General features: G+C 69.3%; 34 protein-coding genes. 18 read left to right on the top strand and 16 right to left on the bottom strand.

Going from position 1 to position 43441, the window contains the following annotated elements; genetic code table 11:
* Positions 1-196 precede the first annotated feature (196 nt).
* On the bottom strand, positions 197-682 hold the full coding sequence (locus ACFPIJ_RS54285; protein ID WP_380127435.1) for a hypothetical protein: 486 nt from the start codon (positions 680-682) through the stop codon (positions 197-199).
* A gap of 527 nt (positions 683-1209) precedes the next feature.
* On the opposite strand from ACFPIJ_RS54285, the gene ACFPIJ_RS54280 reads away from it, so the two are divergent.
* A complete protein-coding gene (locus ACFPIJ_RS54280; protein ID WP_380127434.1) occupies positions 1210-1698 on the top strand; it encodes a hypothetical protein in 489 nt (162 codons plus the stop codon).
* A 287-nt stretch (positions 1699-1985) separates the two neighbouring features.
* On the opposite strand, the gene ACFPIJ_RS54275 is transcribed toward ACFPIJ_RS54280, so the two are convergent.
* Positions 1986-2663 carry a hypothetical protein gene (locus ACFPIJ_RS54275; protein ID WP_380127433.1) on the bottom strand — a complete coding sequence of 226 codons (678 nt, stop codon included), beginning with the start codon at positions 2661-2663 and terminating at the stop codon, positions 1986-1988.
* Positions 2664-2890: 227 nt separating this feature from the next.
* On the opposite strand from ACFPIJ_RS54275, the gene ACFPIJ_RS54270 reads away from it, so the two are divergent.
* Together ACFPIJ_RS54270 and ACFPIJ_RS54265 are read left to right on the top strand one after the other, a co-directional pair.
* On the top strand, positions 2891-3157 hold the full coding sequence (locus tag ACFPIJ_RS54270) for a hypothetical protein (protein ID WP_380127432.1): 267 nt from the start codon (positions 2891-2893) through the stop codon (positions 3155-3157).
* Positions 3158-3619: 462 nt separating this feature from the next.
* A complete protein-coding gene (locus ACFPIJ_RS54265) occupies positions 3620-4099 on the top strand; it encodes a VOC family protein (protein WP_380127431.1) in 480 nt (159 codons plus the stop codon).
* A 106-nt stretch (positions 4100-4205) separates the two neighbouring features.
* Here the strand turns inward: ACFPIJ_RS54265 and ACFPIJ_RS54260 are convergent, their stop codons facing one another.
* Positions 4206-5984 (bottom strand): HEAT repeat domain-containing protein, encoded by a 1779-nt coding sequence (locus ACFPIJ_RS54260; RefSeq protein WP_380127430.1) that lies wholly within the window; start codon positions 5982-5984, stop codon positions 4206-4208.
* Positions 5985-6238: 254 nt separating this feature from the next.
* On the opposite strand from ACFPIJ_RS54260, the gene ACFPIJ_RS54255 reads away from it, so the two are divergent.
* A complete protein-coding gene (locus ACFPIJ_RS54255) occupies positions 6239-6508 on the top strand; it encodes a hypothetical protein (RefSeq protein WP_380127437.1) in 270 nt (89 codons plus the stop codon).
* Here the strand turns inward: ACFPIJ_RS54255 and ACFPIJ_RS54250 are convergent.
* Positions 6399-6752: an ArsR/SmtB family transcription factor gene (locus ACFPIJ_RS54250; protein ID WP_380127429.1), complete on the bottom strand. Its 354-nt coding sequence runs from the start codon at positions 6750-6752 to the stop codon at positions 6399-6401. The genes ACFPIJ_RS54255 and ACFPIJ_RS54250 overlap by 110 nt on opposite strands.
* Before the next feature lie 98 nt (positions 6753-6850).
* On the opposite strand from ACFPIJ_RS54250, the gene ACFPIJ_RS54245 reads away from it, so the two are divergent.
* Positions 6851-7870, top strand: a complete 1020-nt coding sequence (locus tag ACFPIJ_RS54245; protein ID WP_380127428.1) for an NADPH:quinone reductase — start codon at positions 6851-6853, stop codon at positions 7868-7870.
* Between the two features lie 172 nt (positions 7871-8042).
* On the opposite strand, the gene ACFPIJ_RS54240 is transcribed toward ACFPIJ_RS54245, so the two are convergent.
* Both ACFPIJ_RS54240 and ACFPIJ_RS54235 read right to left on the bottom strand, forming a co-directional pair.
* The gene (locus ACFPIJ_RS54240) at positions 8043-9281 is read right to left on the bottom strand and encodes a hypothetical protein (RefSeq protein WP_380127427.1); all 1239 of its coding nucleotides are present in this window, start codon (positions 9279-9281) and stop codon (positions 8043-8045) included.
* A 76-nt stretch (positions 9282-9357) separates the two neighbouring features.
* Positions 9358-9792: a tyrosine-type recombinase/integrase gene (locus ACFPIJ_RS54235; protein ID WP_380127436.1), complete on the bottom strand. Its 435-nt coding sequence runs from the start codon at positions 9790-9792 to the stop codon at positions 9358-9360.
* Here ACFPIJ_RS54235 and ACFPIJ_RS54230 point away from each other — a divergent pair.
* A complete protein-coding gene (locus ACFPIJ_RS54230; RefSeq protein ID WP_380127438.1) occupies positions 9750-9962 on the top strand; it encodes a hypothetical protein in 213 nt (70 codons plus the stop codon). The two genes, ACFPIJ_RS54235 and ACFPIJ_RS54230, sit on opposite strands and share 43 nt — an antisense overlap.
* Before the next feature lie 423 nt (positions 9963-10385).
* On the opposite strand, the gene ACFPIJ_RS54225 is transcribed toward ACFPIJ_RS54230, so the two are convergent.
* Positions 10386-10670, bottom strand: a complete 285-nt coding sequence (locus ACFPIJ_RS54225) for a hypothetical protein (protein ID WP_380127426.1) — start codon at positions 10668-10670, stop codon at positions 10386-10388.
* Positions 10671-10778: 108 nt separating this feature from the next.
* Between ACFPIJ_RS54225 and ACFPIJ_RS54220 the strand changes: the two genes are divergently transcribed.
* The 5 genes from ACFPIJ_RS54220 to ACFPIJ_RS54200 all read left to right on the top strand — a co-directional run bounded on the left by ACFPIJ_RS54220 (position 10779) and on the right by ACFPIJ_RS54200 (position 18737).
* The gene (locus ACFPIJ_RS54220; protein ID WP_380127425.1) at positions 10779-11522 is read left to right on the top strand and encodes an alpha/beta fold hydrolase; all 744 of its coding nucleotides are present in this window, start codon (positions 10779-10781) and stop codon (positions 11520-11522) included.
* A gap of 257 nt (positions 11523-11779) precedes the next feature.
* Entirely contained in the window at positions 11780-12433 is a 654-nt protein-coding gene (locus ACFPIJ_RS54215) for a hypothetical protein (RefSeq protein ID WP_354902291.1), read from the top strand.
* The gene (locus ACFPIJ_RS54210; RefSeq protein WP_380127424.1) at positions 12430-13206 is read left to right on the top strand and encodes a HoxN/HupN/NixA family nickel/cobalt transporter; all 777 of its coding nucleotides are present in this window, start codon (positions 12430-12432) and stop codon (positions 13204-13206) included. The genes ACFPIJ_RS54215 and ACFPIJ_RS54210 overlap by 4 nt, the downstream gene beginning before the upstream one ends.
* Positions 13207-13214: 8 nt before the next feature.
* Positions 13215-18173, top strand: a complete 4959-nt coding sequence (locus ACFPIJ_RS54205) for a carbohydrate-binding protein (RefSeq protein WP_380127423.1) — start codon at positions 13215-13217, stop codon at positions 18171-18173.
* Positions 18174-18599: 426 nt separating this feature from the next.
* Positions 18600-18737 carry a hypothetical protein gene (locus ACFPIJ_RS54200; protein WP_380127422.1) on the top strand — a complete coding sequence of 46 codons (138 nt, stop codon included), beginning with the start codon at positions 18600-18602 and terminating at the stop codon, positions 18735-18737.
* A 258-nt stretch (positions 18738-18995) separates the two neighbouring features.
* On the opposite strand, the gene ACFPIJ_RS54195 is transcribed toward ACFPIJ_RS54200, so the two are convergent.
* Positions 18996-19868, bottom strand: a complete 873-nt coding sequence (locus ACFPIJ_RS54195) for a helix-turn-helix transcriptional regulator (RefSeq protein ID WP_380127421.1) — start codon at positions 19866-19868, stop codon at positions 18996-18998.
* 131 nt (positions 19869-19999) lie between these two features.
* On the opposite strand from ACFPIJ_RS54195, the gene ACFPIJ_RS54190 reads away from it, so the two are divergent.
* Positions 20000-20905, top strand: a complete 906-nt coding sequence (locus tag ACFPIJ_RS54190; protein WP_380127420.1) for an oxidoreductase — start codon at positions 20000-20002, stop codon at positions 20903-20905.
* 184 nt (positions 20906-21089) lie between these two features.
* A complete protein-coding gene (locus ACFPIJ_RS54185) occupies positions 21090-22154 on the top strand; it encodes an integrase core domain-containing protein (RefSeq protein ID WP_380127419.1) in 1065 nt (354 codons plus the stop codon).
* Between the two features lie 447 nt (positions 22155-22601).
* Here the strand turns inward: ACFPIJ_RS54185 and ACFPIJ_RS54180 are convergent, their stop codons facing one another.
* The 8 genes from ACFPIJ_RS54180 to ACFPIJ_RS54145 all read right to left on the bottom strand — a co-directional run bounded on the left by ACFPIJ_RS54180 (position 22602) and on the right by ACFPIJ_RS54145 (position 35104).
* A complete protein-coding gene (locus tag ACFPIJ_RS54180; protein ID WP_380127418.1) occupies positions 22602-28112 on the bottom strand; it encodes an AAA family ATPase in 5511 nt (1836 codons plus the stop codon).
* A 464-nt stretch (positions 28113-28576) separates the two neighbouring features.
* Positions 28577-28705, bottom strand: coding sequence for a hypothetical protein (locus tag ACFPIJ_RS54175; protein WP_380127417.1), 129 nt, complete (start codon positions 28703-28705; stop codon positions 28577-28579).
* Positions 28702-29256: a hypothetical protein gene (locus tag ACFPIJ_RS54170; protein WP_380127416.1), complete on the bottom strand. Its 555-nt coding sequence runs from the start codon at positions 29254-29256 to the stop codon at positions 28702-28704. The genes ACFPIJ_RS54175 and ACFPIJ_RS54170 overlap by 4 nt, the downstream gene beginning before the upstream one ends.
* Positions 29257-29510: 254 nt before the next feature.
* Positions 29511-30386 carry an IS5 family transposase gene (locus tag ACFPIJ_RS54165; protein WP_380127415.1) on the bottom strand — a complete coding sequence of 292 codons (876 nt, stop codon included), beginning with the start codon at positions 30384-30386 and terminating at the stop codon, positions 29511-29513.
* Positions 30387-30566: 180 nt separating this feature from the next.
* On the bottom strand, positions 30567-31043 hold the full coding sequence (locus ACFPIJ_RS54160; RefSeq protein ID WP_380127414.1) for a tetratricopeptide repeat protein: 477 nt from the start codon (positions 31041-31043) through the stop codon (positions 30567-30569).
* 10 nt (positions 31044-31053) lie between these two features.
* The gene (locus ACFPIJ_RS54155) at positions 31054-33573 is read right to left on the bottom strand and encodes a CHAT domain-containing protein (RefSeq protein WP_380127412.1); all 2520 of its coding nucleotides are present in this window, start codon (positions 33571-33573) and stop codon (positions 31054-31056) included.
* On the bottom strand, positions 33563-34360 hold the full coding sequence (locus ACFPIJ_RS54150; RefSeq protein WP_380127411.1) for a hypothetical protein: 798 nt from the start codon (positions 34358-34360) through the stop codon (positions 33563-33565). The genes ACFPIJ_RS54155 and ACFPIJ_RS54150 overlap by 11 nt, the downstream gene beginning before the upstream one ends.
* A 294-nt stretch (positions 34361-34654) precedes the next feature.
* Complete coding sequence (locus ACFPIJ_RS54145) at positions 34655-35104, bottom strand: hypothetical protein (protein ID WP_380127409.1); 450 nt, start codon at positions 35102-35104, stop codon at positions 34655-34657.
* 75 nt (positions 35105-35179) lie between these two features.
* On the opposite strand from ACFPIJ_RS54145, the gene ACFPIJ_RS54140 reads away from it, so the two are divergent.
* The 5 genes from ACFPIJ_RS54140 to ACFPIJ_RS54120 form a co-directional block, all read left to right on the top strand.
* Complete coding sequence (locus ACFPIJ_RS54140; RefSeq protein ID WP_380127407.1) at positions 35180-35875, top strand: serine/threonine-protein kinase; 696 nt, start codon at positions 35180-35182, stop codon at positions 35873-35875.
* Between the two features lie 28 nt (positions 35876-35903).
* The gene (locus ACFPIJ_RS54135) at positions 35904-38180 is read left to right on the top strand and encodes a hypothetical protein (protein WP_380127406.1); all 2277 of its coding nucleotides are present in this window, start codon (positions 35904-35906) and stop codon (positions 38178-38180) included.
* A 255-nt stretch (positions 38181-38435) separates the two neighbouring features.
* Entirely contained in the window at positions 38436-41111 is a 2676-nt protein-coding gene (locus tag ACFPIJ_RS54130) for a hypothetical protein (protein WP_380127404.1), read from the top strand.
* 6 nt (positions 41112-41117) lie between these two features.
* On the top strand, positions 41118-42617 hold the full coding sequence (locus ACFPIJ_RS54125) for a hypothetical protein (protein WP_380127402.1): 1500 nt from the start codon (positions 41118-41120) through the stop codon (positions 42615-42617).
* A gap of 89 nt (positions 42618-42706) precedes the next feature.
* A partial coding sequence (locus ACFPIJ_RS54120) for a hypothetical protein (RefSeq protein WP_380127400.1) occupies positions 42707-43441 on the top strand: 735 nt, incomplete at its 3' end.

The raw sequence follows: 43441 nt of genomic DNA, 5'->3' as shown, positions 1-43441 counted from the left end.
CCGTCGCCGTCCGTCTCAAGCCACACTCCCTCATCGCAAGATCAGGTGCACGCTCATCGGCAAAGTCGTGCACGCTGCCGCTGGCCCAGCCGCGACGGACAGTGACTGCCGCATCGGTGGACATGCGATGACAGCGGCAGATCAGGATGCCTCCACCAGGGCGTGTTCAGTTCGCCGCCACGGATATGGTCCCTGCTTATTCACGGTCAGGGCTGCTTCCCGCATGCTGATCCATTCCAGGGGCCGAATTCGCCCAATGGAAGCGGGGCTGCACGACGAGCAGCCCCATTACGATGTGCATCGGCATCACGGCCAGTAGCGCCCTCGTGTCACCGGCTGTGCCCAACAAGGTAAGCGCCAGCGCGGGCAGCACGAACACTCCGAGTGCGGACAGGCGAAACCAGAACCGTTGCAGGTCCGCCGCCACGGCCCGCAGAAGCATCAGCTCACCGGCAGCCAGGACTACAGCCGCGATATGCAGCGGCATCGTCCAGACGACACCAAGGATCACGACCCCGATGATCCTAGACGCGCGGTCGCCCTCCGCTGCCGCGAGAATCGACAGCGTGCCGAGGTCGAGTGCGACGTAGACAAGGACGTACATGGACAGCCACAAGCGCCATGACGCATCCTCGATCCTGCGCAGGGTTGAGCACTGGGGAAAGAAGGCAGGGGACGTCATGCCATCACCGCAACATGCGGTGGCCTACCGCGCCGGTCGCCTGCTGGCGTAGGTCAACACCCTCTTCGCGGGATCTGAGGATGCGCGATGACCATGGTCTGTAACCGTGCCTTGGTGCGTCCAGGTCGGCTGCCCCGCGCCGGCCGACTCGCTTCTTGAACACGTTCATATTCTGCGCCTGGGCTTGGCCCTGACGCAACAAACCGATCGTTCACCATCGCGGTCACCGCTCGTCGAGGCCGGACGGCATCCGCACATCGGCAGTTCCGAGCGCCCGCCTGCGCCGAATGCTGGTCACGAAGCGTGACCGCTTCGGGCGGCCTGGCGCGCTCGGTCGGCGGCATTTCCGCGCATCCGATCATGGTGTTGGTGCTTGGAGTTCACGCTCGCCATCCCGTCGGAGGGAGCGGTGGTGGAGGGATGTGTCCTGCCAGGCGCAGGACGCGTGGGCTGACGCAGCCAGGTGTCATCGACCTTGCCCTCGTCGCAGGGCGACGAACCGAGCTCTATATGCTCGCGCCGCTTCGATGACGACGGGGAGGTATGAAGCGGTGCGGATCTTCATGGTTGCAGGGGTTGCCGCGGCGGTGCTGGCACTGGGCGCCGGGTGTGCGGACGAGGGCGGGGCGACCGATGCGGGGGTGTCCGCGGCGGCCACGACTGCGGCGGCGTCGCCGTCGGTGGCGAGCGGGGAGGCCGCTTGCGAGCCGATCAAGGCGTTGCAGGTGCAGTACTTCGACAAGGTCATCGCCGCGCTGCAGAAGGCTGGGCAGGCCGCCCAGAGCGGTGACTCAGCCGGCGGCGCCGCGGCACTCGCGGACGCCCGGAAGCTTGCCACCGAGTGGGCCGGCAAGCTCGAGCCGGTGGCGGGCCAGGTCAGTGACCCGGATTTGAGATCGGCAGTGTCGCAGTTCCTGGGTCAGCTCAAGCAGTTCGGCACCGGCCAGGCGAACATCGCCCAGATCCAGACGGCCGCGCCAGCCCTGACCTCCGTGCTGCTCAAGGTGTGCCCATAGGGCTGACCAATCTGGTCGGGTGCGCGCTCATCGGCATTATGCGGGTAATCTTCGATTACCCGCATAATGCTTGATATGTAGCGTGATCGAGCACTACGTGCCCGATCAGAGGAGCCTCACGATCACTTACATATCAAGCATGTCCGTGCGCGGACCACTCCGGCCGTCGTGACGCTGAGTAGCACTCGGATCGCGGCATGTCCGCGCAGCTGAACAAGAGGACGTGATTCACCCTCACGCCGCCCGCCGTGCCGCGCCACACCGATCCACGAGACGCGCCCTGTACCTCACCAAAGGGTGCCGGTGGTGCGGATGGTGTCGAGCTGGCCCGAGACGGCATAGCTTGCCGCCAGCAGCGCGACGGCCGCGCCCGCAAACGTCCACCAGCGGTGCGGGCCGGGGGCGCGGCCGAGCAGGGCGGCGGTCAGTGCGGCGGCGAGCAGGACCTCGGCGACCCCCTCGACGAGCCAGGCCCAGCCGGCGCCGAGGGTGTAGACGTGCACGGCAGCGACCGCGCCCTGTCCGGCCAGCAACGCGAACGAGCAGCCTGCGACAAGCGCCGCGACAGTAGGGCGGGCCCGGTGGATGGCCTGGCCGAAGAGGCCCAGCACCGTCCCGCCGGCGATCGAGGCGGCGGTCCAGAAGGCGGCCGCCGTCAGTACCGACACCAAACTCGACGCACCGGGGAAGGCATCGCCGTCGGTGACGGCATCCCGCCAGCGGTGGCCGTCGACGAGAATGATGCCGTAGTAGACCAGCGTGGCGACGGTGAGAACGGTGACCGCAGCGCCGATCGCGCTGCGGCGGTCCCGGGCTGCGAAGCCGAAGGCCAGGCCGGCCGCGCCCCAGGCGAACATGCTGCTCGACACCAGCAGCATCACGACGGCGAGCGTGCCTTGGCAGAAGTCGGCGGCGTAGGCGAGGCCACCCAGGACCACACCCACCGAAGCCGCCCGCCACCACACGGAAGGTGATGCTACGCAAGGACTTTCGGCGCTGGGGGTATCTGGAGCAGCGCGAGCCGACGCGCGGACCCGGCGCAGGCCGCGTTGATCCACGAGACACCCCCTAGTCAAATGTGACGGCGATCCCGTCCATGACCCGCGGCCACGAAGCGTGACGATCTCCAGGCAGCGCCGCGCGAGGCCCGCGGCAGATCAGGATGCAAAGCCGGTTGAGGATGCTTGGTGAGTTGGAGATCCTTGTCCGCGTGCCACCTGCAGAGGATGACATCACGCTTCGACTGACCTCAGACGAGGCGCTCGTGCTGTTCGACTGGCTGCACCGTTGTGAGGACGAGGACCGAGTGGTACCGCCCGAACACCACGGCGAACAAGTCGCTCTGTGGAATCTCTCCGCGTTGCTTGAGCGTGAGCTGGTGCAGCCGTTCCAAGACAACTACGGAGACTTGATCGCCCAAGCGCGCGTCCGGCTCGCGGGCGAAGCTGGAGCGTCGTGACTGACCGTTGCGTCCGGTCGACAACGCGGCTGATCAATAGGCCGCAACTCGCGGCATGTGCGGATGCTTGCCGGGGTACCCAACGGCGGTTCGTTAGAGGTTTGGTTCTTGGTGTCGTCAACGGAGGTTTCGCGGTCAAGTCTCCCGATCGCAGCGCTGACCACGCCCCAGTGTCGACAACAGCCGGGGGCAGGTCCGGAGGCCATCAGCGTGAGTGGCTGGACCGCAACTTCATCAGCTGCGTATCCGATGCCAGGCACCGGTGACGATGTGGCCGGGCGGGCCAGCATCCATGCACCGACCGCACGGGTGGCGATGAAGGTACCGGTGAAGGGGAGGTCGCTAACCTCAGCCGGGACGCCGTGTCAACAGCTGGGCGAAGTGGTGCATTTGGCGGCGGGTGGGGTAGGCAGGACAGCGCCGACCATCCGCCGTCCGCCTACGCCAACATGGAGCAATGTCATGACGGAACCCGCGCCGCGTATCGACTTCGCCAACCTTCCCGCGCCGACCGAGGGCATCCTGGTGACGTTGTTCATCACCGTCCGCAAGGTGGCGCGGTCCCGCGACTTCTACTCGCGCGTTCTGGGCGGCACCATCGTCCTAGAGGAGAACCCGTGCATCGTCAAGCTGTCGAACTCGTGGATCATCATGAATCCCGGCGGGCCGCCGACCCCCGACAAACCAAACATTTCGGTGGTCGACTACCAGCCGGACAACACCACGTCGATCTTCATGAACCTGCGGGTTGCTGACATCCATGCCTGCTACGAGGAGTGGAAGGCGAAGGGCGCCGAGTTCGTGACACCGCCGATCGACCGCGAAGCCGAGATCCGCTGCTACATGCGAGACCCGGACGGATACCTCATCGAGGTCGGCCAGTCCACCGGAATGCTGCAGGGCAAGCTTGCCGCCAAGCGCCCGGAGGATCTTCCGGGCTGAAGCCCGCCCATGGTGCGCTTGACGGTGCACGCTATCACCCTGTGTAACGAGCGGAATGCGGCAGAAGAGTATGCCCGGGCAGTGACTGGACCCTCGTCGTGCGGATTCATCCGGCGATTCGCTCGCGGGCGGCGATCGTCGCGGCGAGCAACATCTCGTCCGCGCGCATCTCGGCGTCGTCATCGCCGATATTGAACCCCGCTCGACGCCGCGAGGCTATGAACCGATCCAGCCGGTCGAGTATCGGCCGGGCATGCGACCCCATCGCGGTGAATACCTGCAGCACCTTTGGCCCGTGCAGGTCGTCGGACAGGTACTGCGGCAGGACCGCCAGCAGTTCATCGGCGACTGCGGGACCTTCGTGGAGCCACAGTGCGCCGGCCGATTCCACCTGCTCGAATCCGGGAACCCTGAAAAGACTCCGCAGTTGCTTGTGCTGGCGGACGGTGAGCCCGCTGTGCTCGGCGAGCCAGGTCAGCAGCTCCGATGCAAAGCGGCCACGGCGAAGTTCTTCCGGGCGTCCGGCGAGATACCGTTCGGCCACGGCCCGATCCGACGTGATTTTGAGGAGGGCGAACGTAGCGCCTTGCGTCGGGTAGTCCCGCAGCTCCGGGACCGCAGCTGCGGCGGCGGGACCGATCTGTCCCAGGACGTAGAACGCCCAGTCCGGAGTGTCGTTCTCGGCTCCCTCGAGCCTGGCAATGAGCTCCGGCACGGCTGCAACCGCAGCCGGACCGAACACGGCCAGTACGCGCATCGGCAGTTCCGGCGAGCAGGAAGCCGGCAGCGCCGCCAGGATCTGCCGGGCAGCGGCCACCGGTGCCTCCGGGTCAGCGCCTGCCCGAGCAACCGCCCGGAACGCCGCCGCCAGCCGGGGCTCGTCATTGTCGGAGAGCATCAGCCGTACCAGATGCGGCACCGCGCGGCAGTCGCCGACACAGCCCAGCGCGGTGGCGGCCACCGCGCCGAGCTCAGGGTCGTCCATCACCGCCGCGAGATCGTCGACGCGCAGCCGGGACGCGGTCAACGACAACGCCAACGCTCTCAGCGCCGCCGACCGCACCTCAGAAGGACCCTCCCCGAGCAGACCGGTCAGCATCGGCGTCACCCGGCCGGGCGCGGCGCGCCACGCACGCATCGCCGCAACCGCCATCCGTACGCCTTCGAGCCTGACCTGCCGACTCTCGGCCGGGTTCGCCAGCCGTTCCGCCCAGGCACAGCAGTCCTGCTCCCGATCGAGACCGATCAGCGCCCGCGCCCAGAGCTCACCCGCTGTCTCCGCAAATCGGGATTCCGGCGCGTTCAGGACACCGATGGAGGCTTCGAGATCGGCCCGGATCGCGGCGTCCATCGCCGGCCAGGCCGCCGAGTCGTCCCTGCTCAACGCCGCGCTGTTGGCCAACAGCCGGACGGCCGGAACCGGATCCCGCCGCAGGCGTTTCAGGGTCGCTTGATGCCCCGGGATCTTGCCCCGGAGTACGGCGTGCAGGAGGGCGATCCGCACGACCGGATCAGTCGAGGCGTTCAACGCAGCCAAGGCCCGATCGGATTCGCCGGTGTGCACCAGCAACGCCGCCGCGGTACGCCGTACCGGCAGGTCCACGTCACGCAAGGCCGACTCGGCGGCGAATACCACTACAGGCCACTCGGAGAAGTGGAAACACAACTGGGCCAGTAACTCGAAAGTCGTCCGGCGCACCGATGCGCGGCCATCGGTCGTAAATGCCAGCAGACGATGGGTTGTCGGCCCGTCCGGGTCGGCCTGGACAGTGTCGAACATCCAGGACCGCGCATGATTGCCGGGGACCAGAAGATCGCCCGAGACGATGCCCGCTTCCAACCACCCCCAGCCGTCCGGCGACACCGCCGGCGCCGGGCTGTTCACGCTGCGAGGCGCAGGGCGCCCTTTCCGTAGGTCATGAGCCTGATCCTTGCTCAAGAGTGTCCCGACGCGCAATGTGATCACGTATCCGCTTCTCGGCACGACAGGAAGCCTTACCTCGTCGATCGAGTGACTCTGAGTAACGATCGATAGCCGGCACGACCGCGCACCCACGGCGGCAGATGCGCATGTCGCAGTAGACGGCAGCGACCTCCGACAAGGCGGCCGCGGTCCGGCAGAAGCGGGTCCGGGCCGGCATCGGCGACGACGTACGGCACCGGGAGAAGTGGCGCCTGGCGTTGAACATGCTCGACGGAATGATCGAGCAATGGGGCCCGGCGAAGCCGCCAGCGGTCTCGGACTGCGGCTACAGCGACTGCTCCAACGGGGGCCTGGTGGCGCTCGTTGTCGCCTGCGTCATGCGGTTGAGGCGGGCGCCTCCGCAGCGGCAGGGGAGGGCCCGTGTTCGCGGAGCATGGTCAGCAGCCCGGGGAAGCGTTGTTCCACCTCGTCGTACCGGAGCGTGACCAGCCGGCGGATGCCGTCGACGCGGGTGCGGATCAGGCCGGCATCGCGCAGCACCTTGATGTGGTGCGACAGGGTGGACTTGCCGATGGTGACGCCGGTGTTTCTGAGGACGTCGCTGCCGCAGGTCCAGTCCCCGGCGGCGTCGAGCGCCCGCACGAAGGTGAGCCGTACCGGGTCGGCGAGCGCGCTGAGCACCACGTCGATCGTCACGGTCTCGAGGGCGGGTTCGATCACCTCGGTCACAAGAGGAAGCGTAGCCAATGCTTGCGGAAAGTTCGACCCACGTCGTACTGTTCGGTCTAGATCGAACCGTACGACGCAGACCGAACACTGGATGGATCATGAAGGCGATCATCTACCGTGACAACGGCAGCCCCGACGTTCTCCAACTCGTCGAACGTGACCGGCCCGCGCCGGGTCCCGGCGAGGTCCGCGTCCGGGTCGCCGTGTCCGGCGTCAACCCGACCGACTGGCAGGCCCGCTCCGGCATTGCCCACCGCAAGCTCTTCCCTGAGATCACCCCGCACCTCGACGGCGCCGGCGTGATCGACGCCGTCGGTGAGTGCGTCGACCCAGGCCGGGTCGGGCAACGGGTGTGGCTGTTCATGGCCGCCGCCGGGCGGCCCACCGGCACCGCCGCCGAGTTCACCGTCGTGCCCGCCGACCAGGCCGTGCCACTGCCCGACGAGGCCAGCTTCGACGTCGGCGCCTCGCTCGGCGTGCCCGCGCTCACCGCACACCGCGCACTGACCGTCGCCGAGGACGGGCCGCGCCGCCTGTACCCCGGCGCACTCGACGGCAAGATCGTGCTCGCCGCCGCCGGGGCCGGCGCGGTCGGGCACGCGGTCATCCAGCTCGCCCGATGGGCCGCCGCCACCGTGATCAGCACGGTCAGCAGCCCGGAGAAGGCGAAGCTGGCCACCGCGGCCGGCGCCCATCATGTGATCAATTATCGCGAGGGCGACCCAGCCGCCGCCGTCCGTGCCATCGCCCCGGACGGCGTCGACATCGTCGCAGAGGTGGCGCTAGGCGCGAACCTCGCACTGGACCTGGCCGTGCTGCGCACACGCGGCACGATCGCGACCTACGCCAACGAGGGCGGACAAACGGTCGAGCTGAACGTGGGGCAGAACATGGTGCTGAACACACGCTTGCAGTTCCTGGTGCTCTACACGGCGGGCCCGCAAGCGCGCGCCACAGCGGTCGAGGACGTCGCCGCAGCGGTCCGCGACGGCGCCCTGCCGGTCGGCGAGGAGCGCGGCCTGCCACTGGTCCGCTTCCCGCTGCACCGCACCGCCGACGCTCACCGGGCACTGGAGACCGGCACGGTTGGCAAGGTACTGGTGGACGTCACGCCCTGAAGTTCAGCCAGCAGCCGCACCTCTGACTCGCACCGGTGCGGGTCCGCATCTCGGCAGTACCGGAAGCCGCAGCCTCACCGTGCTGGTCACTCGCTGTGACGTGCACGGACCGGCCGCCGCGCACCAACGGCGGCATGTGCGCGCACGCGGAGCGCGACGGGCGGACACCTGATCAAGCTGGCTCGGCCGCGTCGTCCCAGGCGGCGGCGGTCGATCGCTCGTCGAGGCACTCCCAAATGCGGAACCGGACCCAGGGGTCGATCTCGGTTGTCTGCAGTTGGCGCAGCAGGGGAACGCTCGCAGGGTCGAACCAGCGGACCATGGCGACGCCGCATGAGCGAACCAGCGGATCCGGGTCGCGCAGCAGTCCGGCGATCGCGTCGCCAAGCAGTCCTCGGGGCGCGCTCACCTCTGCGAATCGCCAAAACTCATGCGCCGCAGTTGCCGCGCGGCGGCGCCGTTCGAGGTCGGGACTTGCCAGCTCTGCCAGCATGTCGGCGAACGTCAGTCTTTTCAGCGCGCCAAGCGCACGCAGGTCTGGCGGGGTGCACGACCTGGCGTACCGCTCAATGTCATCCGCGATCTCCCCGGCGTCGTCGAACCGGCGCCCATGCTTGTTCCGTGCTCCGTCCAGCAGCAACCACATCGAGGCACGCACGTCGGCGTCCGCGTCGGCTGTCATGGCGCCCACCAACGCCGTCCACGAGCTGTCGCGTATCGCTGGCAGATCCAGCAGCGACACCCCGGCCCGGCTCCGCCTGTCGGGTGAGGCATCGCTGAGGAGTACGGTGACCAGCTCGGATTCCGGTAATGGGAGCCGCTCGCCGAACCAGCTGACGTCGTATCCGGCGACCGCCTCGTCCACCCACCGCTCGTACCAGGCCAGAAAGTCAATATCCTCGACGACGTACGGTGCCGCTCCGCCGAGGCTTCCCCCGTCGAGGTTGAACAGCCGCCCCCTCGCCGGTCCCGTCACGATCAACTGCGTAGTGAGGGAACACCCGTGAGCGGCGACTTCCAGCGTGCCGCGTAGAAAGTTCTGACCCGGACCCGGCGGGTTCTCGTGTCGCTGCTCCCAGTCAACGGGATACCGCGGCCCCGGCAGGTACGGACTGGGTTGAGCCAGATGACCCGAGCGCCGGTACGCACAGCACGAGGGCTTGAGACGGCATAGCCCGTAGCCCGGCCCGGCACCTTCGCCGCCCAACTCGGTCACGAACAACCGATACGCCGGCGGCAGCGACACCTCGTGCCGTTCCTCGAACTCCGCCACCACGGCCTTTGACAACGGCGGCCCGACCACGAAGCCGTGCGCTTCCGCCCCGAACGGCGTCGGCACTACCGGCTTCGCACGTGCCTCGGCGAGCTTCTCAGCGATCCGCCCCAGCCGAACATGATCGGCATCAACCATCCGCCCAGCCTACAAAACGGCCCCGTCGGCGGGGCTAAGGCGAATGCACGCTCATCGGCAAAGTCGTGAGCCGCGGTTACGTTCCCGACGCCATGTACGCCGCGAGGATGTAGTTCGGGTGCCGGTCGAGGTTGTTGCGGGCTCGGTCGTAGCGCATCGTCGTGCGTGGGTCGGCGTGGCGGGCGGCGATCTGCACGTCGCGGAGGCTGACACCGGCATCGAGCATGGTTGTCACGAAGGTGTGGCGCAGCATGTGGGGGTGCATGCGCGGCATGCGGATGCCTGCGGTTGCGGCCAGGTGTTTGAGGCGGCGGGTCGCGGCGTGCCGGTCCATGCGGGTGCCGAGGGTGTTGCGCAGGATCGGCCCTTCGGCGCGGCCGTCGACGGCGCGTTCGATGGCCCGGGCGACGGCTGGCGGAAGCGGGATGAGCACGACCTGCCGCCTTTGCCCCGTAGCCGGAGGACGCGATGACCGTGCTCTTCGCCGAGATCGCTGATGCTGGCAGCGCAGGTTTCGAAGATCCGCAGGCCGAGCAGGCCGAGCAGTGCGATCAGGGCGAAGTCGTTCGCGTTGGCCGACAGTCGGGCGGTGGTGATCAACGCTTCGAACTGCAGGTGCCCCAGACCGAGCGTGGGCGATTCGGCTGGCACGGTCGGCCGGCGGACGTAGTCGGCGGGTGAGTGCGGCAGGATGCCGTCGATGACGCAGACTCGGTAGAAGCCGACCACGACCGACAGCCGTCGGGACACGGTGGACGGCTGGTATCGACGCACGTCCTGCAACCACCGCAGGTACCGCTCAATGTCCACCCTAACGGCGCCGAGCGCGTCGAGGTCGTGGTCGGCGCGCCAGCGTAAGAAGACTCGGAGGTCCGATTCGCTGTGCAGCCGGGTCTGACCGCGGTAGCGGCCGAGGCAGGCGGCGATCGCCGCACGGAGGACGAGCGCGTTCGGGGACCCGCCGCTGACGGCTGGGGTGATGATGGCAGCCATACATCACCGTGCGTCACCCGCTGCGATGAACACCAGTACGCCCGCTGCGGCAGATGCGGGCGTCCAAGCCGGGGCTGCGGCAACCAAGCGAATTGCCGCGCCGCAGTCGGGTCACTCGACGAAGCTCAGAGCCGGCATCCCAGCGCCCTCGCCCTCCGGGCGAAGCTCGACCCAACCGAGCCCCTGCTCCACCAGTGCGACCGCCAACCGCGACACCACGCCTGCGGCAGCACCATCGTCGACCGTCAGTTCGACATCGAGGTTCCAACCGTCCATGCCGGCCCCGGCCCCGGTCACTTCACCGTCCGCGCCAAGCACCGCCGTGAGAAGGTCCTCGACGTCGTCGCGGTCAACGTCGTCGGGGAGCAACCGTCTGCCGATGACCTCGATGAACACCGACCGATGATAAGCGGTGCTGTCCTACCCCCTGGCCCGTTAAGCGCCGGTCCAGGGCAAGCCGATCGCGGCATGAGCGGACAGTCGTCGTTGGTAGCGTTCGCGACCATGGAGTCGCAGATCATTCACCTCAACGCGACGGCGTTGCACGTTGGTGTGACGGGCCACGGTCCTGACGTCGTCGTCCTGACCGGTGGCCCCGGGTGTGCGCAGTATTTAGAGCGGGACGATATTGCGCCGCGGAACCACCGCGCCTGGTACCCCGAACCGCGCGGCGTCGGTCGTTCAGATGGCGGCCCGCACACCATGGAAGAAGCGATCGCCGATCTCGAAGGCATCCGTGTAGCAGTCGGTGTTCAGACCTGGATCGTGGTGGGCCATTCGTGGGGTTGTGATCTCGCCGTGCGCTACGCAGTCGAGCATCCAGAGGCGGTGGCCGCGGTCGTCGGCATCGCTGGTAGGGGTCCCCAGCGCGACCGCACATGGTCCGAAGCGTACGAAGCCGGTAAGGCTGCGGAGCCTGTCGTCGACATCGACTGGGTGCCCGAAGTGCATGCAGCTCTCAGCAAGTCCTTCACCGAGTGGATCCATCAGCGCGATCTGTGGAGCGGACTGGCAGCCTGCACCGTACCGATGCATTTCATCGCCGCCGGAGACGACATCCGCCCGCCGTGGTCCTTGGCACAAATAGCCGCGCTCGTTCAACGTGGGAGATTCTCCACCGTGCCTGACGTACCGCATGACTTCTGGTTCACCCACCCTGAAGTGTGGACCCAGACCGTCACCGACGCTTGCACCGATTACGACCTCCGCCCGCAGCACGCTCGTCGCCGTGCACTACTTCATCGGTAGCTGCGACTGGTGGATCTGCGAGTACGAGCCGGAGACCTGCACCGCCTACGGCTACACGTGCCTCGGCGACCCCGATGGCCGAATTACCGTTGAATCATGACAGTTGTGTGACGAAACTGCCGGACCCGAATGTTCATCCGGGTGTTCCCTCCTGCTGGCCAACGATCGGCAAGACTCAGCGCGAACCAAGATCCTCTATTCGGAGTACTGCCTTGGCCACGCGCGGAAGACGGCAGTGGCGGGGAGCGGTGTGCCTGGTGGCGCTCGCGGTCCTCGCCGGGTTCGCCGTTCCCGGGACGGCGGCGGCGCACCCGTTCGGCGACCCGCAGACCGTCGCCGTCGGCCTCGGCGACGACCGGCCCGACGTCGTGCGGGTGCGGTGGCGGGTCGGCGGGTCCGACGACCTGACGCTGCTCGGGGTGTCGCTCGGCATCCTGCCGCAGGACCGGGTCATGCTCGACGGCGCCGTCTTCTACCGCGACACGGACGCGGCGGCGATCGCGCCCGCGCCGGCGTTCGCGAAGTACCTCCTCGAACGGATCACGGTCCAGACCAACCGTCAGGCCTGTCCAGGGGTGCTGCAGCCGATCGACGACCTCGCCAAGCGGGGCGTGACGATCGACTACACCTGCCCGGGGCCAGTCGGGACCGCGTCGGTCGCCGTGCGGACGCTGACCGACCTGCACCCGGCCTACCAGACCCTGGCCACCGGGCCCGACGGGCAGCGGACGGTGTACCGCCAGGGCGCCGACTCCCACGACTGGCCCCTCGGCGACTCGCCGGCCACCGTGCCCGCGTCCGGCAGTAGTGCCGCGATCCAGCTCGGCGCGGTCGTCGCCGGCGTGCTGGTCGCGATCGCTGTCGTTTGGCTGGTGGGCCGTCGGATGCGGCGCAGGAGGGCACCGGCATGAGCGACCGGTTGCAGGAGTTCGTCAACGCTCCGGGCATCGCGCCGCTCGCGTTCCTGTTCGCGTTCCTGGCCGGCGCCGGGCACGCGCTGGGGCCCGGGCACGGCAAGAGCCTCGCGGCGGCGTACCTCGCGGGCTCCCGCGGCCGGGTCCGCGACGCCGCCTGGCTCGGCGGCACGGTCGCCGCGATGCACACCGTGTCGGTGCTCGCCATCGGCGTCGCCTGGACGTTCTTCTCGCTGTCCGACCTGGTCCGGATGGAGCAGCTGACCGGCTGGCTCCAGCTGGTCGCGGGCCTGCTCGTCATCGGCACCGGCATCTGGCTGATCCGCCGCAACATGCACGGTCATCACCATCACCATCATCACGGCGACGATCATCACCATCATCACGACGCGCACGACCACGAGCACGAGCACGAGCACGGCCATGAGCACGACCACGGGCACGGCCAGGTGAAGAAGCCCGGGCTGGTGCTGCTCGGGATGTCCGGCGGGCTCACCCCCTCGCCGGCCGCGTTCCTCGTCCTCGCCACCGGACTGTTCGTCGGCCGCGCCGGGTTCGCGCTGCTGCTCGTGCTCACCTTCGGCGCCGGCATGGCCGTCGTCCTCTTCGGCGTCGGCGTCCTCGCGATCGCCGGCCGCACCGTTCTCAGCCGGACACCCCGGCTCCACGCCGCCGCCCGCGTGGCCCCCGTCCTCGCCGCCGGCGGCATCACCGTCTTCGGCGCCGGCATCGTCGCGTTCGCCGCGATGCACCTCGTCACTGTCACATAAGGAGAACCATGAGGCACCGACTACGGCGGGCGCTCCCGATCGCGCTCGCCGTCGTCCTCGCCGGCGGGTCCGTGCCCACGGACGCCGTCGCCGAGAACGCACCGCCGCTGACCGGCGGCGCGCCCGTGCTCAACCTGAGCGACGGGCAGACCCTCGAAGGGCGGGTCCGGGTCGAGGCCGAGCCGACCGTGGAGAACGACTCCGTCGTCGCGCTGACCGTCGACGGCAAGGCCGTTGGGGCCGCGCCGACGAAGGGCACCGCGCGCTTCGCGTTCGACATGGGCGGCAACGGTACCGAGGCCCGCTACCACAACTACATCACCGTCAACGACCACACGGCCGAGGCGGACCGGGTCTACTTCCCGGACATCCCCGGCGGCCGCAGCGGCGTCCTGGAGTTCCCCGGCGCCTGGCTGCACGCGGGCGTCAACACGGTCACCGTGCACGCCGGCGCGAACTGGGTCGACACCACCAACGCCAACGCGGTGGGCGTGGAGACGCTGCCGTTCGGCGAGGGCCTGCGCTGCCCGAACTACGACGACTTCCCGCTGAGCAGCCTCGCCCTCAGCCTGCTCGGCGTCGTGGCCGACGGCGAGGCGAACGCGTTCAGCTACAGCTTCGGTGACGGCACCTGCGGCAGCTCCAAGAACCTGCTGGTGAAGGACCTGACGTTCGTCGTCTCCGGCGAGCCCGGCTCGACCGCCGGCCTGGGCGTCGACCTCGACACCAGCACGCTGGACAACGGCGCCCACGCGGTCGTCGCGACCACGAGGTCCGGCGCCGCCGCGCAGGCGCTCGTCGCCGTGAACAACGCGCCCGCCGGTGCCCCGAAGATCTCCCCGGCCGACGGCTCGCTCGTGCGCGGCAGCCAGCCGGTCATCGCCGCGCTCGCCGGCGCGCCCGGCGTCGGCAGCGTGCAGTCGCTGGCGATCGACGGCGCCCCGGCCGAGAACGCGGAGTCCCTCGCGGCCGGCACCGCGACGCTCGCGCTGACCGTCGAGGCCGGCAACTCGGCCGAGGCGAAGTACCACAACTACCTGCTCGTCAACGGCAACCGGGTCGACCTCGGCGGCGACTACGGCGTCGCCGGCGCCGAGACCGCGACGCTCAAGGTGCCGCACCGGTACCTCAAGTCCGGCGACAACACCATCCTGCTCAAGACCGGCGACTACAACGGCACCCTCAGCGGCGCCACCTGCGCCAACCACGACGACTTCCGGGTCACCCGGGCGTCGGTGAGCCTCACGCTGGGCACGTCCGGGACGGTCACCGCCGGCCCGACGTACCTGGTCACCACCGCCACGAGCGGCGCGGTGACGAGGGAGGCGACGACCGCCGCCTCCCTCGCCCTGGGCGACGGCACCTGCGGCGCCAACAAGGAGGCCGAGTTCCACTTCGACGTAGCCGACGCCCCCACCACCCGCACGGTCGACACGCTCGGCGCGGGCACCGACGCCCACCTGCGGGTGTTCGTCGGCGGCAACGGCGCCGACAGCGGCTTCGACAACGTCGTACGGATCAACGGCATCCCGCTGAACCTCGGCATCTGGGAGAAGGAGGTCGCCGACCTCGCGTTCCCGAACGAGTGGCTCGTCCCCGGCGTCAACGTCGTCGAGTTCGTCGCCGGTAGCGACCACGGCAGCGCCAAGGCCGGCGGCTGCGACAACTACGACGACTTCACGCTGCGCGACTTCCAACTCGCCCCGGCGGGCGCGAAGGCGACGCTGCTGAGCCGCGAGATCGCCGGGAACACCGTCACGATCGGCTCGGCGAGCTACCCGGCCGGCCAGCCGGTGACCGTGTACATCGGCGACGGCACCTGCGGCAGCAGCACCAACGGCGTGCTCACCAAGACCGTCCTGTTCGACGTCACCGCCGAGAACGGCGGTGCGCTGCCCGCGCTCGGCCGGCGCGCCGACGTCGACACCACCAAGCTCGGCGACGGCGGGCACACCATCACGGCCGTCGTCGGCGACAAGACCTCGACCCGGCGGTTCACCGTCGACAACACCGCGCCGGAGGTAGCCGACAGCGTGCCGGCCGAGGGCCAGCGGCTCACGTCGACCGTCGCGCTCGTGGTGCAGGTCAAGGACGCCTCCGGGGTCGCCGGCACGCCGGTGATCACACTCGACGGCAAGGCCGTCGCGCAGGGCGCCCTGATCGGCCGCGGCCTCGCCGCCGGTGCGCACACGATCGCGGTCACCGCGGCCGACGTGCTCGGCAACACGGCCACCCGGGAGATCCACTTCACCAGCGCGAGCATCCCGGACGTGCCGTCCGAGCTGACCGCGACCGTCGGGGACCCCAACGCGCCCGGCGCCACGCTGTCGGCGAAGATCCCCGGACCGGCCGGCGTGCCGCTCACGGCGACCTTCACCAAGGCCGACCAGGTCCTGCCGACCGGCGGCTACCAGGGCACGGCGACGTCGGTGCCGAGCACGCTCGACGTGGCCCACGACGCCGCGGTACAGCTGGCGTCGCTCCAGCCGCTCGACGGCCGGACGATCGACACGCCGTCCGGGCGTGACGTGGTGTTCCAGCGCTACGACCTGAGCGTCGGCACCGCGCAGGACCCCATCCTGCGGTGGGAGGGCAGCATCGACCCCGAGCGGGTCGTGGCGCTGCGCGTGTGGGACCCGGCGGCCAAGCGCTGGACGGTGCTCACCAGCTCCCGCGGGCAGGCCGGCCACACCACGGTGCTGGCCGCGCCGGTCGGCGCCGAGCACCGCGACGGCGGGACCGTCCACGTCCTGGTCACCGGCGAGGACCCCTTCGCCGACGACCTGTCGCCCCGCGACGCGACGGCGCAGCAGGACAAGGACCGCTTCGAGGACCCGGGCACCTACGACTTCGCGCTCGCGCACTTCACCGACACGCAGTACCTCAGTGAGGGCGCGGCCGGCGGCACCTACGACGACTGGGACGGCCGCGCCGAGCCCTCCGACGTGATGGCCGCCGAGGAGCAGGCGATCTGGGCCGCGGCGTACCGCAACACCACCCAGTGGATCGCCGACAACCGCGAGGGACGCAAGATCGCGTACACCGCGCACACTGGCGACATCATCGAGAACGACTACTACGACCCGCTCGCCAAGAACCCGGACGGCACGCTGCTGCGGCCCGGCCTCAACGAGCAGGTCGAGCGGGAGCTCGCGGCGGCGTCGGAGTACCAGAAGGTGCTCGACGACAACGGCGTGGTCAACCAGGTCATCGCCGGCAACCACGACGACCAGCTGGGCGCCGAGACCGGTCCGGACTCGCGGTTCAGCAAGACGTTCAGCGCCGACCGGTACTACGGTGTCGCCAAGAGCTGGCCGGCGGGCACCGAGTACCACGCCTGGGACGAGCAGGTCGCGGCCGACGGCAGCGTCATCCCCGGCAAGGACAACCAGAACAACTACGTGCTGTTCTCCGCCGGCGGCCTGGACTTCGTCGCGGTCGGCCTGTCCTACGGCGTGACGCCGCAGGAGGCCAGGTGGGCCGACTCGGTGTTCAAGCGGTACAAGGACCGCAACGGCATCCTGCTGTCGCACGACTACCTGAAGCCGTCGGTCAACCCGGACGGCCGCGGCGCGGACTTCTCGGCGCCGGACGGCTCGCCGCTCTACAAGCAGGTCGTCGAGGCCAACCCGAACGTCTTCCTGGTGCTGGCCGGCCACGAGCACGGCGTCGGCACCAACGTGAAGTCGAAGGTCGGCGTCACGGTTACCCACGACGTCGTGGAACTGCTGGCGGACTACCAGTTCTACACGGTGTCCGCCGGTGACCTGTGGCCCGGCCGGGTCGACGCGAGCGGCAACATCGACGTCAACGGCGACGGCACGGTCGACCACAAGGCCACCGACCGCCTCCAGTTCGGCGCGAGCTTCCTGCGCCTGCTGCAGTTCGACGTCGACCGGGCCGAGGTGCACATCGACACGTACTCGCCGTTCCTGAACAACTTCGGGGCGACCGAGTACGACATCCGGGCCGACGGCAGCCAGACGAAGCCGCGGTACAACGGGGCCGAGGACAACCTGACCCTGCCGGTCGACCTCACCACCCGCAAGACGTCGTTCGCCACCGACTCCCTCGCGCTGTACGTGCCGGGCGGCACGATCGCGCAGCAGGAGGTCACGGCGAACGGGACCGCGACGGTCACCTGGTCCGGGCTCGCGCCGGCCACGTCGTACGGCTGGATCGTCTCGGCGACGAGCGCCGACGGCGGCGCGGCGGTGGCCCAGCCGGCGGTCTTCCGCACGGTCAAGGCCAAGCCGCAGGTGACGGCGACGGCCGCGCCGGTCGACTGGGGCACCGCGGCGAAGGTGGACGTCACCGTGGCCGCCGGCGGCCTGCCGGTCACCGGCAAGGTCGAGCTGCGCGAGGGCACGACGCCGCGCGGTACCGCGGAACTCGCCGCGGGCAAGGCGAGCTTCACCCTGCCGGCCGGCCTGTCCGGCGGCGTCCACAACCTGACCGCGGCCTACCTCGGCACCGACGGCTACGAGCCGGCCGAGGCCGGCGTCGCGGTGACGGTGAACCTGCCGCCGGCCTGGGTCGCGACCACGCAGTACAAGTTCAACGCCCGGGTCACCTACCAGGGCAAGGTGTACCAGGCGGCCTGGGCGACGCAGAACCAGAAGCCCGGCGACCCGAACGGCCCGTGGCAGGAGATCGCCATGGCCGAGGACGGCGCCGCGCTGTGGACGGCGTCGCGGATCTTCAACAACGGCGAGTACGCCACGTACCAGGGCAAGCAGTGGCGTGCCATGTGGTGGACCCGCAACCAGGCACCGGGCGACCCGAACGGCCCGTGGGAGGAGATCGCCCCGCCGCCGCCGGGTGCCGGCCCGGCGGCGTGGGCACCGACGCGGGTCTACAACGCCGGTGACCGGGTGACGTACCAGAACCACGTGTACGAGGCGAAGTGGTACACCCGCAACCAGAAGCCGGGCGACAAGAACGGCCCCTGGAAGCTGGTCAGCTAAATCAGCCAGGCAGTCCTGCTGCTGGTGCCGTCCCTGATGCCGGGCGCACCAGCAGCAGGACCTGGACCCCCTGGTACTCCTCCATGCGCGCCACCCAGTGGTCCGTGATCTGCGTGCTCAGCTGGGGGCGGCAAGCGGCGAGACTGAGCGATCTGGTCCGTACCCGCCCTGGAACGCACGGCACCCTGAAGGGCGATCTGGCCGGCGGCGGTGCCAGAAAGGCCGCACAGCGTTGCGTGAAACTGATCGCAGCCGAGACCGACGGCCAAGGCTTCTACTCCGTCGCCAGCCAGAAGCGCGTCGACTGCGCGACCCTGCACGACGCTGAGTTCGCCGGCCTCATCGAGCAGCCCGCCGGGACCTACCCCACGTGGGAGGCGCAGCAGGGCTTCGCGGCCCCCCAGCTGCGACGACTTGGTGGCCGCCATGCTCGGCCTGTCCACCGAGGCCCTGTACAAGCGCGGCAACGTGCGCAGCATCTTCACCTACCTCGACGACGAGACCGAGTGGCAGGCCGGCGAGCACTCCAGCACCTGCTACGCGATGTGTCGACCACCCACATGATCCGCGCGACGCTCAAGGCCTCCGCTCAAGCCCGCTGCCCGCTGAGGCATGTCGGACTGGGCTTGTCGCGCGGCCCGCCGCTTGAGCGCGGTCGACCTGCGGCAGAAGTGCTCGCCTGATCGAGCGCGGGCGCCCATAGCGGCGACGTGCTCGATCGTCGCCGGTTCGCGGTAGTGGGCACTCACCGGCGGGGCGGACACCCTGGTTCGGCGGTTATGGGACTTCCCTTGCCGACAGTTTCCCCAGGGAGGCGTCTTCCTAGGAGTGCTTGTTGGCGAGCGCCGAGCGGGTGGCGTGCAACGACGCCAGGAGTTGCAGCCGGTCCGCGGCGGCGCTGCCCGGCTCAGCGGTGAAGACCAGCATGACCGGGCCGGGACTGCCCGGCAGAGGGTACGTGTCCCAGTCCAGAACGATGTCGCCGACCTCGGGAACCCGGAAGATCTTGGTGCCGCTGACCGACTCGCGTACGTCGTGCCGGGTCCACAGCCGTCGGAACTCGGCGCTGCGGATGCTCAGCTCACCGACGATCGCGGTGGCGCGGGGGTGGGTGGGGTCGGTGGCGACGGCGGCGCGCATCATGCCGATGTAGTCCAGGGCCTGCCGCTCCCAGCCCGCGCAGCTCCGCTCGCCGGTCAGCGTGTCGTCGAACATCAGCAGGAGCATGTTGAGCCGGTCGGGCGGGCAGGCGTCCGGGTCGCCGAGCAGTGCCTCCGCCATCGGGTTCCAGTCGAGCAGGTCGAGGTGCCGACCGAGTACGACCGCCGGGGTGTCCATCACCCGCAGCAGACGCCGTGTGCTGTCCGGCACCCGTTCCGGACCGTGGTCCATCCGGGCGGGCATCGGCCGGCGGGCGGCGTGGGCCAGGGTGAACAGGTGCCGGCGTTCGTCGTCGTCGAGGCTGAGCGCACCGGCGAGCGCGTCCAGGACGTTGTCGGACGGGCGTACGTCCCGGCCCTGCTCCATCCGCTGGTAGTAGTCGGTGCTCAGCCCGGCCAGCAGGGCCAGCTCCTCGCGTCGCAGCCCGGTGACCTTGCGCCGGCCGCCCGGCTCCAGGCCGACGTCGTGTGGACGCAGCCGGCTGCGCCGGGCGCGCAGGAAATCGCCGAGCTCACGAGCGTACGGATGGGTCATGCCGCAAGTGTGCCGCCTCGCTGGGCACCCAAGGTAGGTCCCGCAGACCTAGGTAACCAAGGACGAGCGAACCGGCTCGCGTCGGCCCTAGCGTCGTCGGTCTACCGCACCGACACTCCCAGGAGCAGCAGATGACCGGATGGACCGCCGACCGCATCCCCGACCAGCATGGCCGGATCGCCGTCGTGACCGGCGCGAACTCGGGCCTCGGCCTGGTCACCGCTACCGAGCTGGCCCGCCACGGCGCCCACGTCGTACTCGCCGTCCGCAACACCACCGCTGGTGAGGAGTCCGCCCGCCGGATCGGCGGGAACGTCGAGGTGCGCGAGTTGGACCTGGCCTCCCTTGCCTCCGTGCGGGCCTTTGCGGCGAAGCTGGCCGCCGACCATCCGGCGATCGACGTGCTGGTCAACAACGCCGGCGTGGTGTTGCTCGGCCCGCGCCGCACCTCCGCTGACGGCTTCGAACTGCAACTTGGCACCAACATGCTGGGCCACTTCGCACTGACCGGTCTGCTGTTCGGCAACCTGGCCGCGGCGCGTGAAGCCCGCGTGGTCAATCTCAGTTCGATCACGCACAAGAACGCGCACCTCGACTTCGACGACCTGATGTTCGAGCGTGGCTACCGGGCGACTACCGCCTACGGCCGGTCCAAGCTCGCCACCACAATCTTCGGCATCGAACTGGGCCGCCGCCTGCGCGCCGCCGGATCGCCGATCGTCAGCGCGCTGGCCCATCCCGGTCTCACCCGTACCAACCTGACACCGCGTGCCTGGGAGCACCGTGGCCGGTCCGGGCAGCTCATCGCGCGGCTCGGCCTGCTGGCCACCCAGTCGGTGGAGCAGGGCGCGCTGCCGCAGCTGCTCGCCGCGACCGAGCCCGGTTTGCAGGGCGGCCAGTTCTTCGGCCCGTCCAGACTCTGGGAGACGCGGGGCCGGGTCACCGAGGCCCGGCTCAGCCGCGAGGCCGGCGATCCGGCCGTCGGCAAGCGGCTCTGGGCGGCGGCCCAGGAACTGACCGGCGTCAGCTACCTCTGAACCCGGCGGTCACCGGCGCCGGTCGGCGGCAATCCGCAGTGTCTCGACCAGCCGCCGGTCCGTGTCCTCGAACATCAGCTATTCGGCGATCGGATCGCGTGTGCGGCTCGTAAATTCGGTTCGGTGGCTGTGACGTGCGGATTTGTCCGTGGCTCAGCTGCCGGTAGCGGGGATGATTCAGGGCGTGGCAGCTTCGCTGGTGTACCTGCTTCTACGTCAGATCTTGCAGATGCTCACGCAGTTCGCCCGGGACGGTGGCGCGAAGGACGTCGAACTGCTGGTGTTGCGGCATCAGGTGGCGGTGCTGCGTCGGCAGGTGCATCGACCCGACCTGCAGCCCGCGGATCGGGTGGTGTTGGCGGCGTTGTCCCGGTTACTGCCCCGACCGCCGTGGTCGGCGTTCTTCGTCACTCCGGCCACGCTGCTGGGCTGGCACCGGCAACTGATCGCCCGGCACTGGACGTATCCACATGCGCGTCCCGGCCGGCCACCAGTCGACCGGGAACTCCGTGAGCTGGTGCTGCGGCTGGCCGCGGAGAACCCGACCTGGGGTCATCGCCGCGTACAAGGTGAACTGGCTCGGCTGGGCCACCGGATCGCGGCCAGCACGGTCTGGAAGATCCTGCACCAGGCCGGCGTCGACCCGGCACCACGCCGCACCGGACCGACTTGGCAGCAGTTCCTCACCGCCCAGGCCCACACGATCCTGGCCTGCGACTTCTTCACCGTCGACACCGTGCTCCTGAAACGGATCTATGTACTGTTCTTCATCGAACTCGCCACCCGCCAGGTCCACATCGTCGGTGTCGCCGCGCACCCGACCGGCGCCTGGGTCACGCAACAGGCCAGGAATCTGCTCCTGGACCTCGACGAGCACGCCAGCAGGCTGCGCTTCCTGCTACGAGACCGAGACACGAAGTTCACCGCCGCGTTCGACGTGGTCTTCACCGCCGCGGGTATCGACGTGCTGCGCACACCGCCACAGGCACCGAAGGCGAACGCCTTCGCAGAGCGCTGGGTCGGCACCGTCCGCCGGGAATGCACCGACCGGATCCTGATCGCTGGCGAACGGCATCTCTTGAGGGTGCTGACCGAGTACACCGAGCACTACAACCGCCACCGCCCACACCAGTCACTGGACCAGCAACCGCCGAATCCACCACCACCGGTCGCCGATCTCGGCGTTGCGCGGGTCCGACGACGCCCGGTCCTGGGCGGGCTGATCAACGAATACTCGCAGGCAGCGTAACCAAACCCAATTTACGAGCCACACACGTTCGTGGTCGTCGGTCACGGGCGTCACCGTACAAGGCACCTGCCGCCGGGGCGGCGGCCCGACCGGCATCCTGACGCCGCAGGGCACGACGGCGGCCGTGTCCTCGTCCAGCGCGCCAGGACGGTCGGCTCATTGGCGACCTCGGTGCCGACGGGACGATCACGTCTCAATGGCTGACTGACCGCTGTTCGACTCGTGTGAGACGGCGGACGTCTCTCACAACTCCACACCCCACCGGTAGACATCGTCCGTCTGATGGACATCGCCTGCTGCGCTTGACGCGAAGCGAGCGGGACTGTGGTCTGAATCGAGGATGCTCGTCGGCGTCGAACGACGTGCGGTCGCTGCAAGCACGGCCGCACGGGGGTGCTTCGCAACGCCCGCCACGGCCTGGTCTCGGTGGTCAGTGCGCGTACCAAATCAACGTCTTCGATGGGACGTGTCGTCGCTGTTCGTGGGGGTGAGCGGGAGTTCCACGCGCAGGCTGGTGCCCGCGCCGTGTGGGCTGCGCAGAGCGATTCGGCCGCCGAGCGCCTCCACGCGGTCTTTGAGCCCGAGCAGGCCGGTGCCGCGGGTGAAGTCGGCGCCGCCGGTGCCGTCGTCGCGGATCTCGACGCGTAGGACGGCGTCGGCGGTGTCGGTGGGGTCGGCTTCGACGGTGACTGTGGCGGTGGAGGCGTGTGCGTGTTTGGCGGTGTTGGTGAGTGCTTCGGCGATGATGTAGTACGCGCTGACCTCGACCGGTTCGGGCAGCCGCCGCACGGTGTGCAGGTCGAGGTTGACGGGGATCGGTGAGCGTCGGGCGAGGGCGCGCAGTGCTGGGCCGAGGCCGCCTTCGGTCAGGATGGCGGGGTGGATGCCGCGGGAGATTTCGCGGAGTTCGTCCACGGCGCCGGTTGCTCCGGCGACGGCGCGGTCGAGGTGCGCACGGAACGTGTCGAGTTCGGGGGGCAGTTCGGCCTGCGCTACGCGCAGTTCCAGCGCCAGTGTGACCAGCCGTTGTTGGGCGCCGTCGTGGAGGTCTCGTTCGATGCGTCGGCGGGTCTGGTCGGCGGCGGCGACGATCCGTGCCCGCGAGTCGGTCAGTTCGGTGCGGCTTTCGGCGTTGGCGACGGCGGTCGCGACGAGTTCGGTGAAGTCGGCCAGTCGCTGCTCGGTGTCCTCGGGGAGGCGTTCGCGTCGGGACCCGATGCCCATGGCGCCCCAGACTCGGTCCTCGACCACGATCGGGCTGGCGACCACGGAGCGGAGTCCGAGGTAGACGCCCTCGACGTAGGTTGCTGGTGTCTGTTCAGGGTTGTCGACGTCGAGGCGTGCCGCTCGGCCGGTGGCCTGTACCGATGCCAGGGCCCGGCCGGGTGGGGGCTTGCCGCGCCAGCCGGCTTGTGGGTATTCGAGCCCGTAGCTTCCCATCACGGTCGCGTCGCCGTCGGGCTCGAATCGTGCGATCAGTGTGATGTCGGCGCCGAAGAGTGCGCCGACCTCGTCGGCGACGGCGTCGAAGACGAGGTCGGGTCTTGCGCCGCGGGCGACGAGTGTGGCGACGCGTCGTAGGGCGGCTTGTTCGTCGGCGATGCGGCGGAATTCGGTGTAGAGGTGGGCGTTGTCGAGGGAGGTGGCGAGTTGGCCGGCGATGAGTTTGACGGCGTCGAGGCGTTCGGTAGTGAACGCGCCGCGGATGAGGCGGTTTTCGAGCAGGAGCACCGCTTGGAGTGTGCCGCGGCTGAGGATTGGGACGGCCAGGAGTGAGCAGCAGGTGAGGTCGGTGAGGTAGGGGTCGCAGGCGAAGCGGTCGTCGTGGGTGGCGTCGGCGACGACGAGGGGTTCCCGTATCCGTTGGGCGTATCGCAGTACGGAGAGTGGGACGGCGCGTTCGTGGCCGGTGCCGCTGGCCGGGATGACGCCGCCGTCAGGTGCGGGCAGGAGCCAGTCGTGTTGGTCGTTGTTCCAGAGCAGTAGGTGTACGCCGGTGGCGCCGGTCATCGCGGAGAGGACCTCGACCAGGCGGGTGTGGAGTCCTGCGACGTTGGTCTCGGAGCTGAGTGCCTGTGAGGCGGACAGGATGCCGAGCAGGTCGATGGTGCCGGTGGTGACGGTGGAGCGTTGGTCGCCGCCGGGTCCGGTGGTTGTGTCGGCTGGTAGTCGCAGGGTGGGGTATGCCCAGTCGAGTTGGTTGACTTTGGCGGTGGCGCCCCAGGTGAGGTATTCGTGGCGGGCTTCGGCGAGGAGGGTGTAGCCGGTGTGTTCGATGCCGTGGGCGAGGTGGAAGCGGGCGGCGTGTTCGGTGATCAGGGCCCGGTACCACGGTCGTTGGACCTGGGCGGCGTCGCGGCGGGCGGCGTCGAAGGCGAGGACGGCGGCGCGGAAGTCGCCGACCGCCCAGGCTCGTTCCGCCTCCAGTAGTCGCAGCAGGTGCCGGAAGTTCGCCGGGGCGTCCGCCGCGCGGGCGGCCAGCCACCGGGTTACATCGTCCAGTTCGGACAGCAGACCCGCACGCTCACCACTACGGCCGGCCCGGACCTGCCCGGCCAGGGCCAGCCCACGCAACACCCGCGCCACGGCGGCCGGGTAGACGCCCTGGCCGGCTGCTAGTAGCGGCATCGCCGCGGCGGTGTGCCGCGTCAGGCCGTCCAGGTCGCCGAGGACGGCCGCAGCGATCCCGCGGGTGGCATGTGCGTGGAGCAGCGTCAGCATGCTGCTGCTGCTGCTGCTGCTGCTGCTGGGATACCTGTCGGCGTGCTCCACCGCATCGGCTGTGGTGGAGCTTTCGCCGCGCAGCACACCAGCCAGCCGCCGGTAGCCGTCGAGCAATTCGCCGGTCTGCTCGGCACCGGTCCGCCGCATGAAAGCCAGCCCGGCCTCCACCTCGGCGACATAGGCGTCCAGTGATGACGCGCAGCCCAGCAGTGCCGGCACGGTGACGTAGTAGGTGTGTCCGGCATTGGCCAGGTCACCCCCCGCCATCAACCCCTCCCGGGCCCGCCGACCTGCCTGGACAACATCTTCCATCGGTTCGAACCAGCAGCTCAGGAGCGCTGACAGAAAGCGCGCCTGCGAGGTGTCGGGCTCGTAGCCGCGGGCTTCGCCCAGCGCCACGATCCGCCGCAGGGCCCGGTAGCCGGAGGCGTAGTCGCCGCGCATGTCCACAACGGCGAAGGCGATGTGGCTCGCCGGGCCGAGCAGGGCACCGGCGGGGCCGTGCTCGGCCCAGATCCGCAGCGCCTCCGAGCTCAGCCAGGCGACCAAGGCCTGATCGGGGGTGAAGAAGGCCGCCGGCAGGACCGCATTGATCAGGCGGGCCGCGGCCAGCAGCACCGGCTCGGTGATGTCCGGTCGAGTCAGATCGTCGGTGGCATCCGTGTGGTCCAGCCACCGGTACAGATAGTTGAACCGGTGGTCGGCCTCTGCTGGGAGCCGGTCGGCGGCTGGCACGGCGATGCCCAGCTCACGCAGCGACTCCAGGCAAAGCCCGATCGCCTCCGCCAAGCGGTTGCGGTGGGTCAGGCTGCGCGCCTGCACCACCGTCGCGTCCGCACGGTCCAAAGTGTTGGTGCACAGCCCTGTGATCGTGCGGTACTCGTCGTCCGCGTCCTCCAGCCGCCCCAGGCTGTACAGGGCGGCATGGCGGCCGGTGCGCACCTCGACGAGCGTGGCGATGTCGCCGGCGTTGATCAGCCGCAGCGTGGCGGTCAGCAGCGCGTTCACCAGCCCGTAGTCCCCGATCAACGCCGCCTGGTCGGCGGCGCGCCGCAACAGCCCCACCACGCGACATCGCTCCATGGCGTCGTCGACCTCGTCGACCACCGGCAGGTACTGCTCCGCCGCGGTCGCGGCCAACTCCGGCACCTGAGCCAGCTGCCGCGCCATCGCCAACTGCAGGGCGCGTCGCCGCCGCGGTTCCAGCCCGCGCAGGGCCATCTCGCGGATCCGGTCGTGGCGGAACTGGACTGCCTCGTGCACCCCGGGCTCCATCAACACCAGGCCCTCGTCGAGGGCGGGCGCCAGGCGTTGCTCCACCACGGCTGCGGGTTCGGCGGTGGCCGCCTGCAGCAGGCTCAGCTCGACACGCCCACCAAGGCACGCCATCGCCTCCACCATCCGCCGCGACTGCCCTGACAGGGCAGCAACACCGGCTGCCAGCAGCCCGGCCACATCAGACCTGCCCACAAAGGCACGCAAGGACGCCTCGTCCCACCACCACCCGCCGGCCGTGGCGGTCAGCACACCATCACGCCGCAACGTGTTGAGCAACTCCACCGTCTCATACGGATTCCCGGACAGGTACGGGTTGATCACCTCGACCAGGGCCGCCGCCGAAGCCCGATCCGCGTGCAGCATCTCCGCGACCATGCCGACAGAGTCCGGCACCGGCAGGTTGACCAGCCGCAGATGCCGTACCTCCGCCTGCTCACGCCATCGGGACAGCAGCGGCGCCAGCGGGTGCGTCGCATCCACCTCACCCTCGCGATACGCACCCACCAGTAACAACCCGTCGACGCGTTCCTCACTCAACACCAGATCGACAAGACCCAGCGGCGTGCGCCCCGCCCACTGCAGATCATCGACGAACACCACCAACGGCCGCTTCCGCGAAGCAACCGCGCGCAACACCCCCGCAGTCATTCGCTGCGAACGCACCTGCGCCGTCAACGGATCCCCCGGATCGGGTGGCACCCCCAGCAACGCCGCGAACTCCGGCACCAACGCGGTCAGCAACCCCGCGTTCGACCCGATCACCTCCAAGATCCGCCCACGGACCTCGGCCAGCTCATCCTCCGGCTCAGCCAGCAACAACCGGCCCAGCCCACGAAACACCTGATGCACCCCGTCGAACGCCAGATCCCGCCGATACTGGTCGAACTTCCCCGCCACGAACCAGCCATCACCAGCCGTCACCACCGGCCGCAACTCATCGACCAACGCCGTCTTCCCCACCCCCGGCACCCCACCGACCAGCACCCCACGACACCCACCCGACAACGACTCCGCAAACGCCGCCCCCAACGCCGCCACCTCCGCATCACGACCCACCAACCGCGACGGCGGCAACAACCGCAACGGAACATCACGCGCACCAACCCGAAACCCGACCGCTCCGACCGCTCCAGCCGCTCCCTGGCCCGCGCCGGCGTCCCGCAACCGCTCCAGGTCGTGGAGCACACCCTCCGCCGTCTGATACCGGTTGTCCGGCTCCTTCTCCAACAGATGCATGACAATCTCGGACAACAACCCCGGCACCATCGGATTCACCTCGTGTGGCGGCACCGGCACCCGAGCCAAATGATCATGCGTCAGCCGCAACGGATCACCGAAACCAAACGGCGGCGCACCCGTCGCCAACTCATACAACGTCGCACCCAACGCATACAGATCAGCACGCTGATCCACCGACCGGGCCGTACGCCCCGTCTGCTCCGGCGCCAGATACGCCAACGTCCCCACAATCTCCGTGTAATGCATAAACTCCGGACGAATCTCAGCAAACGACGACGCCAACCCGAAATCCACCAAACACGGCGTGCCGTCACAGGAGACCACGATGTTCGCCGGCGTGATGTCGCGATGCATCACACCCCGCCCGTGCATCCCCGCCACCGCCCGCGCCAACCCCACCGCGCACCCGACCAGATCATCAACCGTCAACGGCTTCACCAACCCGGCCAGACACGCGCCACCAACGTCCCGCACCACGACCGACCCAGGGAAGTCCGGCGCCTCCACCAACTGGACGACGCCCGCCACACCACGCAGCCGTTCCAGGATCGCCGACTCGTGCCGCACCCGCCGCTGCGCATCCGCCCCCAGCGGCTCCTTACAGACGACCGTGCGCCCAGCAAGAAACAGTCGAGTAACGCGCGTGTGCTCACTCTCGTGCAATACCTCGGCCCGAACAGGTGGATCCCTGCCAGGCAGCACTCCGCCTGCCCCCATCCGACACCTCCACACATGGTTGAAACCACTTCAAAGCGTACTTACCACCTGTTCGGCCTCAACGACGTCCGAGTCCAACGACACCCGATCCTGGGCGGATTGATCAACGAATACACGCAGGCTGAGAGCACGCGCGGTCCACCGTCACCGCCTCGGCTGGGAGGTCGCGCATTGAGCTGGCGACGGTGCGCGGCAGTGCCGCTCCGAGCAGGAACCGAGCGCGATCCGCCTGGGGCAGGACGGCGACGTGCGCACGGTGCGCTGCCCGCGAAATGTGCTTGCGCGGGCCTTGCCCCACCGGCAGTGTCGCTCTGCCCGAACGCCTGGCGGCGCTGCGCTCCGCCAATGCCGCCGCCGTAGCGTGGCGACCAGCGGCGCGCAGTGACCGGTCAGGGTTTACGACCTACCGCGCCCCAGATTGCGATGTCCTGAGGGTCCGGTCTCGGCTCTGACCTGTCGGCGCGTCATTCACTGATCGGCACGATGCCAGGCTCGACGAGTTCGAGTCCTTCGAAGAAACCGCTGACCTGGCGGTGGTCGCACGTGTCGGCGCTCACGTAATTGGCTTCGATGTCCGCGCGGGCGGCGGTCATGGGGCATCCCCGTCAAGCACGGCGTTGTGGCGATCGGTGATCATTGCGTCGATGGCGGCCGGCGGATGAATGATCAGCCGCCGCTCGGTGGGTTCGGCGGCGATGAGCAGCCGATCCGCCGCCGCGATCGCGCAACGGCGCCGGACGACGGCCGGGATGTAAAGGTGACCCTGCCGGGTGATCGCGTACACGCCCCGGGGGGTCGGCGTCCACAATGAGCAGGCCACCCTGCTCCTGGATGCCGTACCGGTGCCGGGCTCCCAGCCCATCGCCCGGACGACGGCCTGATTGGCGAGTCTGCCATTGAAGTCGATCGCCGGTAGCGCGTAGATCGTGTGGCGGGTCCGCCGATCGAGGAACGTCGGCAGCGGCAGTGGACCACGGACGGGTCGCCTCGTTGCCGCCTGACCGCTTGCCGTGGCTCCAGGCAAGGAGGCAGGCACGACTGCGGGCGCAATGCCGCTCGTGGACGGCACCGCCGTCCACGTGAAGCCAGCATGGGTGCCTCGATGGCGTGTTCGAGTGCGCTTGAACACGGGTGCGTCATACAACGCAGGGATGCTATGAGTTGGTGTCGAAGGTCCGAGCGTGACCAAACCCCCACGCTCGTCGGCCCATCGACAACGATCCGACTTACATAGGTCGCCGGACGGCGCATCCAGACCATGCTGTCCGGAGGTTACCGTAGTCGGGCTGTCGCACGAAGTACCGGACAGGTAGTGCGACTGCCCGTGCTCCCGGTCGATCGGATCCATGCCCGGCCGCTCCTATAGAGCCTGTGTCTGAACCTGGTGTCGGGTCCGTGTTAAGGCATTCGGGCTCGGCGCCGGGTCATCTGGATGATGGCGGCCCAGTAGACGACGGTTTCGTGGTGGTCGGTGGTGCGTTCGTAGTCGCGGGCGCATCGGCGGCGTCGGGTGATCCAGGCGAAGGTGCGTTCCACGACCCAGCGGCGTGGCAGGACCTGGAAGCCTTTCGTCCCGGGTTCGCGGTTGACGATGGTGATCGTGATGCCGAGTGCGAGGGCCCAGGCGATGAGGTCGCCGTGGTAGCCGAAGTCGGCACACAGGTGGGCGATGCCGCGGAGGGTGGCGTCGTGGACGAGGGCTCGGGCGGCGTCGCGGTCCTGGACGTTGGCGGCGGTGACGACGACGCAGACAAGAAGTCCGAGGGTGTCGACGCTGATGTGGCGTTTGCGGCCGTTGACACGTTTGTGCGGGTCGTAGCCGCTGCTGGCGCGGGGCACGGTCGCTTCGGCGGTTTCGTGGACGGATTGGGCGTCGATGCAGCCGGCGGTCGGGTGGAGGTCGCGGCCGTGCGCCACTCGTAGCTGGGCGCGGAGTTGATCAGCGAGTTCGATGGTGGTGAGGTCGTCGGACCAGCGGGCGAGGAAGCCATAGACGGTTCGCCAGGGTGGGAAGTCCGCGGGTAGTGCCCGCCATTTCACGCCGTTGTCGACCAGGTAGAAGATCGCATCGATGGTCGCGCGACGGTGGTGGCGTTCCGGCCGGCCGCCGCTACGGCGCCGGCAGGCCGGGGTCGGCAGTAACGGTTCCAGGAGCGCCCACTGCGCATCGCTGGTATCCGACGGGTAGCGGGGTCGACGGCTGGCGCAACCGCAACCACAGGACACGCCGGGGCATGGCTTCTCCACCCGGCTGCGGACAGGGTTCAATGACATTGTGGGCTCTTGACGGCAGTTGGTGTAGGAACCGTTTGCCTATCAAGAGCCCACGCCCACGCCTGTTAGCCACGCCGTCACCGGCTACCACAACCCTCGCAGCAGGTTCAGACACAGGCTCTATAGGCCCAAGGTGAACCGCTCCGGGGCTGATGGATGCCCAGGATTGTTCCGAGCCCCTCAGCCGTTTCGCGGCGGTGGTCCGAGTTCGGTGAGCATCTCCGTGAGCTGCTCGATGCGGGGATCTTCGGCGTGGCCCTCCCTGCGGATGATGTCCAGTACCTCCTGGAGGAACTTCCTCGCCTGGCCGGGGTCGCCGGCCTGCTGGTGGTGGACGCCGAGGAAGTAGAAGCTGCGGGTGAGTACCGGGTGGTATGGGCCGGCCTTGGTCCTGGCCTCGTCGAAGAGTTCCGCCGCGCGCTCGGGGTCGCCGCCGAGCACGTGGTAGTACAGGCCGATGTTCTGGGTGGCCTCAGCGCAGGCGGGGTGGTCCTCGCCCAGCGACCTGGCCGCCATGTCCCGTGCGTGCACGGCGAGTTCCAGCGCGTCCTCCTGCAGGGGATGGCCGGGCTCGAGGATCACCGCACGCACATACTCGTTCTCCCGTTCTGCGGCCGACTCGTACCACTTGGTGCGCCGCTTGGCCTTCTTGCCCACTGGCTGCCTCCTACGCACCGGTGAAGGTGAACGGAGCCCAGAACGCCGGGTGGGCGTACGGACGGTCGTCCGGGGCGCCAGCCAGCATGAGTTCCGTGTAGGGCTCGATGAAGCGGTCGTGGCCGTCGGTGACGAGCCGCTCGTAGACCGCGGCCAGTTCGGCGCGGGTGCTGTCCCGCAGCCAGAGCTGGGCGCGCCGCAGGGCGCGCGCCGGGTCGCCGACTCCTGTGGTCGGCCTGTCGGCTGTGCCCGCCCCGTCGCGCTCGGCCGCCGTCAGTTCGGTGTAGAACCGCTGCATGAGCAGCGCGGTGCTCCGGTCGTCCGCGGCCCACAGGGTGCTGACCACGGCGGCGGCTCCGGTCTGGAGGAACACGGTCACCAGTCCTTCGTGCTCGTCCCAGGGCAGGTCGTGTTCCACCAGCCCGGTGTCGCAGGCGGACAGGCAGACGAGCCGGGCCTTCTGCAGGTCCTGCCCGAGGATGTCCTGGAACGACAGCCCCTTGTCGCCCAGGTGCAGGATCGCCGGCGGATCCCACGCCATCCGGAAGCCCGGCCCGGCCAACGCCCAGCCCGCGCCGTGGCATGCGAGATGGACGACCGCGGCGTCGGCCATGCCGTCTAGGACCCGTTCCCGTGTCGCCTCGCTGTCGAGGAGGGGGGCGCTGTCCAGCATTGTGCCGATCAGCTCGACCTCGTGGGGGACCGCGGGCAGTGGAGGCAGTGAGGGGTAGCGGCTCACCCCTGCGACGAGGGCCTGTCCTGCGGTGCGCCGTCCGCCGCGCCTGGTGTGCAGCAAGGAGCGGATCGCGGCAGACGGGGCGTACTCGACGACCACCTCGTCCAGGAGGTGGCGCGCACCCGGTCCGTCCGTGATGACGGCCGCGTGCAGGGGCAGGAACTGCAGTCCGGCGGCCGGCACCAGGACGACTCTCGAACTGCGTAGCTCGCGGAGCCGGTTCGCGAGTGCTCCGAGCAGCGTCCGGCCGAGGTCGCCGCAGACCGCGCCCATGGTGGTCCGCCAGCGTTCCTCACCGGCCGCGTCCTTGTGTCGCCGCCGGTAGGCGGTCAGCCAGCCGACGGTGGTCACGGCGTCTGTGCCGAGGGCTTCGGCGGTGCGGCCATCGTCCACGTCGTCAGCGCCCTCTGCGTCGCCTTCGAGCCACCGGTTGATGTCACGTGTCGTCACGGTGGGGAAGTCGAGGACGTTCTCCGGCGCGATGCACCGGTCGGTGTCCGTGACGATGAAGAGGGCTCCGCCGACCGGGCTGATCAGCGGTACGACGAGCGCGGTGCCGGGCTCCTGGGGGGCGAGTTCGGCGATCGACACGGCAGACCGCGCCGCCGGCGCCGTGAGTTCGGCGTACTCGCGGCGGAGCAGTGCCAGGCGCTCGGAGTTTTCGAGGAAGATCATGCCTCCGTACTCACGGGCCTCGAGATCGCGAATCTCCCGGCGCAACTGCGTACGTTGCGCGTGTTCCGGTGCGTCGGAGAAGCCCGCTTCCGCGTCGTCGGCCAGGCGGTCCAGCAGCAACCGGCCGCGGCCCGCCTCGAGCGTCAGGACGGCCTGGTCCGGATCCCCCTGCCGGTACTGGCAGTACGCGAGGCAGTGCGCCACGTCCGATACGCCGACTGCCGCCGCGCGGCGCCCACTGACCGTGGCGGGCTCGCGCGCCAACTCCAGGGCGAGGGACAGCGCCTCGGCGCAGTGCGGGAGCGCGTCCGCCCAGCGCCCGCGGCGCAGGTGCAGGTTGGCGAGTTCCCGCAGCGCTCCGAGGCGTGCGGTTCGGTGGGTCGCACCGGTGAGGGCCTGTGCGGCCGCCGCGAAGTGTTCGGCGACGATGTCATCGGCAGCCGGTCCGCCCGCGTGGGCGAGTCGGCCGATGGCGAGCTGCAGCCGCGCCCAGCGGGCGGTGTCCCGGGAGCGGTCCGTTCGGGCCAGGGAGCGGGAGTACTCCCCGAGGGCGGCCTGCCGGGCGCGCGCGGCACCCGTCTCCCTCGCCACCAACACGTACCAGTCGCCGAGGAGTTCGTAGGCGACGGCAAGTGCGGGCCCTGAGTCATTCGTCCGGTACACCGCGAGTGCCTTGTCGAGGTGGCGCCGCGCGTTCGGCCAGAGGTCGGGGTGGCGCAGCAGCGTGATCGCCATCTCCGCCTGGACGTCCGCCCAGAGCGGCGATCCCTTGGCATAGAGGTCGAGGGCCTCGCCGAAGAAGCTCAGCGCGACCTGCAGATCTATCTCCCCGAAGCCGGCGGTCGCGCTGCGATCGCGGAACGCCTTGCCGCGCAGCACACGGGTCGCCGCCCACAGGCCTTTGCCGATCTTCTTTCGGTTCAGGGAGTCGCTGTGCACCAGGATGCGCTGGATGTTCTCCTCGCGGTCGCCCTTGGTCCGCCGGTCGTACGCGATGGCCAGCCGCGCGCGCGTCCGGTTGTGGCTCGGACGGACCCGCAGCTTCTCGGTGAGACGGCGGATCAGGGCTTCGACGTCCTCCTCGCTGTCCGGTCCAGTCGCTGGGCCGTCAGGCGACACGGTAGGTCTCGCGGAGCTGCCAGCAGCCTTCTCCGTGCGGGCGGATGCTGGAGAGTGCTTCGAGCTTCCGCAGTGCCCGGGTGAACTGGACCGGGGTGAGGGGCTCCAGACCGAACTCTGGCCGGTGCCGGTCGCAGGCGGCACGCAGTTCGTCCTCGGTCGCCGACTTCTCGTCGCGGTCGGCCGCGGTCTGTGCGAAGGACCAGAAGAGGCTCGCCTCGTCCTCTCCGATCGGGGCGGTCATGGTGTCGGCGAGGGCCTGCGCGATGGTCAGTACGCCAGCGGTGATCACCAGCGGGTTAGGGCCTGCCAGAACCGCCTGGAGTGCGGTGACGGAGGCGGCACCCAGCTTGAGCAGGGCCGCGAAGTCCACCCGGAAGTTGCGCAGTTTGAGGCTCGTGCCGCCGCCGACACCGCCGGGTGCCAGGGTGATCCCTCGGTCCGCCGCGGTGGCGGGGGAGGCGTCGAGGTCCACCACTGCCAGCGCCCCCAGCAGCGCGGCCCGATCCGCCCCGGGCACCCGGGCGACGATCGCGTCCTGGGCGGCGAGCCGGCCAGCGAGCAGCTTGCGGCCGGTTTCGGCGGTCGACATCAGCCGTACGACGGTGAGTGCGGCGGCCGGGTGCTCCGCAGTGCGCCGCTCGTCCGACAAGGTCGCGGCGGCGGAGTCGAGCTCGCGCTCGATGATCAGCCAGTCCCCGGCCGGGAGGCTGCTGCGCAGCGCAGGGCGGATGCGGTGGACAGCGACCGCCACGAGATCCGGTCGGCTGATGGAAGCAGACGCCACGGCGCCCCCCTGACTTGTGACCCCAACCCTGGGCACGAGCTTGCCGCATGCGCGGTGCGACACGCTATATGCACCGGGTACAACCTTCCCTGGCTTGTGGCTCGAGGCTACGCATTGCGTAACGGTGCGTGGCCTTTGTAGGGGCGTTGTTAAGGATCTTTCGACCAGGTATCAAATAGTTGATCTCTAGGTGTCCCGGCTCGTGCGCTGGGTGAGCAGTTGGTCGTACGCGGCCAGGGATGGTGCCGACCGTTGGTCGGCGGGCGGCGCGGCGAAGTGCCCGTCGGCGAATTTCTACGGATCTCGCCGGACAAGTGCCGTCACGAGGTCGACAGCACGGCTGATCATGGCGCGCAGCCTCCCAGGTCGACCGACACTGGATTCGGCGACGGTTGTCGCGCCCACCTGACCAGGAATGTCGCTCAGGTCCCAACGGGCCGTGGCGGCAGGATTCTGGCCCGCAGGGCTCTGGAGGTGGTCGGGCGACCAGGCTAGGAACCGCTCACCATCCGGCGGACGGATTGCATACCGCTTCGCTTCAGGGCTGGCCTCCGGCCCAGCACCGGCGTCGGTCACGACCATGCCCGGATGCCACATGATGGTTTGCGACGTCGGTACCTGCGCCCCGCCAATGTCGAGCGTCCCCGCTCGTATCCCGATGAATTGCGGCGGTCCGTCCGAGTCCTTCGTCACCGTGACCGGGTGTCGCATGGCATGGACGACGTGGCCCTCCCACATCAACAACGCGGGACAACCTCTGATAGAACGGTCGGCTATGACGACTCGGGCCAACGGTGTGTTCTGCGCGTGGTTCGGCTCGTGACACGGCTCCTCGCGAAGGACCCGAATGACCGCCCGGGGTCAGCCGCGGAGGTGTACGAGCTTCTCGTCCCGTTCGCCGGCGCGGCTAGCGTCCTCGACGAGGAACCTGCGGTCATCTTGCCCAGCGGGCAGTCGATCGACCCGACTCTGCCGTACCGCTATCCCTTCGGCCCGCTGCCCCGTCCGGGGCTATCCGCGCCGGCCAGGATCGAGACACCCCCGGCAACGACACCGTACGAGCCAACGTCGATCACGGACCTCGAGGAGGCTCAGCACCGCGCGCGGACGCTCGCCGAGGCGGAACGCTTCACCCAGGCGGCCGAGCTGTTGGCGGCGGCGGTGCGGGCTGCCGTCAAGGAGCAAAACGCGGGCGATCCGCAACTGCTCGACCTGCGGCTCGACCTGGCCAACCTGTACCTGCTGGCCGACGCCTACCGTGAGGCGCTTGCCGAGTTCATCGGCCTTACAACCGACCTCGCCACGCGGCCCGGCGGTGACCGGGAGCTGATCTGGTACTGCCGGCAGCAGGCGGCCACGTGCCATGCCGAACTGCGCGACGCAGCGGCCGCGATCGCCTTGTTGCGTGCGCTCCTTGCCGATCAGCAGCCCGGGCCGGCGGTGGACGGGGCCCACGCGGACGAGCCGCGCCAGCAGATCGAGGTCCTGGAGGCTACGCGTGCCCGGGGGAAATGAGCAGGTCGCATACGATCCGGCAACGGGCATGGTCATGATTCCGCCCGGCCACAGTCGCTCGCCCCTGGCGTTCTCCACGTGGGATGACGCGCTCGACACCATGAGGCAGTTCGTCCTGGGCCGGCTGGCGGATGAGACGCAGCCCGTCGAGGTTCTGGACGAGAACGGTCGGATGCAGCGGCGGCTGCCGGTGATCTTGAACCTGGTCCCTCGCCCCGACAACGCCTACAACCCCAAGGCAATCTCGGTGGCCATCGCGCCGGTCGCGGGGAGCTCTCATTTCAGCCGGCACCTGGGATACCTGTACGACGTGGTGCTGGAGGCCGCGCCGGCCCTCCACATGCTCGCGGCCGCGGCGGCGCCTACCCCGGTGGGCTGTCACGGCTGGATAGCGCTGCACGACATCGACGAGTCGGAGGTCGAGCGCGGAGGGCTGGTGTTCGGCCTCGGCGAACGGCGACCCGGCGACCGGCTCTGGTCGTGGTGCGACTGGGGTGAAGCATGGCGCGTCAACCGCGATGCACCGTTCTCACGCGCGGAGATGCTCCAGGTCGGGTACCGCATCGAGCGCATCTATCTGGACATTCCGCTGGGGCGATTGCTCGACGAATTGGTATATCCGTACCTCAACTTGCCGCTGCCCAGCGAAGAGCATTACGCGGCGCGCCGAGGCCGGAGACCGGGCCGATCGCGACCTTCGCCCACAGTGCGCGTGGCCGTAACAATGGACGACAGCGGCGCTGTCGTGGTCGCCCCCGCGGAGCCCCGGAGCCCGGTGAAGCGGAGCCGCGGACAGAAGGCGCGGGACGCGGCGGCACTGAAAGACCTCGAGGCGTGGCACCTCTTTCGAAGTGTTCCGCACGAATACCAGGGCATCCGGGCCGTCACCCGGGCCGTTTGGGGGCACGACCGAGTTCTCGTCACCGATCGGGCCGGCCTCCAGATCGGCAGCTACCGACCGCTGGACGGGCTTCTCACGTTGACGGACGAGCGGGTGCGGCTCGATGCCATCCAAGCGTTGCGGGCACACGGGATCGACGCGAAGGCCCCCGCCGGGATCGATCGGCTCGACGACTATCCCGATGCCATTGTCGATACCACGCAAGTCAACGATGACCCATCCGACGACGGACGTAGGTGGTCGATCCTGCTCGTCAGGGACGAGGCACCGTCCTCCATGCTGCCGAAGGCCGGCGCATACTACCCGGCGTCAGGGGCACTCACGGTTTACGCTCGACCCCACATCGGCCCCCTCACCACGTTGCTGAGGCGACATGGGATCGAACCGTCGTCGGTGGAGCATGCACCGCCACCGCAGCCGATCATCGAGAGAAACGCCCGGGCGGAGGCGTACGCGGCGGCGCAGCTCGGGCCATTTCGCGTGGCGGACAACAGCTTCCGTGAGGATGCGGACCGGCACAACGGCATCAGGCCGACATCGTGCCGGCTCACCCCGCGTGCCATCGGTCTGGTGCCCGGGGCTCACCAGCGGTGGCTGAACGCCGAGGTGGCGGAGAAACCTGCGGCACCGGTGCCGGACTACCTGCTGGACATCCAGCGCCGCGCGCTGGCCAGGGTGTTCAACACGCGAGACGTCGAGGATCGGACGGGCCCCTGCCGGCTCTGCGGCACCGGCTGCCACGGCACGCCCTCCGGCATCGCCTACTGCCTCATCTGCTTGACCTTGGCGGACCGCGGGGTTCTGCGCGATATCGGCACCGACGGGCCGTGGACCGACGCGACGATCTGGGCGCTGCGCAGACTCGCGGAGATCGAGTTCGCCGGGCCGCCGTCCAGGAGTCAGCTGCCGACAATTCTGCTCGCCGACCCCGACCTCGCGGACCAGGCGATGCTCTGCCGATTCCTCATCCCGCGAGAGAACTTGGGGATCGCGCGGCCGGCCCGCCGGTTGCGCAAGTGGAGGGACTGGATCGAGCTGGCGGGCCTCGCACCGGATGCGGTTCGCCGTTCGCGCGGCATAGAAACGCTCGCCGCCGACGGTCACCGTTGCCGGTCCATGTTCGAACGCCATGTCGACGACTTCTTCCAGCAACATCGGATCGCGCATGAGGTCGAGCCGCACTATCCGCGCCACGCGGTGCTGAACACCACAGGCCTGCGCGCCGATTGGCTCCTTGCGGATGGGACCTTCGTGGAGGCGCTCGGAATGCTGGACGACGACGCCTATGCGGCGAAGGTGCAAAGGAAGCTCGATCTGGTCGAGGCTACGGGGAACAGACTGGTCACGGTCCGGCCAGAAGACGTGGGCCGACTCGCGGAACTGTTCGCCGAGTGGATGGCGTGAAAAGCGGCCTATGACACCTCAGTCGGCAGTGCGGTATCGGAAGGGCCGCGAGGTTCGGGGCTTTCCGCCCGATGCCGCATAGTCCGACCGGCCGATCCACCGCTGGGCGCAACGGCTCGAAAGCTCAAGATCTTCGACCATTCCATGAGCAGGGCGCCGTTCGGCACGCTGAGAAAGGCTCCCCCGTCTTCCTTGGATTCCGCCGAATAGCCGGGGTTTCGCGACGGAGCCGATCGTGAGCCGGGGGTTCAACACATGGGCGCAGTTCAGTCCGGCGGCGGGACCAGTGCGGTCGCCGCCTCGGCGCATGCCGGGTGCGAGCGGTTCCGGCTGACCGACCCGTTCATCACACGCAGGACGCGCAAGGCCCTCGCAGCGCACATCGGGCACCCTGACACCGGCGCCGGAATTCCCGAAGCCCGCTGGATGCGGGCGATGACCTTCGAGACGCTCGTGCATTCCGAGCGGTTCGTCGCCGTGTTGCTCACCAGAACGATCGGACAGCTCGGCCTCCCCCGCCCGGAAGCGGTGCGCCGGCGCACCTGCGACGGCACCGTCGACACCACCGCCGGAGAGCTCGCCCAGGCTCACCTGAAGGCCACGGTTTCCGGCGAAGCCACGATGCTGACCGCGCTCGCCGTCCCCTACCTCAGGCTCGAGGACGTGCCCGACGCCACCGCCGTCCAGCCGGACTTCGCGATCGTCTGTCCGCGCCTGGCCGAAGACGGCCAGACGATCGGGTCCTGGCTGGTCGTCGGCGACGCGAAGGACTACGAGCGGGTTCGCTCCCGCATCGACGACGGCCGGATGCTCAAGGGCTTCCTCCAGGTTGCCCTCGGCGTCGAGTCCGCCGCCGCGTGGAGCAAGCTGCCCGGGGGGATGCAGGTGCACCGGTACGGTGCGCTGGCGGTTCCGCGGAACGCCTTCCTGCAGCCTGAGGCCATCGTCGAGCTCCTCGACGACCACCGGGAAGAGGTGCGCACCCGCGCCGAGGAGCGGCTCGCGGTGAAGGCGAAGCTCGGCGACGACGCGCCGGCGGGGGATGAGCTGGCGGCGTATGTCGCCGGCCTCGAGGCGAACTTCGACCCGCGCAGCTGCGTCACCTGCAACCTTTTCTCGTGCTGCCGGCAAGAGCTTCGAGCCGGCGACGACCCGCTCGCCCTGCTCGCCGAGCTCGGCGTGGACCGGCTCACCCGGCCATCGGCGGTTGGCCTCGTGACCGGCGAAGGCGTGGTCGGGGAGGTGCCATCAAGCACGGTTGCGCAGGTCACTGCCACCATCACCGGACTTCCGCAATGGGTTGGCCGGTTGCGGACCGACCCGTGCGGGCTGCCCGGCACCATCAACGTGGTGCTGGCGAAGTCCGACGCCGCGGCGCTCGGCGTGCATGGCGTGGCCTTGCAGGGTGTGGGCCGGGACGGGTCCGGCGCCTGGGTGCGACAGACCTTCCTGGAGCCGCAGTCCCCACTCACCCGGCGAGCGATCATGCGCCTTCTCGGCCGCACGGTCCGGGAGCTGCTTGAGGCGGGGCTGGGGCCGATTCACCTGGTCGTCCCGGACCGCCCGACGGCCGACCTGTTGGCGACCGCCGCGGACTCCTTGGCCGGGGTCGAACTGAGCCGGCTGCGCTGGCAGCACGACCTGGACAGCGACCGCCCGGCCCTGACCTTCGACGGCGAGCCCGCGACGTTGCCCGACCCGCTGGACGACGACGAGCGGATCGCGATCAGCTTCCTCCTCGAGGAGGACCGGGCCCGGGCCATGAGCCTGCGGACCCCCGTCGTGGACCTGCGGTCCGTGCTCGCCTCGCATGTCGTGCCGGGCGGTCCCGCCGTGGATGCCGGCCGCCTCGACTACCTCGTCACCTGGGCAGAGGCGACCGACCCGCTGGACCACCGGGAGGCCTCCGACCGGATCGCGGAGCAACCTCAGACGCCGGGTGCCCGGCTCTCCAACTCGGCGTCGGACGCAATCCACAAGGCCCTGCGTCACAACAAGAACCTGCCAACCTACGAGGCGCTCGTCCATGACGCTCTGGACTACCGCATCGAGGTGGTCGAGCGGTCACTGGCGGTCCTCGACCGCCTGAGCTCCTCGGTACTGCGCCCAGCGCACCGCGAGCTGGAGCGCGACGCACAGCAAGTGTGGGGACGCCGCCTCGCGTTGCAGGCCTCGGATCTCGTGCGGTTCTCGCGGACCTACCCCAACTGGCGCAACTCCCAGGTCGAGCTGCTCGACGCCGACCGCAGATGCTTCGACCAGCTCACCTGCCTGACCGACCCCGGCTTTGCGCGGGACAAGGCGATCGACGCGGGTGTACGCGACCTGGCCCTCGCCACGGTGGTCGGTCTCGACCCGGTGTGCCTCGTCGTCAGGTCACGGCGCCTGGTCGACGGGTCCCGGGTCGTCGCCCTCCACATAGGGGGCCGCAGCATCGTCGAGGCGCCCACCACGACCCTCAAGGTTCAGAAGGGATCGTTCAAGCTGGGTCAGCTCCCCGTGGCGACCCTGCAGGAGGTTCCGGGCGTCGACGGGCTCGTCTGGGAGCCGTTGGTCGCGCCCAGCCTGGCGGTCGGCGACGAGTTGGTCCTGGCCGACACCGCCTGGTTCGGCAAACCGCTGCAGTCCGGTCACGAGATCGCCGTGCCGCGGCCCTCCCTGGACGACCGGACCGCACCGAAGCCCACGTGCACCGCCGCGACGTACGCATCCGATCCCGAGACCCACCAGTGGTGCTGCAGGCCGCACGCGGCTGCGGAGGCCGAGTGGTCCGACGTGCTGGCGGAGCGCCGGGCCCGCGGCGAACTGAACCCCGAGGTGTGGCCGCCCCTCGTCGACGAAGAGCGCTTCGACGTGGGCCCGGGCACCGATGCGCCCGAGCCCCCGCTCGGGCCGGCCCCCGACAGCCTGACCATGGACGACCTGGACTGAACAGCGGTGACGATCATCTTCTCTCCCCCCACAGAGTCGGCCGGCGACGCGTTCCACCATGGGGAGGCGGCCAAAGGCAACATCGAGGCCGCCGAGAGCGCCATCGCTGCGGTCTCGGCGGCCCTGAGCGGCGCCGCGGACCACGACAAGATCCTGCTGCGGGCCGCGGCGGGCGCCGGCAAGTCCTACGCGCTGGTGCGTATGGTCGGCGAGGCCTTGGAGCACCCCAACTGCAGCCGGGTCGCCGTCACGGCCTTCGCCAACAAGCAGATCCACCCCTTGGCCGGCGATCTCGGCAAGGCCCTCGGCGCCGAGAAGGTCTGCCTCTTCGTGGCCGCGGACCGTCTCCCGGACGTCCCGCAGGAGGTGCGGGACAACGTCTCCATCGCGACGACCACCGCGTCCATACCGAGATCTTGCGAGGTCGTGCTAGGGACTTCGCACAAGCTCGGCGCCCTGGGCGAACGCCGGCGGCTGCTCGACCACCTCGGACCGGCCGGGAACGGCTCGGTCCCCTTCGACGTGCTGTTCGTCGACGAGGCCTGGCAGCTGCCGCGGCACCGCTACTCGACGGTCGAGAAGCTGGCTCCCCTCTCCGTCGGCGTGGGGGACGTGGGCCAGCTGCCGCCGATCGATCCCAGTCAGAACCCGTGGCGCGGAGACCCAGGCTACAACCCGTACCGGGCGTGGCCCACGGCGTACGAGGGCAGCGCTACCGCCTTCGTCGTCGACCTGCCCGCCGTGTGGCGCCCCACGGCCGCGCAGTTGCCGCTCTGGCGCGCCTTCTACAGCGACTGGGACCGGCTCGACTGTGTGGCGGCCCCCGGAGACCGCTCGGTGGAGCTGCCGCCACTGAGCGGAGAGGCGGCCGCGATCTGGGGCAGCGTTGCGAGCGGGAACCCGACGCTCGTCGAGATCGACGGCCTGCTCGCAGCGGAGGCGGCCGACGTCGACCTCCCGCTGCTCGGCCTGGTCGAGCAGCTCCTGATCCCTCTCCTCGAGGGCGGCTTCAGCATCCTCAGCCGGAGGTATGACGGTCAGGGGACTCCCGTTGACGACGTCCGCGTGCATTCGGCGGCGCCCGAGGGCGACCCGCTCATTGTCGTCCTTGCCACCCGCAACCAGACCGTCGACGACGCAACCGACATGGTGCAGCGGCTGACGGACATGTACGACCTCCCCGACGGCGTACTCGTGGCTTCAACAGTCGACTCGTGGCAGGGCCAGACCAATGCCATTACCGTCGCCATCCACCCGCTCTCCGGAGCCCAGCAGCTCGACGAGTTCAACTCGGCGTTCGGGCGGCTCGCCGTCACCTGCACCCGTGCGACCCACGGTCTGCTGATGGTCGCCCGCAGCGGGCTGGACGACCTGCTCGGCACCGCTCCCGCCCGGCCGGGCACGCCCCTCGGCGAACCCGGATCGAGGTCGCTGCCCCGCCAGACTCACCAGCGAATTCTGACCGCCTTCAGCCGGGGTGCACTGACGGTCGAGGAAGCGACGTAAAGAGAGCCGGTTCGGAGTAACGGGCAGTCGTCGGCGGCCATGCATCAGATCGGACTCCGGCGTTCACTATTCCTGCGAACCGTGGTCACATGAATGAATACCGTGAGTTGTCGCCATCTGACGATGTGTGCCGGCCAAGTGAGAACATCGATAAACTTCCCTGCATGCCGTCAAGGGCGACAGAACGGATCGTCGCGGTCCGTTTGGAGGAGCCTGATCAGGGCGACCTCTTCGGCGCGGGCCCCAGACTGATCAGGGAAGCGCTCATACCCGGCCGGCCAACCGAGCGATTCGGCCGGATATGGCGCGTCGGGAAGGTGTACGAAGAGGGCGGCGTGCTGTACGGCCGTCTCGGTTACGCGGAGCGCGTCCGGGTTGATCGTTGGCAGGAGGAAGTCAACGACTTCGAACGGGACTACGTCGATGGGGGGATCGCTGCGCCGTTCGTGATCCGGATGAGCGATCTCGCCGTCGTGTATCAGCCGCGCAAGGGGGCCATCCGCCCCGAATCTTTTGCCGGCGCGTTGCGGGCGATGCTCAAGTTCGGCGAGTATTCCAACTGGCGAGTGAAGTCGTTGACCGGCGGCAGTGCGTCCTTCGACGAGTGGCGAGGCCACATCGACCGAGTGACCCGGCTCCGAGCCTGCCTCGAAGGCGGCGGCGAGCAGGCCGAGGGATGGCGAATAGGGGAGCTGCTCGCTGGGCCGCGACCGGACCAGGCTTCGGTGGAATGGCGGGCGATCGACGGCCTCGACACCAACGCTGTACGTGCCGAAAACCTCGTCCATGCAGCTCATGCAGCGTGTTCGTACTCGTGGAGGATG

Source organism: Dactylosporangium cerinum, assembly GCF_042653625.1.
GTDB lineage: Bacteria > Actinomycetota > Actinomycetes > Mycobacteriales > Micromonosporaceae > Dactylosporangium > Dactylosporangium cerinum.
This window is presented reverse-complemented; position numbering and strand designations above follow the sequence as displayed.

Excerpts from the sequence above, each read along its gene's own strand:
- ACFPIJ_RS54205 (WP_380127423.1), top strand. The coding sequence starts at position 13,215 with ATGAGGCACCGACTACGGCGGGCGCTCCCGATCGCGCTCGCCGTCGTC.
- ACFPIJ_RS54135 (WP_380127406.1), top strand. The coding sequence starts at position 35,904 with ATGGTCATGATTCCGCCCGGCCACAGTCGCTCGCCCCTGGCGTTCTCC.
- ACFPIJ_RS54165 (WP_380127415.1), bottom strand. The coding sequence starts at position 30,386 with ATGTCATTGAACCCTGTCCGCAGCCGGGTGGAGAAGCCATGCCCCGGC.
- ACFPIJ_RS54285 (WP_380127435.1), bottom strand. The coding sequence starts at position 682 with ATGACGTCCCCTGCCTTCTTTCCCCAGTGCTCAACCCTGCGCAGGATC.
- ACFPIJ_RS54265 (WP_380127431.1), top strand. The coding sequence starts at position 3,620 with ATGACGGAACCCGCGCCGCGTATCGACTTCGCCAACCTTCCCGCGCCG.
- ACFPIJ_RS54210 (WP_380127424.1), top strand. The coding sequence starts at position 12,430 with ATGAGCGACCGGTTGCAGGAGTTCGTCAACGCTCCGGGCATCGCGCCG.
- ACFPIJ_RS54175 (WP_380127417.1), bottom strand. The coding sequence starts at position 28,705 with ATGACCGCCGCCCGCGCGGACATCGAAGCCAATTACGTGAGCGCCGAC.
- ACFPIJ_RS54245 (WP_380127428.1), top strand. The coding sequence starts at position 6,851 with ATGAAGGCGATCATCTACCGTGACAACGGCAGCCCCGACGTTCTCCAA.
- ACFPIJ_RS54280 (WP_380127434.1), top strand. The coding sequence starts at position 1,210 with ATGACGACGGGGAGGTATGAAGCGGTGCGGATCTTCATGGTTGCAGGG.
- ACFPIJ_RS54180 (WP_380127418.1), bottom strand. The coding sequence starts at position 28,112 with ATGGGGGCAGGCGGAGTGCTGCCTGGCAGGGATCCACCTGTTCGGGCC.
- ACFPIJ_RS54195 (WP_380127421.1), bottom strand. The coding sequence starts at position 19,868 with ATGACCCATCCGTACGCTCGTGAGCTCGGCGATTTCCTGCGCGCCCGG.
- ACFPIJ_RS54220 (WP_380127425.1), top strand. The coding sequence starts at position 10,779 with ATGGAGTCGCAGATCATTCACCTCAACGCGACGGCGTTGCACGTTGGT.
- ACFPIJ_RS54240 (WP_380127427.1), bottom strand. The coding sequence starts at position 9,281 with ATGGTTGATGCCGATCATGTTCGGCTGGGGCGGATCGCTGAGAAGCTC.
- ACFPIJ_RS54230 (WP_380127438.1), top strand. The coding sequence starts at position 9,750 with ATGACCGTGCTCTTCGCCGAGATCGCTGATGCTGGCAGCGCAGGTTTC.
- ACFPIJ_RS54130 (WP_380127404.1), top strand. The coding sequence starts at position 38,436 with ATGGGCGCAGTTCAGTCCGGCGGCGGGACCAGTGCGGTCGCCGCCTCG.
- ACFPIJ_RS54190 (WP_380127420.1), top strand. The coding sequence starts at position 20,000 with ATGACCGGATGGACCGCCGACCGCATCCCCGACCAGCATGGCCGGATC.
- ACFPIJ_RS54200 (WP_380127422.1), top strand. The coding sequence starts at position 18,600 with ATGCTCGGCCTGTCCACCGAGGCCCTGTACAAGCGCGGCAACGTGCGC.